The sequence below is a fragment of the Streptomyces daqingensis genome (assembly GCF_014645895.1).
Taxonomy (GTDB): Bacteria; Actinomycetota; Actinomycetes; order Streptomycetales; family Streptomycetaceae; genus Streptomyces; species Streptomyces daqingensis.
In genome coordinates, this window is sequence record NZ_BMMP01000014.1 from 168,018 (window position 1) to 219,176 (window position 51,159).

The following is a 51,159-nucleotide window of genomic DNA, read 5'->3' on the forward strand; positions in this document are numbered from 1 at the left end:
GTAATCGGCGTGACACGCAGGGCTGCGAGCGAACGCTTTGGCCGGACACAGGCGGCGCCCGGTACGAGTGGACTCGTTCGGCCGCCTCAGCGCTCCCGGCGGGAGTTTCCCCTTCGGCACTGGATCTTCACTTCTTCTTCACGCAGGCCCATGACGTGCGATCTCTCGCAGACGCGGTGACGAATGTCGCGATTCAGCGGAAGACGAGGAACCTGCATCAGATCCGCCCCGTCGCGATTGACGGGAAAGTAAGGAAGAAGTCGATAATTACGCACAACGACTTCTTTGTCTTTCAGGGCTGTCAACTCGCCTTTATCCGCACCTGAGCGAAGGCCGGAGCCGTACACGAGAGAGGCGGCCGACTGCCGCACGCCGAGCGGATCCGGCCAATGTCACCGTCACGGGGCGGGCGACTCTGTGAAGACGCGGTGATCGGCGAAATGCCGACGAAAGGTTCAGAACGGCGAGGCGACGCCAGAGCCCGTACACCGGGCCCGTCGTGATTGCCGATCGCTGCGCGCACGCCTGTCCACCCCGCCACGACCGGGTCATTCCCCTCGCCCGTCCGCCGGGAAACCCCCGTGACCACTGCGCGAACGAATCTCCCCCGGCCCGTCAGGAGCGCCGCTCCCGAGGCGAATTCCCGCCACGTGACCGCAACGCGCAGCGGTGTCGGCGACAAGCCCCGACGCCCGCATGACTGCCTTTTCCGCACAGTCGAGCGGCATGATGCGCAGTGGGGGAACCGGGGGGCCGGACTGCCAACCAAGAGTGGTGACGCATGCGAATACGGCTACTGCCCAGCACCCCTGAGAAAAAGGCGACACAGTTCACAGGTGGATTACTGAATCTTTCCGGCTCACTCGCGTTCCAGGCTGGCTACACTCACGCCCCATGCGATCCATGAACGACAGCCGTCGGAGGCGTGAAGACCAGAATCACCCGATATTCATTGCCAGTTCAGGTAGGCGCCGGAGACTCGTGCGCTATGCGGCAGTGACCATCGGGTGTGCCTGCACCGGGTATCTCGCCATCTTCGCCGCTGTGTTCGGGGGTCTGCAGGAGTCCACGGGCGAGAACCCGCCGCGCATGGACGAGCCGCTGCCCAGCAGTTCCTCCCAGAAGGACTCGGACGTTCCCGCGGGTGCGCAGTTCCCCGCGCGTTCGGAGTCGCCCGGAGCGAACCCCTCGCCCAAGTCCTCCCAGGACCAGGGCCGTGACCCCTCGCCGTCCCCGACCGCACCGGCCACCTCCTCGGCCCGTCCCGGCGGCGCGAACAGGTGAGCCGTCACGCGCTGCGCCGGGACCCGCGGGGGCACTGGCTGCTGCTGCTGCTCTTCCTCCCCGTGGTCATCGCCGCGCTCGTCTTCGAGGGCTGGACGAACCACGAGGTCGACGACGCGCGCAACAAGCGCCCGTGCACGACTCCCATGCCCAAGGCCGCGGACACCGGCGACCCGGTCCTGCGCCTGAACGACGGCACCATCCAGACCGCCTCCATGCCGCCGCGCACGGCCGCCCTCACCTTCAACGGCGGCCCCGATCCCGTATGGACGCCCCGGGTGCTGGACCTGCTGCGCAAGCACCGCGCGCAGGCCACCTTCTTCATCTACGGGTCCCAGGCGACCCGCCACCCGGAGCTGGTGCGCCGGATCCGCGCCGAGGGCCACGAGATCGGCTCGTACACCTACACGGGCGGCGACCTCGGATCGGCCTCGCCGTTGCGCTCCAAGATGGAGCTGTCGCTGACGCAGACGGCGCTCGCCGGCTCGGCCGGCGTCAACACGGGGCTGCTGAGGCTGCCGCACACGACCGCGGCGGACACCCTGTGCGGCGAGTCCTGGGACGCCGCCGTGCGCAGCGCCGAGCAGGGCTATCTGATCGTCGCGGCGGACCGCAAGTCGCGGAAGCCGTCGCAGGGCGTGGTGCGCCAGTACAGCAACTCGGACCTCGGTTATCACGAGGCTGAGCAGTTGCTGCGCAACCGGAACGTGGAGAGGTTCACGACCGTCACAGACGGGCTGGGACGGCCCTCCCCCACCACGACCGTCTCCGCCGCGGAGAGGCTGCGGGGCGAGGGCCTGATCTGGGCGAGGATGCTCGGCGCCTTCTTCACCAGCGCGATGGCGTGGGCCCTCGTGGCGGCGGGAGGGCTCAGCCTTCTGAGGCTCATCCTGCTGCTGATGTTCGCGCGGATGCACACGAACCGGCTGCAGCGGTTCCGGCCGGGCTCGCCGTGGCTGAGGGAGGTGAACGAACCGGTGACGGTGCTTGTGCCGGCCCACAACGAGGAGGCGGGCATCGAGTCGACGGTGCGTTCGCTGCTGGCGTCCACGCATCCGTACCTGCAGGTGATCGTGATCGACGACGGCTCGACCGACGCCACCGCCGACATCGCCGAGCGCATCCAGGACCCGCGGGTCCTCGTCATCCGGCAGGGCAACACCGGCAAGCCGGGCGCCCTCAACACCGGTCTGGCGCACGCGAGGTCGAACATCGTCGTGATGGTCGACGCGGACACCGTCTTCGAGCCGGAGGCCCTGCACCAGCTCGTCCAGCCGCTCGCCCACCCCGCGATCGGCGCGGTCAGCGGCAACACCAAGGTCGGCAACCGGCAGAAGCTGCTGGGCAAGTGGCAGCACCTGGAGTACGTCTTCGGCTTCAACCTCGACCGGCGCATGTTCGAGGTGCTGGAGTGCATGCCGACGGTCCCGGGAGCGATCGGCGCCTTCCGCCGCGACGCCCTGCTGGGCATCGGCGGCGTGAGCGAGGACACGCTGGCCGAGGACACCGACCTGACGATGGCCCTGTGGCGTGCCGGATGGCGCGTCGTCTACGAGGAGACGGCCATCGCCTGGACCGAAGTGCCCGAGACCCTGAGCCAGTTGTGGCGGCAGCGCTACCGCTGGTGCTACGGCACGCTGCAGTCCATGTGGAAGCACCGGCGGGCCGCGCTGGAGGTCGGGCCGGCAGGGCGCTTCGGGCGCCGCGGCCTGAGCTACCTCACGCTCTTCCAGATCGCGCTGCCTTTCGCCGCGCCCGTCGTCGACGTGTTCTTCCTGTACGGCCTCTTCTTCCGCCACCCCCTGGAGGCGCTGGGCGTCTGGCTCGGCTTCCTGGTCATGCAGATGGTGACCGCCGCGTACGCGCTGAGGCTGGACAGGGAGCCCCTGCGCGAGCTGTGGTCGCTGCCTCTGCAGCTGTTCGTCTACCGGCAGCTGCTCTATTTCGTGATCATCCAGTCAGTGGTGACGGCGTTGCTGGGTAACCGGCTGAAGTGGCAGCGCATGCGCCGGTCGGGCACCGCCGACCAGCATCTGCTCAGCGAACCCGCCAAGCAGCGCACCCTGTCGTCGAAGTGACCGGCGGCGCCGGACGAAGCGAAGTGACCGGAATCAAGTGAGCGAGGGGAGAGTCGGGCCATGAAGGACCCACACGACCAGTGGGCCGAGGATGGCCGCGGTTCGCGCGCCGGGGCCCGTCGGGGCCGTGCCGCCCGTACCGGGGGCCGTCGCAAGCGCGACGACTTCGACACGGGCGAGTACGCCGTGGGCGACCCCGTCAACGTGGTGAGCCCGGCCCGGCCCGGAGGCCCCGTGACGTATCCGCCGAGGCCGGAGGAGCGGAAGCGCTCCGGCGGCGAGGTCATCCAGGGCGAGGCAGTATCCGGGCGCACCACGCCGCTGCCCGCCCAGGAGCCCCCGGCTGCCGGGGCGGCCGGGCAGGGAACGCGACGGAGTGGCGGCATGCCGCCCGGTGCGGCCCAGCCCGCGGGTCCTCCCGGCCACGTCCAGCCCGGGATGCAGCCCGGAGTCCAGCCCGGTGCGGCACAGCCCGGGACGCACCCCGGTGCGATGCAGCCCGGCGCACATCCCGGTGCCGTCCAGACAGGGAGCCATTCCTCAGCCGTCCAGCCCGTGGGCCGGCACGGTGCCGTCCAGCCGGGCGGCCCGGGCGGGCCCGGCACTCCGGCCTTCCCGCCGGGAGGGGACGGCCCGGGCGGTCCGGGTGACGGCTTCTCCTCGCGCTTCGGCCCCGAGGCCCCCCGCGCCGGCCGGCGTCCCAAGCGCCGCCGCCCGCTGCGCCGTGCGGTCGTCATCCTGCTCGCCACGGTCATCACGGGTTCCGTGGGGACGTACGCGTGGGCGGAGACGAAGCTGCAGCGCAACGTCGATCTCAACAAGTTCGACTCCCGGCCCCCGCCCGGCAAGGGCACCAACTACCTCATCGTGGGCTCCGACAGCCGTGAAGGCCTCTCCGAGGAGGACAGGAAGAGGCTCAACACCGGTGTCTTCGGGGGCCGTCGCACCGACTCGATGATCCTGGTGCACAAGGGTGTGAACGGCACGACGATGGTCAGCTTCCCGCGTGACTCGTGGGTCACCCTCCCCGGGTACACCCACCCCTCCACGGGAAAGACCTCGGGGCCCGTGAAGAACAAGCTCAACGCGGCCTTCTCGCAAGGCGGTCCGGAGCTGCTGATCAGCACCATCGAGCAGAACACGGGCCTTCGGATCGACCACTACGCGGAGATCGGGTTCGCCGGCTTCGTGAACATCGTCGACGCCGTGGGCGGCGTCCCGATGTGCGTCGACCGGAACATCAAGGACAAGGACTCGGGCGCCAACCTGAAGAAGGGCTGCCAGAACCTCGACGGTGCGGAGGCCCTGGCCTTCGTCCGCCAGCGCAAGCAGGAGGCCAAGGGCGACCTGGGCCGGACGCAGAACCAGCAGAAGTTCCTCTCGGCACTCGCCAAGAAGGCGGCGGACCCGGACACGGCCCTCGACCCCGGTGCCGTGTATCCCGCCGTGAGCGCCGGGCTCGACACCCTGATCGTCGACCAGGGCATGAGCCTGAAGGAGCTGAGCACCATGCTGCGGACGGTGCAGGGCATCTCGGACGGCGGCGGCAAGCGGATCAACGTCCCGACGAAGGGCCCGATCCGTACCCGCAAGGGCGACGCGGTGGCCTGGAACTCTGCTCAAGCGGAGAAGCTCTTCGGCCAGCTGAAGCGGGATCAGAGGGTGACGGTCCGCTCGCAGTAGAGCGGGGCGGCCTTCCGGCGCCCGGCCCGGAAAACGCCTTCCTGCCTCCTCCCGCGGGGCGCCTCGCAGGTCACGACAGCTGGTCGGCCGTGCCGGCCACGGGCGCCGTCTCACGCCCGTGGCCGGCACGGCTCACGTCTGCCGTCCGCTACATCGGCCCCCGGCCCGGGCCGTGGGAGCGGATCGCGCCCGCCGTGGTCGGCACGAGCGTCAGCAGGCCTGCTGCGGGCCGGAGTTCTGCGTGCCGACGCGGCCGACGACGGTCTCGTCGCCGAGCGTGGTGCCGGCGCCGCGGTTGATGTAGCAGGAATAGCGCGTCTTGTTGATGACTTCGAGGTGGATGTGGGCGCCGGAGTCGCCGTTGACCTGGTAGCACGAGGAGTAGCGGAACCGTCCGGTCTCGCCGAGCTTGGTCCACGGGCCGACGCTGGCTCCCACGGCGATCGCGTCCGGCTTCTTGTCGACGTGCATGACGTCCGCGCGTCCGACGACCGTTCCCGTGGCGTCGTCGCGCGCCTCCAGGCCGATGCGGTAACCGCCGTCGGCGAGGTTCCCCGTGGCGCATCCCGGCTTGACGGTCACGACCCGGACGGACACCGGGTTCCCGGCGGACGTCTTGCTGCCGAACGGCGAGACGACCGTGCCCCCCGGGTTGCGGTAGATGTCGACCGCCCAGTCGTTGAGATAGCCGTAGTTGTAGAAGACGCGGTGGTGGGAGGAGGGCGGCGTCTGGCCGAACCGGTCCCAGATGGAGCTGCCCTGGATCGGCGGGTAGATGCCGATGGTGTCGGCGGCCTTCGGCGCTGCCTTTTCATCCGCCGGCTGCGCCGAGACGAGCGGCGCGGTCAGCAGGACCGAGGAGGCGGCGAGGGCCGTGGCGACGGCTATGCGTACGGAGGTTACGGGTCTCAAGGTGTCTTCCTTGGGGTGGGGGGTTCACGGAGGTGACCGGCCGTCGGCCGGCCGACGCAGAGTCAACCACTGGTGAGACCCGGCGGCCAGACGGCGCCGGCCCCGAGTGGACATGCCCGTGCGGGTGTTGGAATACCGGGACCGGAGCGTGAGGCGCCGGGCTCGCGTCGCCGCACGGCACAGCCGGACAGCGCCCGGGCCCTCAACGGACGGGGCCGGCCCCGCAGCGCGAGGCCGGCCCCGTCCGGCGGACCACACCGGCGAACTCCGGGGTGGTTCAGTGCGAGTGGCGCGGCACCTCGTCGCCGCTGCCGCCCGTCAGGAAGTCCAGGTCCGCACCCCGGTCGGCCTGCATGACGTGCTCCGTGTAGAGCCTCTCCCAGCCGCGCCGGCGGCCGGCCATGTCGGCGGGCTCACCCTGGGCCGCCGACTCCTCGCGCCGGGACGCGAGTTCGTCTTCGCCGACGCACAGGTCCAACCGCCGCCCGGGCACGTCGAGTTCGATGACGTCTCCCGTCCGCACGAGCGCGAGCGGCCCGCCGACAGCCGACTCGGGGGCGACGTGCAGCACGCACGTGCCGTACCCCGTGCCGCTCATCCGGGCGTCGCTGATCCGCACGACGTCCTCGACTCCCGCTTCCAGCAGGGCCTTCGGCACGGGCACGTTGCCCACTTCCGGAAAGCCCGGGTAGCCCTTCGGCCCTGCGTTGCGCACGACGATGACGGTGGAGGAGTCGACGGGCAGTCCGGGGTCGTCGGCGACCGCCGTGTAGTCCTCGACGCGGTCGAAGACGAGGGCCTTCCCCCGGTGCCGCAGCAGGCGCTCGTCCGCCGCGGAGACCTTGATGACGGCCCCGTCGGGGCAGAGGGTGCCGTGCAGCACCGCGGTTCCGGCGCCCGCCGCCATGAAGGGCTCGGACATCGTCCCGATGACCTCGCGGTTGTAGCACTCCGCGTCGGCGATCTCCTCACCGATGGGCCGGCCGGTGACGGTTACCGACTCGCGGTGGACGAGGTCGCCCAGTTCGCGCATGACCGCCGGCAGCCCGCCCGCGTAGTAGAAGTCCTCCATGAGGAAGCGTCCGGAGGGCATCATGTCGGCCAGCACCGGAACCTCCGCCGTGAGCCGGTCGAAGTCGGCGAGTTCCAGGGGCACTTCCACCCGTCCGGCCAGCGCCAGCAGGTGCACCACCGCGTTGGTGGAGCCCCCGAGCGCGGCGTTGACGCGGATCGCGTTCTCGAACGCCTCCCGGGTGAGGATGTGCGACGGCCGCAGGTCCTGCTCGACGAGCCGCACGGCCTGCCTGCCGGACGCCTGTGCCAGCGCGTACCGCCGGGAGTCGGCGGCGGGAATGGCCGCGCCGCCCGACATCTGCATGCCCAGCCCCTCCGAGATGCAGGCCATGGTCGAGGCGGTGCCCATCGTCATGCAGTGGCCCCGGCTCCGCGACATGCATCCTTCGGCCTCGCTCAGATCCGCGGCGGTCAGCTTCCCCGCGCGCATCTCCTCGCTCAGCTTCCACACCGCGGTGCCCGAACCGATGTCGCGTCCGCGGAACTTGCCGTTGAGCATCGGCCCGCCCGTGACCATCAGTGCGGGGATGTCGACGCTGGCGGCCCCCATGAGCATGGCGGGCGTGGTCTTGTCGCAGCCGGAGAGCAGGACGACGCCGTCGAGGGGGTTGGCCCGCAGGGTCTCCTCCACCTCCATGGCCATGAGGTTGCGGAAGAGCATCGTGGTGGGACGCATCAGCGTCTCCCCCAGCGACATGACGGGGAACTCCAGCGGCAGACCGCCGGCTTCCCACACCCCCCGCTTGACGGCCTCGGCGACGTCCCTCAAGTGCGCGTTGCACGGCGTGAGTTCGGACCAGCTGTTGCCGATGCCGATGACCGGCCGCCCGTCGAAGACCTCAGGGCCGAACCCCTGGTTGCGCATCCAGGACCGGTGGATGAAGCCGTTGCGCCCCTCCGCCGCGAACCATTCCGCGCTGCGCCGGCGGTTGGTCTCGTCGTTGCTCATTTCACTCCCTGTGCCGTCCCGCTTGTCTTCCGGCCCGACCTGTCCCCTCCTGACCTGACGTGACCCGGTAATCGATCTTGCTGGCCGTCCCGCCGCCGGGTCAACGGTCCTGCTGCGTCGGTCTGCGCAGCGAGGGAGGCTCGTCGCCGTCGCCGGTCCCCCATTCCGAGGGCTCCCGCGCGAGGTCGAAGTGCAGGTCGTCTCCGCGCCGTATGTCCTCCGTGGTGATCCACGTGCGGGAGGTGCCGACGCCACCGAGCGAGGCGGAGCGGACGTAGCGGCTGCCGTCCTCCGTGCCGTCCGCGGTGACGGTGAAGCCGCCCTTCGGATACCACTCGCGGTCCAGTTCGAGTTCGACGCGGTCGAAGGCGGGCGTGTTCAGACCCCAGGTGTCCGTGCCGGGTGAGACCGGGAAGACGCCTATCGAGGAGAGCACCATCCACGACGACATGGTGCCCAGGTCGTCGTTGCCCGTTACCCCCGCCGGGGAGTCGTCGAAGAGGCGCAGCGCGGCGTCGACGACCTCCGTCGTCTTCCACGGCGAGCCCGTGGAGAGGTAGGTGTACGGGGCGGTGAGGTCGTGCTCGTTGTGCGGGTTGTACTTGTCGGTCCCGTAGTAGTCGTACGGGCCGTTCACCCACGTGCCGCGCGCCGTCCCCTCCGGGTCCCTGACCAGGTCGTCGTGGGCGAAGAAGGTGTCCAGGCGGTCCTCCGCGGCCTTCTTCCCGCCCATCAGCGACATCAGGCCGGGGATGTCGTGCGGCACCGACCACTGGTACTGCCAGGACGTGCCCTCCTGGAAGCCCTTGCTGTGAGCCGGATCGGAAGGCCCCGTGAACTCTCCGCGGCTGTCGCGGGCGCGCGGGAAACCCGTCTCCGGGTCGAAGGTCTCGCGGTAGTTGCGGGAGCGTGCGGCGTACCGCCGGGCGTCCTCGTCGTGGCCGAGGTCGCGCGCCATCCCGGCGAGGGAGGCGTCCGCGGCGGCGTACTCGAGGCTGGCCGACGCGCTGTGCCGCCAGTCGGGGCTCCCGGGCTTCAGCTTCGGCCTGTCCGGCTGGTGCGGTATGTAGCCGTCCCGGATGTACTCCTTGTTCGCCATACGTCCGAGATAGGGCGATTGGCGCGGAGGTATGCCGTCCGCGTTCCTCTTCAACGCGCGGTAGGCCCGCTCCCCCTCGTCCTTGTCGAGCAGCCCCTGTTGGTAGGCGTTCGCGAGGAAGGGGGTGACGGGGTCCCCGGTCATGATGTTCGTCTCGGTCGTCCCGTAGCCCCACCGGGGCAGCCAGCCGCCCTGCTCCTCGACGTCCAGCACGGAGAGCGCCATGTCGCGTGACTCGCGCGGCGCGACGAGGGTGAGCAGCTGCGCCTGCGTGCGGAACGTGTCCCACAGCGACCAGTTCTGGTAGTAGGTGTGCCCCTTCGCGCGGTGGATCCTCTGGTCCCATCCGCGGTACCGGCGATCGGCGTCCTCACCGATATTGGGGTGGAGCAGCGACCGGTACAGGGACGAGTAGAAGACGCGGCGCCGCTCGGGGCTCCCTCCCGTGACCTTCACCCTGCCGAGGCGCTCCCGCCACGCGGCCCGGGCCTTCTCGCGCGTCTCGTCGAAGGTGCTGCCGCCCTCTGCGTCGAGGTTGCGGGCGGCACCCTCTGCGTCGACGTACGACAGGGCGGTCACCGCTTCGACGTCCCGGTCCCCGTCCCTGGTGTCGAACCGGGCGTAGGCGCCGCGCCGTCCGCCGCCCTCCGAGGACCTGCTTCCCTCCGTGACGCGCTCCCCGTCCCACGTCCCGTAGGAGTCGAACGGACGGTCGAAGCGGGTCACCTGCCAGACGGTGTACGGCTTCGTCCCCTGACAGAAGCCGCTTCCCGTGACCTTGGCGGCCACGGTCCGCTCGTCCAGGACGCGTACGGAGCTGTCGGTGACCTTGTGCAGGGCCTGGCCGGAGTTGAGCAGCACGTTGGCCTTGCCGGTCTCCGGGAAGGTGTAGCGCTGGTGGCCGGTGTGCCGGGCAGCGGTCAGCTCCGCCTTCGTGCCGCCGTAGTCGTCCAGCGCCACCTGGTACGAGCCGGGTGAGGCGCTCTCCTTCTCGTGGCGGAAGGCGGAGGCGTACTCCGCGTTGTCGGTGGTGGAGACGTCTCCGGTCGTGGGCATCACCGGCAGGTCGCCGCCCAGCTTGCAGCCCACGCCCGAGAGGTGGACCGAGGAGAAGCCGCGGATGCGGTCGTCGTCCCAGTCGTAGCCGGTGTTGGCGCCGGTGTCCGGCGAGAGCTGCACCTTGCCGAAGGGGAAGGCCGCTCCGGGGAAGGTGTTCCCCTCGTTGCGGGTGCCGATGAAGGGGTTGACGAGGCTCACAGGGTCCCCGGCGGGCTTTCCGTCCGATATCTCCCCTACGCTGACCGGAGGGGCGTGCGGTGAGGCGCCCACCAGTCCCGCGCACAGGGCGGCACCGGCCAGACCCAGCAGGGTCCGGACGCGTTTCACTCGTACCACTGAGCCTCCGAGGCCGGGACATCGTTGTCGGGCGGCCCAGGTTTCGCCACGTGACCTGCGGCTGTCTATGCCCCAGGTCACAACATGTCCGTACGATTGCCCCGGTGCATGCGCGACCGTCCGTCGGGGAATCCCTCCGCACAGCCGGCGCTCCCGTCAATCGGCGGGAGGACGCGGGGCCGGGACACGGGAGACGGAGGGCGCGGATGGCCGCACGGCGGGTACCGGGGCGGCTTGCGGCGATCGGCTCCCGAGTTCGATGGGTACGTGCCGTGCTCACGCTCGCGGCGGGGGCGTTGCCGGCCCTCGCCTTCCCCGCTCCGGCCCTGTGGTGGCTCGCCTGGGTGGCGCTGGTGCCGTGGATGCTGCTGATCCGTTCCGCTCCCTCCGGGCGTCAGGCGGCGGTGAGCGGCTGGCTCGGGGGCCTGGGTCTCATGCTGTCGGTGCACCACTGGCTGCTGCCGAGCCTGCACGTCTTCTTCCTCGTGCTGGCCGCTCTGCTCGCGCTGCTGTGGGCGCCCTGGGGGTGGCTGGTGCGGCGCATGCTGCACGGCCGCCCCGGGCCGTGGCGGATCGCGGCGGCTGCGGGCCTGGTGCCGTCCGGGTGGCTGATGGCCGAACTGGTCCGCTCCTGGGAGTACTTGGGAGGACCCTGGGGGCTGCTGGGCGCGAGCCAGTGGCAGGTGGCTCCGGTGCTGCGGCTGGCGTCGGTGGGCGGCGTGTGGCTCGCCGGCTTCGTGCTGGTGGCCGTCAACACCCTGCTCACCGCTCTCGTCGCACTGGCCGCGGGGCGTCCCGGGGACGGCGGACAGCCGACCTGTGGAGCCGAGGCGGGAGTTGCGGCCGCCGGGCCCGCTCCGCTCCGGCGCCCCGCGGCCCCGGAAGCGGTGTGCGCCGTCTCGCTGCTCGCGGTGGCCGCCGGTGCCCTCGGCGCGGCGTGGGCCTGGGCTCCGGTGCCGCGTCCGGCCGGCGAGTCGCGCGTCGCGGTGGTGCAGCCGGGCGTCGTCGTCGGCCAGCGTGCGCGGCTGGAGCGCAGCGTAGAGCTGACCCGGCGGCTCGCGGGCCGGGACGTGGACCTGGTGGTGTGGGGGGAGAGCAGCGTCAGCTACGACCTCGGCGCCCACCGCAGGGTGCGCGACCGGCTGGCCGCCCTCTCCTCCGAGGTCGGCGCCCGCATCCTGGTGAACGTGGACGCCCGACGCTCCGACCGTCCGGGCATCTACAAGAGCTCGATACTGATCGGACCGGACGGGCCCGTCGGCGACCGTTACGACAAGACGCGCCTGGTGCCGTTCGGGGAGTACGTCCCCGCCCGCGAACTGCTCGGCTGGGCCACCTCGGTGGGCCGCGCCGCCGACGAGGACCGGCTGCGCGGGGACGGACCGGTGCTGATGAGGGCCGGGGGCGTCACCTTCGGGCCGCTGGTCTGCTTCGAGACGGCCTTCCCGGACATGAGCCGTGAACTGGCAGGTCAGGGTGTGGAGTTGCTCGTGGCGCAGTCCTCCACCTCGACGTTCCAGCACAGTTGGGCCCCAGCCCAGCACGCCTCCCTCGCGGCGCTCAGGGCGGCGGAGTCCGGTCGCCCGATGGTGCACGCCACCCTCACCGGCAGCACCGCGGTGAACGGACCGCGCGGCGAACCCGTCGGCCAGTGGCTGGGCACCGGGCGCAGCACCGCAGAGGTCTACCGCGTCCCCCTGGCCACGGGCCGGACGCTCTACGTGCGCTACGGCGACTGGGTGGTGTACGCGGCGGTGGCGGGGCTCGCCCTGTTCGCCGGCGCCGAGAGCGTGCGCCGGGTGCGCGACCGGCGGCGCGGGACGCCTTCGGGCCGCGCCGACAGCTCGCTCACCGGGCGGACTTGACCACCCGCTCGCACAACTCGTGCGTCCGCAGGGCGTCTTGAGCGGACAGCACTTCCCCTTCGCGTACCGCGTCAAGGAAGCGGAGCACGATCTGCTCGATGCCGCGCTGCCGCACGACCGGCACCCAGTCGCCCCGGCGCCGCACGCTGGGCTGCCCCTTGTGGTCGACGACGTCGGCGATGTTGCGCACCTCGCGCTTGGAGTCCTGCCCGGAGACCTCGAGGACCTCCTCCGCCGATCCCGACAGCCGGTTCATCGCGCCCACGGCGGTGAAACCGTCGCCGGAGAGCTGGAGCACCGCGTGGTGCAGCAACCCGTCCCGCACCCGCGTCCGCACGTCGACGTGGTCGACGGGGCCCGGAACGAGGAAGCGCAGCGTGTCGACGACGTGGATGAAGTCGTCGTAGACCATGCGCCGCGGCTCCTCGGGCAGGCCGAGCCGGTGCTTCTGCATGAGGATCAGGTCGCGGGGGTGTTCGAGGCACTGGGCGTACGCGGGCGCGTAGCGGCGGTTGAAGCCGACGGCGAGGCTGACGCCGCGCTCGGCGGCCAGACCGACGAGGCGTTCCGCCTCCTCCAGCCGGTACGCGAGCGGCTTGTCGACGTAGGTGGCGACGCCGGCGTCGAGCAGCCTGGAGACGATCTCGGGGTGCGCGGCGGTGGCCGCGTGCACGAAGGCGGCGTCGGGCCGCACCGCGAGCAGGGACTCCACGTCGGAGTGCCGGTGCGCGACGGGGACGCGGTAGGCGGCGCCGGCGGCTTCCAGGACGGCCGGGGTGCGGGTGACGAGATGCGGTTCGAGACCCGGCTGCGAGGCGAGCAGGGGCAGATACGCCTTCTGCGCGATGTCGCCGAGACCGATCACGCCGATCTTCACGTGGTGCTCCTCAGTTCGGTGGGGACGGGGCCGCCGTACTGTCGCGCTGTGAGGGGGAAGCATACGTGTGACCCGGCGGGCTCCAGTCCGCGATCCCGTCCAGGGCGCGCAGGGCGAGGTGCGGGGCGATCCGGTTGACGGCCGTCATCGCACCGTCCCGCAGCAGGCATCCCGCGCGGGACGTCACCGTGACGAGCCGGGCGACGCGGACGGAGCGCCGCACGACCTCGGTGGTGCGCGGCAGACGGTCGGCGGTGTAGGCCGCCAGCGCCTCCCCGACCCCGCTGCCGGAGAGCGCGGCGGCGTGATGCGCGAGAACGACGCCGTCCTCGACGGCCTGGTTGCCGCCCTGGCCTAGGTTGGGCGGCATGGCGTGCGCCGCGTCCCCGAGCAGCGCCACCCGCCCTCGGTGGAGGGCGGGGAGCGGCCCGGCGGCCCGGTAGACGTCGTTGCGCAGGATCCGCTCGGCGGCGGCGGCGTCGAGGATGGCCGGCACGGGCGCGTGCCAGCCGCCGAACAGCCGCCGCAGTTCGGCGAGTTCACCGTCGGGAGACCGCTGCCCCGGCGGCACGGTCGCCGCGGCGTAGGCGTAGACGCTGCCGTCGGCGAGCGGCTGGGTGCCCCACAGCGTGCCCCGTCCCCACGTCTCGTGGGGCGGGTAGCCGGTATCCGGGGCGGGGACGACCATGCGCCACGCGGTGAACCCGGCGTAGCGGGGCTCCGGGCTGCCGGGGAAGAGGACGCCGCGTGCCGTGGAGTGGATGCCGTCGGCCGCGACGACCAGGTCCGCTTCCCACCGGCTCTGACCGGCGCGGACGGCTGCCGGGCGGCCGCGGTCGCCGATGTCGTCGATCCGGCCCGCCACTCCGGTGACCACCGTCCCTTCCGGCAGTTGCGAGAGCAGCAGCGAGACGAGCGTGGCCCGGTGCACGGGGACGAGCGGACCGCCGAACCGGCGGGACGCGGCGTCCGAGTCGGTGCGGGAGAGCCAGCGCCCCGACGGTGAGCGCAGGCCCCCCTCCTGCGTCCAGGTGCGCCGGGCGCGCAGCGTGTCGCCGAGACCCAGAGTGTCCAGCGCGCGGAGGGAGTTGGGCGTCAGACCGAGGCCCGCTCCCACCGCCTCGACGCTCGGGGCGCGTTCGAGCACCGTGACGCACCACCCCCGCCGGTGCAAGGCGAGTGCGGCGGTGAGACCGCCGATTCCGGCACCGACGACGAGCGCACTGGGCTGGGACATGGCGGGCTCCTCAACGCGTGGACCGAACAGCGGTCTCGGTGGCGGTACAGGTCGCACCGTCCACTACAGTCGTAGTTTACTACGGCTGTAGTTCCCCGCTCCGCAGTGCCCGCCTCCCCACGTAGATTGCTGCCATGCGCACCTCCCCTCCCCCGCGGCCCACCGCACGCGCCGAGTTGATCGCCGACGCGGCCATCGGCCTGCTCGCCCGGCGCGGGCTGCGGGGTCTCACCCACCGCGCCGTGGACGAGGCGGCCGGGCTGCCGCAGGGGTCGACGTCGAACCACGCCCGGACGCGAGCGGCCCTGCTGGAGGCGACGGTGCGGCGGCTCGCCGTCCGGGAGGCGCAGGTCGTCTCCATGGACGAGCTGCCCCGCGGGGAAGGACCCGAGGAGCTGGCGGACGGTCTGTCCCTCGCCATGCACCGCTACCTCACCGACGACCCCGACCTGCTCGTCGCCCGCTACGAGCTGGCGCTGGAGATCACCCGCAGGCCCGAGCTGCGGGAGATGTACGTGCGCACGGGCACCACCGCGTTCCGGGAGCCGCTGGAGGCGATGCTGCGGCGTGCCGGCTCCCCCGACCCCGAGAGGCACACGCTCTCCCTGGTGTCGTGGTGCGACGGCATGCTCTTCTCCTGCATCGCCGGCTCCTACTCCTCGCACACTCCCGGGAGGGACGAACTGCGCCGCGGACTGCTGGAGTTGCTGCGGGGGATGCTCGGGTGAAGCCCCCCCGGCCGGGCCTCAGGCTCGCGGCTCAGGTTCAGGGCTCGGGCTCAGATCTCCGGGCTCAGAGTGAGGACCGGAGCTCAGCCGATCGCGAGGGTCCGCTCCAGGCGCTGGGCCGCGGCCCTGACCCCGGCCCCGTACTCGTCGTCCGCCAGCGTGCCCATCACGTCCTGAGCGCGACGCAACTCCCGGCGCGCATCGTCCAGTTCACCGAGCCTGACGTGGCCGGCGGCCAGGTTCAGATACAGCGAGGGGTACAGGCAGCTCACCGCCAGGGCGTGCTCACCCCACTGCACCTCGTCCTCCGTCAGGGCGTCCGCCGCGGCCAGCGCGCGCCGGTCCCACTCGAGTTCGGTGGCCGGGTCGTCCTGGGTGTCGGCCATGTAGTGCGCGATGGTGCACCGGTGGAAGAGGGCCTCCTCGCCGGTCTGCGACCACAGCAGCGCGAAGCGGTTCCGGGCCTCCTCCCGGTCCCCAGCCCGGTGAAGCATGATCGCCTGACCGATCCGGACCATGATCGCGTCCGGAGACGTCTCCTGCTGCGGCTCCGCCACGGGGTTCCTCCTGCTCGCCAGCGCGTCAGGCACTGCCGCCTGCCTGTTCCGAGACGCTAGCGGCCGGTACCGACAATCGGGCTCAGGCGCTCTCGCGGCGCCCACCCACCCGCACGCACGGCGCACCCGCCCGTACCGCCCCTGGGGGGCACGAGCGGGTGCGGGGTGCGGCCGGGACGGCTGGTCCGGCTGGTCCGGCTGGGAAGCGCGATCCGCGGCTCAGGGGCACGGGCCCAGGCTCTGTCCGACGAATGGGCGCCGTCCGCGGCGGACGGCGCTCGCGGCGGGCGGTGCGTGCCGGCCGTCCCGGGCGAGGCGGGGCCGGTCAGACAGTGCCGAGGTCCGGGATGCGCCAGTCGACGGCGGTGTGGCCCTGGGCCGCGATCGCGGCGTCGATCTGGCTGAAGGGACGGGAGCCGAGGAACTTCTTCGCCGAGAGCGGCGAGGGGTGTGCACCCTGCACGACGACGTGCTTCTCCGTGTCGATCAAGGGCAGCTTTTTCTTCGCGTAGTTGCCCCACAGCACGAAGACCGCCGGGTTCTCCCGCTCGGAGACGGCGCGGATCACCGCGTCCGTGAAGGTCTCCCAGCCCTTGTTCTTATGGGAGTTGGCCTCCCCTTCCCTGACCGTCAGCACCGCGTTCAGCAGGAGCACGCCCTGCTCGGCCCACGGCATCAGGTAGCCGTTGTCGGGGACGGGATGGCCCAGGTCCTCGCGCAGCTCCTTGTAGATGTTGCGCAGCGAGGGCGGGGTCGGGACGCCGGGCCGCACCGAGAAGCACAGGCCGTGGCCCTGCCCGTGGCCGTGGTAGGGGTCCTGGCCCAGGACGAGGACCTTCACCTCGTGGTACGGCGTCGCGTGCAGAGCGGCGAACACCTCGTCACGCGGAGGGAAGACGCGGACGCGCTCCCGCTCCTGCTCGACGAACTCGGCGAGCTCCTTGAAGTAGGGCTTCCCGGTCTCCTCGCCCAGGGCGTGCTGCCAGGACTCGGGCAGCGTGCCCAGCATGTCGCTCAACTGACTTACCTCCGCGATGCGTTCATAGCTGTCGGTGCGAGGAGAACGTACCGGCGACCGCTGACAACGCGTGAATCCCACCGCGGGAGGCGGTGCGGGGCCCGTGCTTCCGGGCCCCGCGAGCCCCGCTTACCAGCTCGACTTCTTCTGCAGCTCCCACAGGCGCGGCAGGGTCGAGGGGTCGAGCACCCACTCGACGCCCGAGACCTCCTTGGCCGAGGCGACGTAGACCCGGCCCTGCCACAGCGGCAGCAGCCGCGCGTCCTTCGCGATGATCTTCTGCGCGCTCGTGAAGGCGCGGCTGGCGGTCGCGCGGTTGCTCTCCTTGCGCGACGTCGGCAGCAGGTCCTCGGTGATCTCGCGGTTCTCGTACGGCGTGCCGAGTGCGTTGTTCTCGCCCACGAACGGCGCGACGTAGTTGTCGGCGTCCGGGAAGTCGGGGAACCAACCGCGGCCGAACGCCGGGTACTTGCCCTTGCTGTACCCCTCGACGAACTCCGACCAGGGGCGGCCCTTGACGGTGATGTCGAAGAGCCCGGACTTGTTCAGCTGACGCTTGATCTCGGCGAAGGTGTCGCCGGTCGTGTCGCCGTAACGGTCCGTCGTGTACCAGAGCGTCAGCCGCACTTTCTTGTTGATGCCGGCCTCGCGCAGCGTCTTCTCCGCCTCGGCCTTGCTCGGCTCCCCGTACGCGTCGTAGAACGCGCTGGTGTGGCCGGTGATACCACCCGGGACCATCGAATACAGCGGGTCAGCGGTGCGCTTGTAGACGTTGCGCACCAGCGCCTTCCGGTCGATCAGCTCGGCGATCGCCTTCCGTACCGGCGCCTTCCCCGCGGTGGGGTCCTGGGGATTGAAGACGAGATAGCTGATCTCGGATCCGAGGATCTCGTTCAGCTCGATGTCGTTCTTGCCGTTGGCCTTGTCCTTCTGGAATCCCGTTACCTGATCGGGCGTCAGGCCCCGGTAGGCAACGTCGATCTTCTTGCCCTTGAGAGCCTTCACCATCTGGGAAGACTCCTTGTAGTAATTGACCGTGACGACGTCGTTCTTGACCTTCGCCGGTCCCTTGTAGTCGGCGTACTTCTCCAGCTTCGCGCTCTTGCCCTTGGTGTACGACTCAAGGGTGTAGGGGCCGGAACCCACGAGCTTGTCGCCTTTGAACAGCTTCTTCGCGGGATAGGTCTCGGGATCGACGATCGCCGTCGCCGGAGTCGCGAGGATGAACGGGAAGGTGGCGTCGGGCTTCTTCAGGTGGAAGACGACCGTGCTCTTGCCGAGGGTCTCGACGCGGTCGAGGCTGCCCATCAGACCGAGCGGACCGGACTTCGACTTGATCGCCCCGACGCGCTCCACGGAATGCTTCACGGCCTCCGCGTCCAGCGGATTCCCGTTGGAGAACTTCAGGCCCTTCTTCAGCGTGCAGCGGTAGACGCGGCTGGCGTTGTCAGTGAACCGGCACCGCTTGGCCGCGTCGGGCTCCGGCGAGGAGCTGCTGCTGGGGAAGGAGAGCAGCGTCTGGAAGGTGTTCTTGTACAGCTCCCAGGAGCCGTCCCACGCCGCGGCGGGGTCAAGGGTGCTGGGCGCGCTGGTGGTTCCCGTGACGATCTCGCGGCGCTGCTCCTCTGCGTCGTCCCCGGGAAGCGAACTGCACCCGGCGACCAGGGACGTCGATATGACGACGGTCGCTGCGATCCTCAGAGATCCGTTCCGGTCGGACACCTACGCGCTCCTCATTCGGCGGGGCCACTGCTGCTGATGCGGTTGCATAAGGGAAAATGCCGGTCGGCCGGTCAAAGCGTTCTTTGCGTTTCTCCGCGTCGCCGTAGCGGTACGCCGACGCCATACGCGGACCCGCTGGCCGAGGGGCGAGAGAGACCTTACCTCAGCACCCGAGCTCAGAACATGCACTGGTCAACCATTCGTCATTTGCCAAGCCCGCCCGAACCCGCTGATGACAGCGGGTGCCGGTCCGGCGACGGACCGGCACCCGAATTACCCTCCGTTCAAGGTGCCGAGCAGAGCGAATATCCCTACTCCACACCCGCGTTGAGGGAGAGTCCGCCGTCGACGACAAGCGTCTGACCGGTGATCCAGGCGGAATCGGGGGACGTGAGGAAGGCCGCCGCCCCGCCGATGTCCTGGGGAACGCCCAGGCGCTGCATCGGGTAGCGCGCCACCGCCTCCTGCTCGCGGCCCTCGTAGAGCGCGGCGGCGAATTTCGTCTTCACCACGGCCGGCGCGACCGCGTTCACCCGGACCCCCGGCGAGAACTCGTGCGCGAGCTGCTGCGTGAGATTGATCATCGCGGCCTTGCTCATGCCGTACGCCCCGATGAACGGTGACGCCGACATCCCCGCGATGGAGGCGACGTTGACGACCGTGCCGCCGTTGTCGCGCTGCCAGGCGGCCCAGGTGGCCTGGGCGAAGCCCAGCGCGGAGACCACGTTGGTCTCGAACACCTTGCGCGCCACTCCGAGGTCGAGTTCCGCGATGGGCCCGAACACGGGGTTCGTACCGGCGTTGTTGACCAGGTGGTCCACGCGCCCGTACGCCTCCATGACCTTCTCGACCGCGACGCGGCGGTGGTCCTCGTCGTGGGCCTTGCCGGCGACGTACATCGCGCACCCCGGTCCCAGCCCGTCGACCGCCTCCCTGAGGGCGTCCTCTTTCCGCCCGGTGATGCACACGCGGTGGCCGCGCGCGATCAGCGCCTGCGCGACCCCGTAGCCGATGCCCCGGCTGCCGCCGGTGACGATCGCGACCTCGCCGCTGTCCTGCCGCTCTTCGCTCTGCTCTGCCATGTTCCCGTGTCCTCCGGTCAGTTGAGCGGGCCGCCGGCCACGTACAGGACCTGGCCGGAGACGAACCCGGCGTCCTCGCCGGTGAAGAAGGCGATGGCGTTCGCGATGTCCTCCGGCCTGCCCACGCGCTGTACGGGGATCTGCGACGCGGCGGCCGCCTGGAAGTCCTCGAAGCCCATCCCGACGCGTTCAGCGGTCGCCGCCGTCATGTCGGTGACGATGAAGCCGGGGGCGACGGAGTTGGCGGTGACGCCGAACTTGCCGAGCTCCTTGGCGAGGGTCTTGGTGAAACCCTGCATGCCGGCCTTGGCAGCCGCGTAGTTGACCTGCCCGCGGTTGCCCAGAGCGGAGGAGGACGAGAGGTTCACGACGCGCCCGAAGCCGGCGTCGACCATGTGCTTCTGGCAGGCGCGGGACATCAGGAACGCACCGCGGAGGTGGACGTTCATCACGGTGTCCCAGTCGGAGTCGCTCATCTTGAACAGCAGGTTGTCCCGGAGCACGCCCGCGTTGTTCACGAGCACGGTGGGCGGCCCCAGTTCGTCGACGACCCGCGCCACCGCCGACTCCACCTGCGCGGAGTCGGAGACGTCACAGCCGACGGCGATCGCCTTGCCGCCCCCGGAGGTGATCTTCTCTACGGTCTCCCCGCAGGCGGCCTCGTCGAGGTCGAGCACGGCGACGGCGCGGCCCTCGGCCGCGAGGCGCACCGCGGTGGCGGCGCCGATTCCCCGGGCCGCGCCGGTGACGATCGCGACGCGCTGGTCGGTGGTGGACATGCTGTTCTCTCCTGCCCTCAAGTGGTGAGCAACCGCTTAGTACCTATGGCAGTCGAGACGCTATGAGTCCCGCCACCTGCTGTCAACGGGGACCCGGCCACATGGCGTTCACCGCACGAGCAGGTCCAGCAGCCGCTCCGCCTCCCCCTCGGGGTCGGCCGTCAGCCCGGTGTGCACCGGACCGGGCTGCACGACGGTGCTGCGCGGGGCCACCAGCCAGCGGAAGCGCCGCCCCGGCCCGTCCTCCGCCGCCTGGCCGGCCTCCTCCCCGCCGTCGCAGACGCGCTCGGCGGCGCGCAGCGCGGCCCGCACACCCGCCACGTCGGCCTCGGGGTCCAGGGCGCGCAGCCGCTCCTCGTCCAGGTGCGTGCGGGCGAGGACCGCCGACCTGGCACGGCAGTACACGACCACGCCCGCGTTCATCGTCTCCCCGCGCTCCACGCGGGGCACGACGCGCAGCAGCGCGTACTCGAACACGTCGCGGTCCGGGGTCTCCTGGGCGTTCACCGGTCCACGCCCCGTCCGGCGTGGGGCCAGTCGCCCGTGAGCCAGCCCGGCGCCCGCGAGGCGCCGTCCCTGCTGGGCTCGCCCAGCGTGACGCGTTCGTGCACGGCGGGCGCGCGCTCCAGCAGGACGTCCACGTACGCGGCGCGCAAGGCCTTCACGTCCGTGCCGTCCGTGCCGTCGGCCAGCCATTCGCCGGGGACGTCGGCGACGCACTCCTCGAGGAGGCCGCGCGTGACCTTCGACGCCAACTCCTCCGCGGCGGCGGCCAGATCGGGGGCGAACGGGGAGAGGACGTGGTCGGACGCGTCGTAGGGCTTCGCGGCCGCGGCCCGGGCCGTCGGCCAGTTGTGGTGCCAGATCATCGTGGCTCCATGATCGATGAGCCACAGCTTCCCGTGCCAGATCAGCAGGTTGGGGTTGCGCCAGGACCGGTCGACGTTCCCGACCAGCGCGTCGAACCACACGACGCGGCCCGCCTCGGACGGGGTCACGGTGAAGGCGAGCGGGTCGAAGCCCAACGAGCCCGGCAGGTAGTCCATTCCGAGGTTGAGGCCTCCGCTGGCCTTCAGCAGCGCCTGCACCTCCTCGTCCGGTTCGGCGAGGCCGATGACGGGGTCGAGCTGGATCCCCACCAGCTCCGGGACGCGCAGGCCGAGGCGCTGGGCGAGCCGTCCGCTGACGACCTCCGCCACGAGCGTCCTGGGGCCCTGCCCTGCACCCGTGAACTTCATGACGTACGTGCCGCAGTCGTCCGCCTCGACGATCCCCGGCAGCGAGCCGCCCTCCCGCAGAGGCGTGACGTAGCGGGTGGCGGTGACCTGGGTGAGCATCCGCAAAGGCTAGTCGCCGCCCGGCCGAACACCCGCCGAATACTCGGGTGCTCCGCGTCCGGGCGGGTGCCATGGTTCCCGCATGGCTGAAGCTGAGATCTCCCCGGCACGGGGCGGCGCCTCGCGCGGCGCCCCTTCCCGATTCCGCTCTCCCGACTTCCCCCGGCAGTTCGGCCGGACCCGGCGCTTCTCACTCGGCGCCGTCCGGGACGTGACGCTCTCTCCCGACGGGCGGCGCGCGCTCTTCCTGCGCACCGAACCGGAAGACCCGCTCGCCGCCCTCTGGTCGTGGGAGGACGGCCGGGAGAGGCCGCTCGCCCACCCGCGCGACCTCACGACGGGCCCGTCGGAGCCCACCGAGGAGGAGCTGACACGCAGGGAGCGGGCGCGCGACACGGCCTCGGGCGTCACCTCCTACGCGGTGGACGGCGCCGCCGAACTGGCCGTCTTCTCCCTCGACGGCGCGGTGTGGGCGGTGCGTACGCGGCGGGGCGAGCCGTTCCCCGTACCGGCGGCCGGGCCGGCGACCGATCCGCGGCCCTCCCCGGACGGGCGGCTCGTCGCCTACGTCACGGGCGGCGCCCTGCACGTCGCCGCCACGGACGGCAGCGGGGACCGCCGGCTCGCGGCACCCGAGTCGGACGCGGTGACGTACGGACTGACGGACCACGTCTCGGCCGAGTCGATGGGCCGCATGCGGGGCTACTGGTGGGCTCCCGACGGCAGTGCCCTGCTGGTGGCCAGGGTCGACGAGAGCGCTGTGGAGCGCCGCTACCTCGCGGACCCCGCCGAACCGCACAAGCCGCCGCGCGTGCAGCGCTATCCGGTCGCCGGGACGGCGAACGCGGACGTCACCTGCTGGCTGCTGGGCCTCGACGGCAGCCGGGTCCCCGTCGAGTGGGACCGTGAGAAGTTCGAGTACCTCGCAGCCGCGGGCTGGGACGCCCACGGCCCCCTCGTCACGGTGCAGAGCCGTGACCAGCGCACGGTGCGCACCCTGGCCGTCGATCCCGCGAGCGGCGGTACGCGGGTGCTGGCGGAGCAGCGGGACGACCACTGGGTGGAGCTGGTGCCGGGCGCCTACTGCCGCACGGCGTCCGGTGCGCTCGTGGTGCCCTGCGAGAGGGAGGGGACCCGTCGGCTGCGCGTGGGCGGCGAAGTGGTCACGCCGCCCGGCCTGCAGGTGAGGGCCGTCCTCGGCACCGACGGGGACAGCGTGCTCTTCACCGCGAGCGACGACCCCGTCGAGACACATGTGTGGGCCTGCTCCCCGGAATCGGGGTGCACGCGGATCAGCAGCACGCCCGGAGTGCACACGGGCCTCTCGCGTGGCGGCACGACCGTCCTGGACAGCCTCACGGACGACGGCCGCCAGGTCGGCGTCCTCCGCGCGGACGGCCCGCCGGCCGTGATCACGTCACGGGCCGAGGAGCCGTCGCTGCTGCCCCGTCCCGTCCGTCTGACGCTCGGGGAACGGCGGTTGCGCACCGCCCTGTTCCTGCCGTCCTGGTACGACCCGCAGGCCGCGGGCGCGGCCCCGCTGCCCGTGCTAGCCGACCCCTACAGCGGGCCCGGTCTCCAGCTCGTGGTGCGGGGGCGGACGTGGAACGCGTGCGTCTCGCAGTGGTTCGCCGAGCAGGGCTACGCGGTGCTCGTCACCGACGGCCGGGGCACCCCCGGACGCGGACCTGCCTGGGAGAAAGCCGTCTGGGGCGACCAGTTGACGCCCGTCCTGGAGGACCAGACCGACGCGCTCCACGCGGCGGCCGAGCGGTATCCCTTCCTCGACCTGGACCGGGTCGGCATCCGCGGATGGTCCTTCGGCGGATGGCTCGCGGCAGCCGCCGTGCTGCGCCGTCCCGAGACCTTCCACGCCGCCGTCGCCGGCGCACCGGCCGTCGACCCGAGGCTGTACGACACGCACTGGAAGGAACGCTTCCTGGGGCACCCCGCCGAGTACCCGGAGCACTACGACCGTTGCACCCTGACGCGGGAGGCGGAGTCGCTGCGCCGGCCGCTGCTGCTGGTGCACGGGACCACCGACGACAACGTCGCATTCGCACACACTCTGCGGATGTCCGCCGCACTGCAGGCCGCGGGACGCGAGCACGCCGTGCTGCCCCTGTCCGGCGAGTCGCACATCGTAAGCGACGAGGTGACGAGCATGAGGCTCTTGACTACTCAATTGGTCTTTCTTGACAAAGCCCTTCGCCCCTGACAACCGCGAAGGCAGGATGCGCAAGGCAGAGGCAAGCGTGCAGCCCTCCGACAGAACAGGATGTGTTCGCCCATGACTGCATCGACCAGCCGCCGGTCCGTGATCGCCGCCGCGGGCGCCGCCACAGCAGCCGTTTCACTCGCCGCCTGCAGTTCGGACAGCGGTGGAGGCGAGTCCAAGGACACCGGCTCGGGCGAGGGCGGAGGGGACGGCGGAGGCGGCGACGCCGCGGGCGGGGCGCTCGGCAAGGCCTCCGAGATCCCGGAGGGCGGCGGCAAGGTCTTCAAGGACCAGAAGGTCGTCGTCACCCGTCCCAGCGCCAACGAGTACAAGGCGTTCGACTCCACGTGCACCCACCAGGGCTGCGCGGTCAAGGAGATCACCGGCGGGAACATCGTCTGCCCCTGCCACAACAGCAAGTTCGACATCAACGACGGCAGCCCCACCGGCGGCCCCGCGAAGAAGCCGCTGGCGCCGAAGAAGGTCGTCGTCGAAGGCGGCGAGATCAAGCTCGCCTGATCCGGTCCGCCGGGTTCCAAGCCTGCCGGGCACTGCGGGGCGTGATGCGCTGGAGAGCGCGCACGCCCAGCGGTCGCGTCCATCCGGCGCCCGCCCTCGGCTGCCGTCCCTCAGCAGCCGTCACCCGCAGCAACCGCAGCGACCGAACGGCGAGGGCGGTCTCCCGCAGCGCCCTCACTCGTAGCGCCGCGCCTCGCCCGGCCGTAGCGCCGCGGCGACCGCGCCAGCAAGTTCCTCGATGTCGTCCATGACCAGTTCCGAGACGGTGAGCCGCACGCCGGGTGCCGAGTTCACACGGAAACGCGCCCCGGGAGCGACGCCCCAGCCGGACTGCAGGAGCCGCGCCACCGCTCCCGTCTCGTCGGTCACGGGCACCCAGACGTTCATCCCCGTACGCCCGCGGGCGGCCACACCCCGTGCGGCCAGCGCTCGCACCAGAGCCTCCCGCCGCTCGCCGTAGGCGCGCGCGACGCTCCGGACGTCCAGCGCGTCCGTCTCCCACAGGTGGCGGACCGCAGCCTGGAGAAGGTGCGAGACCCAGCCGGGGCCGAGCAGCTGCCGCCGCTGCATGCGGTCGAGCGTGAGAGCGTCGCCTGTGACCACGGCGAGGCGGAGATCGGGGCCGTACGCCTTCGCGGTGGAGCGCACCAGCACCCAGCGGTCCGTCGTGCCAACGACCGGACGGAGCGGCGCGTCGACGATGCCGTGCCCGTGGTCGTCCTCGACGAGCAAGGTCTGGGGGTGGGACGCGAGCACCTCGCGCAGCCGCCTGGAGCGCTCCGCGCTGACGGCGGCGCCGGTCGGGTTCTGGGCCCGGCTGGTGACGACCAGCGCGCTGGCTCCCTCGCCCAGAGCCCGCTCCACGTCCTCGGGGCGGGGGCCTTCGTCGTCCACTGCCACGGGCACCGGACGCATGCCGAGGGCGGGCACGAGATCCAGCACGCTCCCCCAGCCCGGGTCCTCGACGGCGACGGCGTCACCCGGGTGCAGCTGCTCCGAGAGCGCGAGGCCGATGGCGTCGAGGGCACCGGAAGTCAGCGCCAGAGGGCCGTCCGGAACGCCGTCGGCGTCGAGCAGCGCGCGGGCCGTACGGGCGAGCCGGGCGTCGACAGACGGGCCGCCGTAGAACGTGCTCCGGTGCGAGACGGCTTCGGCCGCCGCGGCGAGGGCCGTGTGCAGCGGGGGCAGCAGCCGGGGATCGGGGTTGCCGGAGGCGATGTCCCGGCCCCCTTCGGGGACTTCGACGCGGATCGCCTCTCGCGGCGCAGTCTCCGCCCGGCGCTCGCGAATCCTGCTGCCGCGACGGCCGGCCGTCTCGATCACCCCCCGCTCGCGGAGGGCGCGGTACGCGGAGGCGACGGTGTTGGCGTTGACGCCGAGGTCCGCCGCCAAGTCCCGGACGGGCGGCAGCGCATCGCCCGGAGCGAGCCCTCCGGAGCGCACGCCGTTCTCCACGCTGGCTGAGATCTCCGCTGCGCGCCGTCCTTCGATCCGATATCCTTCTAACACAAACGCGATTATGCACTAATACAAATCATTGAGCAACTACCGAACACGGAGAGCGCTTTGCCGGCCATCCCCGAACAGGGCCCCGCGTCAGGCGGCTACACACCGACCGGGCGGAGCACCCCGACCCGCAACCGCGAACGCGCCGAGTACGACCGGGCGGCGGTGCACGCGATCCTCGACGACGACTACCTGTGCCACATGGGATACGTGCGCGACGGCGCCCCCGTGGTGCTGCCGACCCTGTACGTGAGGGTGGACGAGCACCTCTACCTGCACGGTTCGACCGGTTCGCGACCGCTGCGGGAAGCGGGCGGAGAAGGCCTGCCGGTGTGCGTCACAGTCACCCGTGTCGACGGGCTCGTGCTGGCACGGTCGGCCTTCCACCACTCGGTCAACTACCGCTCCGTCGTGGCGCACGGTCTCGCCCGCAGGGTCACCGACCAGGACGAACTCACCGCCGCTCTCGACGCGTTGGTCGACAACGTGGTGCCCGGCAGGGCGGCCGACTCCCGTCCCGCCGACGCCAAGGAGCTGGCCGCGACGGCCGTCCTGCGGCTCGACCTGGACGAGGTCTCCGCCAAGGTCCGCCAGGGAGGCCCGAACGACGAACCCGAGGACCAGTCCCTTCCCTACTGGACCGGCGTGCTGCCGGTCAGCCGTGTCTACGGAACACCGGAACCCGCCGAGGACCTCGCCCCCGGAACACCCTTGCCCGGGTACCTCTCCGGCCGCTGAACCCGGGACGGGCCAGGTGCGGCGTCTCGCACCGGCCCCGCCCGCGCACCCGAACGACAGGAAGAGAGGCCCGGCACGGATGCTCATCCACCCCTGGGACGCAGCCCGCGACGACACGGAGTGGCAACGGTGGCTGGCGGAGCACGACTTCGGGCAGCTCGCCGTCAACGGCGGCCCGGGCGAGCCGCCGTTGGTGCAACCCCTCCACTTCGTCTACGATCCCGCCGCCGCGCACGTCCTCAGCCACCTCGCGCGGCCCAACCCGGTCTGGAAGGCGCTCGAAGCCGCCCCCGAGGTCCTGCTGAGCGTCGTGGACGACTACGCTTTCATACCCGGCCCGTGGCAGGCACCCGAGGGCGCTCCGCCCGAACACGGCGTGCCCACCAGCTTCTATGCCGCCGTCCAGCTGCGCTGCACCGCTCACGTGATCGACGAACCGCGGGCGAAAGCCGCCCTGTTGCAGGCCCAGATGGAGCACTTCCAGCCGGAGGGCGGTTCGGCGGAGGTCGTCGCGGACGCCCCGCCCTACGGGCCGAAGCTGGCGGGCATCCGGGTCCTGCGTCTCCAAGTCAACGATGTACGGGCGAAGTTCAAGTACGCGGACAGCAAGCCGGAGTCGGTGCGCTACCGCATCGCCTCCGGTCTCGCCTCGCGTTGCGATGGCCGCGACAGCGGGGCGCTGAAGGTCCAGCTGAGCCGCATGCCCCCTTACCAGTGAGCCGGGGACGCCAGGGACGCCGGAGCCCGAGGATCCTCGCCATGGCCGCGTGCGTCACGGCGCCGGAACGTCCTTCAGCCGCGCCTCGTCGCCCGGCGCGACCCCCGCACCGGACGCGACCGGCTCGGCGCCCGCGTCCTTGGGCGCCGAGCTCTGCGCGATGAAGGCGCCGAGCAACACCACGGCCCCGCCGACGAGTTGCACGACCGCCAGGTGCTCACCGAGCAGCACCCACGCGAGCACGGTGGCGATGACGGCCTCCAGGCATGCGACGACGCCGGCGACCTGCGGGGAGAGCCGCCGAATCGACACCACGCCGGTGAGGTACGCCGCCACCGTCGCCACCAGCACGATCCACGCCAGCAGCAGCCAGGCGGGCACGGACGTCCCGTCCATCGACGAACTCCCGCCCAGCACGGCCCAGTTCATCGTCCACGGCCGGGCCACCACGGTGAGCACGAGGGCTCCCGACAGCAGTCCATACGCGATCACGCCCATCGGGTCGGACGGCCGCCTGCCGTCCTCGCCATCGGTGCCGTGGTCGGACAGGACGAAGTAGCCCACCTGGCAGCACGCGGCCCCCAGGGCGAGCAGCAACCCCAGGGCGTCCAGGGTCAGTCCGGACCACACACGCACCACGCAGGCGAGGCCGGCGACTGCGAGGACGACACCGGCGCCCGCGGCCCGCGTCACCGGCCGGCGCTGCACGAACCGCACCCAGCCCAGCACCAGCGCGGGAGCCAGGTACTCGATGAGGAGGGCGACGCCCACCGGGATGCGGGAGATGGCCGCGAAGTAGCAGGCCTGCACCCCGGCCACGGCCAGCAGCCCGAACCCCGCGAGCAGGCCCGGACGCTCGCGCAGCAGCCCGCGGTGCCGCCACGCGAGCGGCAGCAGGACGACCGCGGCTCCCGCTACCCGCAGCCACGTGACGTGCAGCGGTTCCAGCCCCGCTTCGATGAGCGGCTTGGCCGCGGGCCCGGATCCCCCGAACGCGAAGGCGGATACGAGGGCGAGCGTCAGGCCGGAACCGCGCGCGTGCGCGGTCGAGGCCGGGGAGCCTGGGCGGGCGGAGTCGTGCATGCGCTCATCATGTCAACGCGCGACAGCAGTGTCACCCCGCATACTCCTGACGCCCCGCGCGTCCGGGAGAGCGCCCGGGAGCGCTTCCGTCCCGGCACCCGAGGCGCGCAGCACCTCCACCGCCCGGCAGCCCTCGTCCGCGAGGAGCCCGGCGAACAGGTCGACGCCCTCCACGCGTGCGGCACCGCGGGAGGCGGCTCGCTCCTGCGCGACGCGCAACGCCCGGGCGGCCCGCGGCGACCAGCCGGGCGGCGCAGCCGGGGCGGCCGCCTCACCGGCGCCGTACGGAGGCGCGTCCTCGACGGTGTCGCGCCAGCGCACCCCGTACCCGATCGACCGCTGCGCCAGGTAGCCCAGCACCTTCGCCGTACGCGTGCCCTCACCGCCGAGGAGCGCGCGGACAGCCGGATCCGACTCGAGAAGGCTGTGCAGCAGGTGCGCCGTGTCCAGGTCACCGTCGCCAATGCGGGCGGCACGCCTCCGGGCGCCGGCGACCACGACGGCCAGCTGCTCGCTGAGGCGGCCCTCGGTACCGGCGCCGGCCAGGAGGCCCGGGGGAGCTGAAGGCGTACTGCTGTTCACAGGAACACCACATCACAAACACTCCCTGCGGGCATCCTCGTTGTGAGGCATATGCAGATCACACCGTGGGTGGGTCCGCCGACCGCGCTCCTCCTCCTCAGGGAGGAGCGGGAGCGTAGGCAGGGCACCGCCACCCCGGAGGGAACCGGGGCCCGAAATCACGCGTCTTGACCTACAACACCCGCTTGTACGGCAGCACTTGGAGACCTTCATGGCCAGGATCCATGCACGCTCCACCCTCGCCGCCCTCGCCGCCCTCGCCGTCGGTGCCGCCCTGGCCGCGACCGGATGCACCGCCGGAGCGGCCTCCTCCTCGGACAGAGCCGCGTCCGCCGGAGAGGCAGGCCCCTCGTCGCACGCCTCACGGGACGACTCCGCGGGGTCCGCCCCCGTACAGCAGAAGGCCCCCGAGTCCGGCAAGGAGAAGGGAGACGGACAGGACGGCCCGAGCGACAACGCCGGCCAGCGTCCTCCCTGGTGCACGACCGGCGCACTCTCCGTCTCACTCCGCCCCGGCCAGCCGGCCGCCGGCAACCGCTACGGCACTCTCGTGCTCACCAACTCCTCCGGCACCTCCTGCCGGACGCAGGGCTGGCCCGGCCTGCAACTGACGCGCGGCGACGGCGAGGCCATCCCGACCAAGGTTGTACGGGACCACTCGGACCCGTCGCGGCCCCTCACCCTCGCCGCGGGCGCACAGGCCTCGGCCCGGCTGCACTGGACGGTCGTGCCGGGCGAGGGCGACCCCGCCGACGGCAAGTGCCCCGAGCCGGCGAAGCTGCGCGTCATCCCGCCGGACCAGCGCACGTCCAAGACCGCCTCGTGGAAGCTCGGCACGGTCTGCGGGGCCGGCGAGATCGACGTACTGCCGTTGCGGACCAGTTGACAGGCGGGGCAGCCGGCGCCGCTCCCCGGTGGCGCCGACTGCCCCGCTCCCAGCCCCAGTTGCCCGGGACCCGCCGGGTCCCCGTTGCCGCCGGGCCGCTCCCTACTCGTCTTCGGCGAGGATGAGGTAGAGCTTCTTGCGGGCATCGTTCACGACGCCCACGGCCTTCTCACGCTGCTCGGGCGTGCCGTTCGCCCACACCTGCTGGAACGCGCTGACGAGGCCCCCGCCGGCCTTGCGCACCTCGTTCATGGCATCCCAGTCGATGCCGCGCCCGGCTTCCTCCCAGGGAGCGTCCGGACCGGCCTCGGCCTCCGCGCGGCCGGCCTCGGTGAGCGAGAAGAGGTTCTTGCCGCCCTCGCTCGCACTGCTGATCAGACCCTCGTCCTCCAGGAGCTGGAGGGTGGGGTAGACCGACCCGGGGCTGGGCTTCCACGCACCCCCGCTGCGTTCGGCGATCTCCTGGATCATCTCGTAGCCGTGCATGGGCCGGTCCTTGAGCAGGGCCAGGATCGACGCCCGAACGTCGCCACGGCGCGCGCGCCCGCGCGCCCCTCCCCGCCCGCGGCCGCGCGGGCCGAAGGGCGGGCCGTCCCCGAAAGGCGGTCCGAAGGGACCGAAAGCCTTCCGCTCCCAGGGGCCGCGCCCTGGGTGCGCGCCGGGGCCGCAGCCGCCCGGTCCTCCCCCGAAGCCGCGGCCTCCTCCTCCACGTCCGTGTTCTTCGTTGCGCATCGCGGACACTCCTTCATTGATCTGTCACTGATCTGTCATTGAGTTTCTCAACCTAGTCGCGATGCGTCAACGATATATCGGATATGGTTCGGCGACAAGCCGCTTCCCCGATGGGGTGACCCCGGATCTGCGGCCGCTCTCTACCCCTCCGGGCTGGACGCGGCCGCACGGCTGCGGACTCTCGCCGACAGCTACGGCCTCCCACCGCGGGACCGCGGCGAACTGCCCGGCGTCATCGAGCAGGCCACGGAGGTATGCCGGGCCTTCGTCGCCGCCGCGTGGCCGCCGGTGACCCCGTCCGTCTCCAGGCACTGGCCGAGCGTGGCGGCTGGGAACGCTGGGGCCGCATGCAGACCTGGCCGGTGGAACACCGCGGGACGTTCTCGGCTGACCCTGCTCGACTGACTGCCGCGCACGCCGGCCCGCTCGGGCTCCGGACCCCTGCCCGGCAGCATGTCCGGCGCCCGCCGACCGCCTCCCGCGTCCACTCGTCCCGCTCGCCTCGGCACCGACGTCGACCGCGCGAACCCGTCCGCCGGCCGCACGGACGAGATCGTCGGCATCATCCCGGCCGTTCGCGGATGCCCTCGCGCCTGTCAGCGGAGGCGCCGACAGCGGGGCCGATAGGTTCCAGGGCATGAGCGTCGAGAGTGAGACCGTCCACGAGGCGACGGACGAACTGGTGGAGGCCTTCGCCCGCCTCCTTCCACAACTGTCGTCGCGGGCCGAACCGCTGGACCGCCGGGCCGTGGAGAGGCTGACGGCGACGAGCACCAACACGGTCCTCGTGGCCCGGGTCGAGGGGGTGATCACCGGAACGCTGACACTGGTCATGTCCCCGTTGCCGTCAGGGCTGCGGGCCCACATCGAGGACGTCGTCGTCGACGCTGCCGCACGCGGCCACGGAGTCGGACGCGCCCTCATCGACAAGGCCCTCGACGTGGCCACCGCGGCCGGGGCACGGACCGTCGACCTCACGTCGAGACCCTCACGGGAAGCCGCGAACCGCCTGTACGAGAAAGCCGGCTTCCAGCGGAGGCACTCGGCCGTCTATCGCGTCGCCCTGGACTGAGCTCCGCGGTCGCCGGCCCTCGGTCGCCGGTCCTCGGTCACGGGGGCCAGGGGCACGCGGACCACGGTCCGCCGCCGCGCCTCCCGGGCGGCGCCGGTCCACCTCCCCCTGATTGGCAGTGGTCCGCGGTCCCGCGCCGCGCCTACGGTCCTGCCATGAGGATCCGCACTGTCGACGCCTTCACCGACCGCCCCTGGACGGGCAATCCGGCCGCTGTCGTCCTGCTGGAGGACAGCTCGGACTTCCCGTCCGACGAGCGCCTCCAGCGTGTGGCACTGGAGATGAACCTCTCGGAGACCGCCTTCGCCCACCCCCTGCGCGACGACCCCGGAGCGGACTGGGCGCTGCGGTGGTTCACCCCCACCGCCGAGGTGGACCTGTGCGGTCACGCGACGCTCGCCACCGCGCACGTCCTGCACGGCGACGGCGCAACGCGGGCGGCCGGCGGCCCGGTCCGCTTCCGCACCCGCAGCGGGGTACTCACCGCGTCCACCGGCCCGGACGGCGACATCACCCTCGACTTCCCCACCGCGCCCCTCACCCGGGTGACTCCCCCGGCAGAGGTGCAGGCCGGACTGGGCTCCACCCCTGTAGCCGTCTACGACACCGGGCCGCTGGGCGACCTCCTCGTGGAGCTTCCCGACGAGGCGTCGGTGCGCGCGGTGACGCCCGACCCCACCGCGCTCCTGCGGCTTCCACACCGGGCGGTCATCGCGACGGCCCTCGCGGCCGACCCCGCGGGCAGCGGCTACGACTACGTCTCGCGGGTCTTCGGCCCCGCGGTCGGCATCCCCGAGGACCCCGTCACCGGCAGCGCGCACACCGCGCTGGCCCCGCTGTGGTCCGGCCGGCTGGGCAGCGACGTCCTCACCGGTCTGCAGTGCTCAGCGCGTACGGGCCGGGTCCGCACCGCGCTGCGCGGCGAGCGGACGGAGCTGACCGGCAGCGCGGTCACAGTGCTGGACGCACGGCTGCGCGTCGATTTCTGACGGGCGCGCCCACACCCCGGCGGCGGTGCGGGCCCGGCCCGCCGTCAGGGCGTGGGCAGCCAGTCGACCCGTCCCTCGAGGGCGGCGTAGCCCGTGAACGCGACGATGTCGATCAGCGCGTGAGCCGCCACCAGCGGGCCTACCCGGCCCCAACGCCTGTACAGCCAGACGAAGATGACGCCCATCGCCATGTTCCCGACCATGCCGCCGACGCCCTGGTACAGGTGGTACGAGCCCCGCAGCACCGCGCTGACCGCCAGCGCCGCCCAGGGCGAGAAGCGCGTCGTCTGGCCGAGCCTGCGCAGGAGATAGCCGACGACGATCACCTCTTCCACGATCGCGTTCTGCAGCGCGGACGCGACCAGCACGGGGATGCGCCACCACACGTGCGGCAGCGACTCCGGCACGACGGTGAGGTTGAACCCGGCCTGCACGGCGCCCAGATACAGGGCGAGGCCGCTGCCTCCGATCGCGGCGGCGAGCAGCGCTCCCCGCGTCAGATCGAACGCGGGCCGTGCGCGGTCGAAACCGATGGCGCGCAGCCCGCCCGCCCCCTCCCGCGTCAGCAGGTGCGCGACGAGCACGACGGGAACGAGGGCCGTGGCCACGCCGAAGAGCTGCCAGGCCAGGTCGAGCCAGGGCCTGTCGGGAGCGCGCGAGGTGTTCATGCGCGCCGCCTGGTCCGCGAGCGATCCGGGCGCGGTGAGCGAACCGACGAAGCTGATGACGGCGGAGACCGCGCTGGCCCCGAGGGAGAGCGCCAGCACGAGGTACATCTCGCTCCGCAGCGTGCGCGGCGAGAGGTCCTCCCCGAGGGGCGGGGACGACTCGGGGTCCCGCGCTTGCGACTTCACACATGCCTCCCGTTCGGCCGGTCCGCGCCTCGCGCGCTTCCGCTGCCCGGCGCGCTCCCGCCGGCCGTACCGCTGCCGCGCTCCGGTGATGCGTCACAGCTTGCCCGACCCGGCCCGCGCAGGCGGCGGAGGGGTCTCCGGTCGGCTGGCGGGTGTCCCCCGCGTCTCCGCGCCTCGCGACGTCCCCTCAAGGGCCGGGCGGCCAGCTGTGCACGGGCTCGCCGGTGTTCGAAAGCTCGCAGTACCGGCGGGTGACCGCCGCGAGCGCCTTCTCACGGTCCAGGCCCGAGTCGACGGCCCTGTGGTACGCCGCGGCCTGCCACGAGGCGCCGTTGACCCGGTAGCGGCACCTGGCCTCGATGACCTCCAGGTAGCGCTCACGGTCGGCGCGCTCCACTCCCCACGCCTCAAGGCCCGCGGCCGCCATCGGCAGCAGTTCCTCCTGTACGAGCCGCACCGCGGGGACCTTCACCAGGCCGCCCTGACGTCCGGAGCGGGGCCAGTGCAGCTCGGCGTCGATGCCGTGACGGCACGCCGCGTCGAAGTTCTCGGCGGCCGCCTGGAACGGCAGCCGCCGCCAGACGGGGCGCTGCTCGTCGGCGAGGCTGCGTACGAGCCCGTAGTAGAGGGCGGTGTTGGCCAGAACGTCCGTGACGGTGGGCCCTGCCGGCAGTACGCGGTTCTCGACCCGCAGGTGCGGCACGCCCCCCGCGACGGCGTAGACGGGCCGGTTCCAGCGGTAGACAGTTCCGTTGTGGAGCACCAGTTCGGACAGGGCGGGAACGCCGCCCTCCCTCAGCACCTGTTGCGGCTCCTCTTCCGCGCAGATCGGCAGCAGTGCGGGGAAGTAGCGAAAGTTCTCCTCGAAGAGGTCGTACGCCGACTCGATCCACCGCTCGCCGAACCAGGTGCGCGGCCGTACGCCCTGCGCGCGCAGCTCGTCCGGCCTGGTGTCGGTGGCCTGGAGGAACAGCGGGATCCGCGATTCCCGCCACAGCTCACGCCCGAACAGGAAAGGCGAGTTGGCGCCCATCGCGATCTGCACTGCCGACACCGCCTGAGAGGCGTTCCACACGTCGGCGAACCGCTCGGGCGTCACCTGCAGATGCAGCTGCACCGAGGTGCAGGCCGCCTCCGGCGCGATCGAACTCGAGGTGCGGTTCAGCCGCTCCACGCCCTCGATGTCCAGTACGACCTCTTCACCGCGCGAGGCCATGATCTGGTCGTTGAGCAGCATGTACCGGTCCACCTCGGTGAGGTTCGAGGAGACCAGGTCCTCGTCGGTGAGCGTGGGGAGGATGCCGATCATCACGATGCCGGCGCCCTCCTGGCGTGCCTGCCGGTCCGCGTACCCCAGTCCCGTGCGCAGCTCCTCGGCGAGCTGGTCGAAGACCCGCCCGGACAGGCGGTGGGGGACGATGTTCACCTCGAGGTTGAACTGCCCGAGTTCCGTCTGGAAGTCCTCGCTGCCGATCCGCCGGAGCACTTCGAGGTTCATCATCCGGGGCAGCCCGTCCCCGTCGGCGAGGTTCAGCTCGATCTCCAGCCCCATGAGATTCCTGGGACGCTCGAAGCGCTTCTCGTCCAGGAGTACGCGCAGCGCGTCGAGGCACTCCCGGAGCTTCCGCCGGTACTGGTGCCGGTCGGACAGGTCGAACCCGTCGGAGACGACCTTCTCACCCATCGGGACGTCCCTCCTAGATGCGACCGCGTGGTGTCAGCCATGATGCCCGGCAAGGTCGTGGATCACGCCTCACCGCCCACTCGCTACCCACCTGTCAGCGCGCACGCACCTGCAGTTCAAGGCATGTTCCGCCGGCATACGTCCCCGTCCCGCACCGGAAGCACACACCCGCGCCGAAGGACCCGACCGGTTCCGGCCGAACCGCGACGGCTCCGGTTCCGGCAGGCCGGAGACGCGGTGAGACACCGGAGCGACGGAAACACTCCGAAAACCCTGTGCAGGCGACGTGCATATCGGCTTGATATCCCCTTGCGTCCATTATCGGGCGATGAGAGGTGAAAGCACACAAGAACACCCTTCGTATAAACTCCGGGCAAGGCTGAGACGCGGTACCGCCGACGCCGGCGCCCGCAGTCACCCCGCCGCCCGCGAAGCGGCCTTCTTCACGCCGACAGCGCTGTCTGCACCCCGGCCGCACCACCCGTGTGTCTCCAAGTGAGAGGCGATCTGTCATGCCGCTGCACCTTCCTCCGGCCCCGCCCGCCGCGCTCCGCAGTGTTCTCGCAGCCCTCGGCTCCCCCGCCGCACACGGCCAGGGAGGCGTCGCCGCGCCGGAAGGCCCACGCAGCCGGTTTCAGCCCGAACTTCCCTTGCCTCTGCACGAGTTGACCTCTTTCACCCCCGCGGCCGGCAGCTCTGCCACCCGTCTCACCGGCTGGCGCTTCCTGCTCCGCGACCCGGAGGCGTCCGGCACCTCCGCGCCCGGCGCCGCCGAGTCGGTGCTCACCCCGGACGGCTGGGCGTTCGCGTACTTCTGCGGCGGTCCCTACGTCGCCGCGACGCTGCAGGCGCTGGAGCAGGCCGAATCGCTGACCGAGGACCTCCAGCCGCGGCTGCTGTCCGTACCGCAGCTGTACATGATGACGCTGTGGCTGCACGGGGACACCGCCGCCGAGCCCGCCCGGGGCACCCCGCTGCCCTCCGACGTACTCATACCCCTGGCGCCGGCACCGCCCGGCATCGCGGCGCACCGCCCGCACCGGGCGGACGCCCTCCTGCCGCTGCTGACTCGTCGCGTCGTACCGGCTCCGCTGATGCGGACTCCGGCCTGACGAGGGTGGGGTAGCGTACCGCCAACCGCATCCGGCGAGTCCCCCGGAAGCCTCGGCCCCCTCTTGCTCATATCCGGCAAATCGCCTTGCCGTACGAGCCAGTTGAGGCGCAACCACCCGCACGGGTGACGCGTCTGTCCTGGTTGAGGAGTGGTGACGCGAAATCCCTGCGGATTCGAGTCCACAGGGGAACACTGGGGACCGAGCGAGGAACGGGGGCGGCCATGGACACCGTGACCAGCCGCAGCACGAACACCACGACACAACGGAAGACGACAGCGAAAATGTGCCAGCACCAGCCACCATGCCCCACAGCCGAATCCGCCGACCGGGAAGCCGCTCACCCTGTGGCCCACTTCCCGGAGCAGGGCTGGAGCCTGCTGTGCAACGGCGTGCTGCTCTTCGAGGACACCGGTGAGCTGCTGCCGGACGGCAAGATCATCGACCCGCACCGCCCTCTCGTCCGCGGCATCGCCACCGCTGCCTGAGAGACCCGACAAGAAACCAGGGCCGGCCCGGCGTCACCGCCGCACCGGCCCTGACCTGTGCCGCCACCGGCGGCACGCGAACGATCAGGCGCGCCGCCCGCGTATCAGCCGTCGTAGTCCTCCACCGGGGGGCACGAGCAGACGAGGTTGCGGTCGCCGAAGGCACCGTCGATGCGGCGGACCGGCGGCCAGTACTTATCGGACGCCTTCACCCCCGCGGGGAACGCCCCCTCTTCCCGTCCGTAGCTGTGCTCCCACTCGCGGCTCAACTGCCGTGCCGTGTGCGGTGCGTTGCGCAGCGGGTTGTCGTCCGCGGGCCACTCCCCCGAGCCGACCTTGTCGATCTCGGCACGGATCTCGATCATCGCCTCGCAGAAGCGGTCCAGCTCCGCCAGGTCCTCGCTCTCGGTGGGCTCGATCATCAGCGTCCCCGGGACGGGGAACGACATCGTCGGCGCGTGGAAGCCGTAGTCGATCAGCCTCTTCGCGACGTCGTCGATGCTCACACCCGTCTGCTTCGTCAGCGGCCGGACGTCGACGATGCACTCGTGCGCCACGAGCCCCCGCGGCCCCGTGTAGAGCACCGGGTAGTGCGGCTCCAGCCGCTTTGCGATGTAGTTGGCTCCCAGCACCGCCGTCTGCGTCGCCCTCCGCAGCCCCTGGGCGCCCATGAGCCGGACGTACGCCCATGAGATCGGCAGGATCCCGGCCGAGCCCCAGGGCGAGCCGGCGACCGGCCCGATCCCGCTCGCCGGCCCCGCCGCGGGCTGCAGCGGGTGGTTGGGCAGGTGCGGGGCGAGGTGCTCGCGCACACCGATGGGACCCACACCGGGACCGCCGCCCCCGTGCGGGATGCAGAACGTCTTGTGCAGGTTCAGATGCGAGACGTCCGCACCGAACTTGCCCGGCTTGGCGAGCCCCATCAGGGCGTTGAGGTTCGCTCCGTCCACGTAGACCTGGCCTCCGGCGTCGTGCACGGCTGCGCAGATGTCGGTGATGTGCTCCTCGAAGACACCGTGAGTCGAGGGGTAGGTGACCATCAGCACGGCGAGCTGCTCGCCGTGCTGGGCGATCTTCGCCCGCAGGTCGTCGACGTCGACGTCGCCGTCCTCCCTCGTCTTGACGACGACGACGCGCATCCCGGCCATCACTGCGGAGGCGGCGTTGGTGCCGTGCGCGGAGGAGGGGATCAGGCACACGTCGCGCTGCTCGTCGCCGCGCGAGCGGTGGAAGGCGCGCACCGCCAGCAGACCCGCGAGCTCGCCCTGGGAGCCCGCGTTGGGCTGCAGAGACACCCGGTCGTATCCGGTGATCTCCGCGAGCTGCTGCTCGAGCTGGCGGATCAGCGTCACGTAGCCCTCCGCCTGGTCGAGCGGCGCGAAGGGGTGCAGCGCGCCGAACTCCGGCCAGGTGACGGCCTCCATCTCGGTGGTGGCGTTGAGCTTCATCGTGCAGGAGCCCAGCGGGATCATGCCGCGGTCGAGGGCGTAGTCGCGGTCGGCGAGCCTGCGCAGGTAGCGCAGCATCGCCGTCTCGCTCCGGTAATCGTGGAAGACCGGGTGTGTCAGGTAGTCGTCGGTGCGCAGCAGCTCCGCGGGGAGGACGTCCTCCACGCGGGAGTCCAGCTCCTCGACGTCCGCCTCGACGCCGAACGCCGACCACACCGCGGCGAGTTGCGCCCGTCCCGTGGTCTCGTCGCAGGACAGGCCGACGTGGTCGGCGTCGGCCTCCCGCACGTTCACCCCGGCTTCGAGGGCCCGCGCCACGACCTGCGCCGCCCGCCCGGGGACCCGGGCGGTGACGGTGTCGAAGTAGCTTCCGTGGACGACCTCCACACCGCCCGCGCGGAGTCCGTCCGCGAGGATCGTCGCGTAGCGGTGCGTGCGGCGGGCGATCCCGGCAAGCCCCTCCGGGCCGTGGTGGACGGCGTACATGCCCGCCATCACGGCGAGCAGCACCTGCGCGGTGCAGATGTTGCTGGTGGCCTTCTCGCGGCGGATGTGCTGCTCGCGGGTCTGCAGCGCGAGGCGGTAGGCCTGGTCGCCGTCCGCGTCCTTGGACACGCCCACCAGACGGCCGGGCAGGCTGCGCGCGAACTTGTCCCGCACCGACATGTAGCCGGCGTGCGGGCCGCCGAACCCCATGGGCACGCCGAAGCGCTGGCTGGAGCCCACGGCGATGTCCGCGCCGAGCTCGCCCGGCGAGGTCAGCAGCGTGAGCGCGAGAAGGTCGGCGGCGACGGTCACGATCGCGCCCAGTTCGTGCGCCCGGTCGATCACGGCACGATGGTCGCGTACGGCGCCGGACGCCCCGGGGTACTGCAGCAGCACACCGAAGACGCCCTGTTCGGCGACGTCGGCCGGGATGCCGTCGGTGAGGTCGGCGACGACCACCTCGACGCCCGTGGGTTCGGCCCGCGTACGCACGACGGCGATGGTCTGCGGCAGGCAGTCCGCGTCGACGAGGAAGACGCCCTGCTTGACCTTGCCGACCCTGCGGGAGAGCGCCATGGCCTCCGCCGCCGCGGTCGGTTCGTCCAGCAGCGACGCTCCGGAAGTGGGGAGCCCCGTCAGGTCGGCGACCATCGTCTGGAAGTTGAGGAGGGCTTCGAGGCGGCCCTGCGAGATCTCCGGCTGGTAGGGCGTGTACGCCGTGTACCACGCGGGATTCTCCAGAATGTTCCGCACGATGACCGGCGGCGTGAAGGTTCCGTAGTAGCCCAGGCCGATCATCGACGGCAGTACGCGGTTGCGCCCCGCGAGGCTGCGCAACTCCGCGAGCACTTCGGCCTCGCTCTGCGCCGGCAGCAGGTCCAGTTCCTCGTGGCTCTTGATCACCTCGGGGACGGCCGCGGACGTGAGCTCGTCGAGGGAGCCGTAGCCGACCTGGGCGAGCATCTTCGCCTGCGCACCGGCGTCGGGGCCGATGTGGCGCCGTTCGAAAGGAGTGCCGCGCTCGAGATCGGTGAGGGGGATGCGGTTGGCGGTCATCTGCGGGGGCCTCCTGGTCGTTGCGACCTGCGAGGGACACCACGACACGGGTGCCCGGACGGCCTCCCCCTCTGTCATCTCAACCTGAGAGTTTCACCGGTCCGCCCAGCACGCGGCCGGCCCGGCTTTCACCGTCGGTGAGGGGGAGCCCAGGCACTGCATGGCTCGCCCTGCTTTCCAGAGTGACCTCACCCGCGCGGTACGTGAGCCTGAGAGATTCCGGGGAGGAGTTGCTCCTTCGGCGCCCCCGGCACCTGCACCGGAGGACTCTCCCGCTCGGGGTCGTCAGCCGCTTTCGAGCGTACCAGCGGTTCCGCTCACGGGAACTGGAGGTGCACTCGAGTGGCCAAACCCCGCAATGTGCCTTTGGGTAGGTAATACGGCTTGCGCGACCGGCTCCCGGCACCGCTGGAGCCCGCAGCACCCTGCCGCACGTGGCAAGCACCCGAGCGGGGTACCGGGGCCCGCCGGACCTGCCCGCCGGAGAGCCGGAGCCGTACCGGGCCACCCACATGCGTCACACAGCGCCCAGTCGCGAGTACATGGAGGACCCGTGCAGAGGGACATCGACCCCAGGAAGCTGATCGGGCGCAGAGCGCTCGACTCGAGCGGATGCAAGATCGGAACGGTGGGCGAGGTCTATCTCGACGACGCCACCGGCGAGCCGGAGTGGGCCGCCGTCCGCCCCGGTCTCCTCCGGCGCGAGGCCCTCGTCCCGCTGGGGCCGAGCGAGTTCGTGGACGGCGTGCTCCTGGTCCCCTTCGCACGCTCGCTCGTCAGGGGCACCCCGGTGCTCGGCGTGGGGCGGCACCTCTCCCCCGTGCAGGAGCTGCAGCTCTACATCCACTACGGGCTCGACGTCCCCGCCCCGGCGGAGGAGGGCCCGCCGTACCCGGCCTCCCCGCCGCCTGACCGCGACTTCGGGCGCATAGCGGGGTCGGAGAGCTGAAGGGCGTCACTCCGCCCGTCCGGTCCCCCCGCCGCTCGACCGCCCCTCGCGCCCGGCCATCGCAGCCAGCGGAACGGGATCCGCCGGCTGCAGGCCGGGGTCGTCCACGGGGTAGGTGCGCACCCTCCCCGGCGCCGAATCGGGGGTCTCGAACCGCACCGTCACACGCCCCACGCCGCTTCCCTGGACCCAGCCGAAGCCGTGCTCCGCATGCCACACGTCGCGCCCGGGAAGCCACCGCCGGTCCGCGAGCGGTTTCGCGTCCTCCTCCTCGGACGGCGCGCGAGCAGCGCCGACCGCATGCGGCTCGCCTTCCGCTGGTCCGGCGGCCTCCGCGGCGGCCGCGGCCTGGGCGAAGAGGTCCTCCTGCGTGAAGTCCGCGAGACCTGTCACGCCCACGCCCAGCAGCCGGACCCCGGCCGTGGTGTCCACGGTGTCGATCAGCCTGGCCGCGGCCTCACGCACGACTGACGGGTCGTCCGTGGGGCCCCGCAGCGTCTCCGAACGGGTGAGCGTGGAGAAGTCGTAGCTGCGGACTTTGATCACCACGGTGCGCCCGGATCTCCCCGCGGCCTGCAGGCGCTCGACACACCTCCCGGCGAGCCGGGCCACATGCGCCTGCACGAGGGTGCGCTCGGTGAGATCGACGTCGAAGGTGTCCTCCACGGACACGGACTTGGCGTCCCTCTCGGCGATCACGGGCCGGTCGTCCCAGCCGTTCGCCATCGCGTACAGCGACGCACCGTGCGCCTTCCCCAGCAGCCTCAGCAGCTCCGCCTCCCCCGCCTCGGCCGCGTCCCCCACAGTGGTGAGGCCCGCCCGCCGCAGGACCTCGGCCGTGGCCGGGCCGACCCCCGGAAGCGTGCGCACCGGCATGGGAGCCAGCAGCTCACGCTCCGCTCCCGGCTCTATGAGGTAGAGACCGTCGGGCTTGGCCTCCTCCGAGGCGATCTTGGCCAGCATCTTCGAGCCCGCCAGGCCGACCGACCCGCTCAGGCCCGTCGCCTCGCGGATCATGACGCGCAGGCGCGCACCCACCTCGCGGGCGGCCCGCGTCTCCGCCGCCTCCAGCATGTCCCCTGCTTCGAGGTCGACGAAGGCCTCGTCGAGGCTCAGGGGCTCCACCAACGGGGAGTGGCGGCCGAGGATCTCCATCACGACGTCGCTGACCTGCCGGTAGAGCGTGAAGCGCGGGGTGAGGTACGCGGCGTTGGGGCACAGCCTGCGTGCCTGCGCCATGGGCATCGCCGAGTGCACCCCGTAGAGCCGTGCCTCATAGGAAGCGGTGGAGACGACCCCGCGCGGCCCGAGGCCGCCCACGACGACGGGTTTCCCGCGCAGGCTCGGCTTCGCTGCCTGCTCGACGGCGGCATAGAAGGCATCCATGTCCAGATGCAGGATCGTCGGTGCGCCTCTCACACTCGTCGATGCTGCCGGATGCCTCTGACAATCCTCAGCCGGCGCGGTTGCGCCGGCGCGCCAGTTCGTCCTCGGGATGGTCGCCGACGATGGTCTCTCCGGTGTCGACGTGCTCGCCGTGCAGTTGTGACAGTGCGCCCTCGACGTCCTTCCAGACGACGCCCACGGCGATGCCGAAGACTCCCTGGCCCCCCTGCAGCAGGTCGACGACCTCGTCCGGGGAGGAGCACTCGTAGACGGTGGCCCCGTCGCTCATCAGCGTCATCTGCGCCAGGTCGGTCATCCCGTGAGAGCGGAGATGCTGGACTGCGGTGCGGATGTTCTGCAGAGACACACCGGTGTCCAGAAGCCGCTTGACGATCTTGAGGACGACGACGTCACGGAAGCTGTAGAGCCGCTGCGTGCCCGATCCGTACGCGGGCCGGATGCTGGGTTCGACCAGTCCGGTGCGCGCCCAGTAGTCGAGCTGCCGGTACGTGATGCCGGCGGCCGAACAGGCTGTGGGGCCGCGGTATCCCACCAGGTCCGAGGACGGCGCCGCGGTCTCCTCCGGCGGTGTCTGTCCTCGCGAGCTCGTGACTGAGGCGGGGCCATCCGCTGCCATACCGTCGCCGGTACTTCTCACGCCGACCTCCGTCCTTCACATCCCGGAGTCCCCCCGGGACCTGCCTCACCGAAGGTAGGCAGTCGCCAGGGGTGCGTCAACGATCGCCACACTCGGCACGCCGGGTGATAATCACCCATCGAGTGGTTTGGCGTGACTGCGGCCGGGGAAGTCCTGGGGGTTTCGTTTCGGCAGCTCGACGAGGACCTGACAGGCAGGCCGTCACTGACTGCTGGTGCCGAAGTCCTCGGGCGAGATCTGATCGAGGAACTCGCGGAACTTCTCCACCTCGTCCTCCTGCTCGTCCGGGATCGCGATTCCCGCGTCGTCCAGCACACCGTCACTGCCGTAGATCGGCGTGCCGGTCCGCAGGGCCAGCGCTATGGCGTCGGACGGGCGGGCACTGACCTCGACGCCGCTGGCGAAGACCAGCTCGGCGTAGAAGACGCCCTCGCGGAGATCCGTGATCCGGACGGCCGTGAGCTCCTGCCCCACCGCTTCCAGCACGTCCTTGAAGAGGTCGTGGGTCAGCGGGCGCGCAGGCGTCATCCCCTGCTGTGCGAAGGCGATCGCGGTCGCCTCCCCGGGGCCGATCCAGATGGGGAGGTACCGGTCGCCACCCACTTCACGCAGCAGCACGATCGGTTGGTTGGAGGGCATTTCGACCCGGACACCCACAACGTCGAGCTCGTTCACACAGCAACCCTAGGCCGTGTCCCGCCTGTTTGGGTAGTCGGGACCCGCCCTGAGCTGTCGTGTGCGGGGACTCGCCCGGCGAACGGCAAACCGCGTCCTTACCGGGAACGCAGCCGCAGGGCCGAGTGCACCAGGGCCGCATGGAGCTGCAGCGACAGTGCGACGAGCTCAGCGGCACCGGACTCCGGCTGGGCCGTCGGCCCGGCCTCCGGATCGGGGACGGGATTTTTCTCACTTCCCGGCGTCGTCAAGATCGTCCTCACTGTCTCGGCGTCGCGCTCCGCGGTCGACCGGAGCGCCCGCAGGTGACGCGGGTCCGCTCCCGAGCGGCGGATACGGGCCACGAGACGCGCGATGCCGAGGGCCTCCGGCCCGTACACGCCCTTGTCGTCGGTGGTGATCAGACCGGACGCCTCGCACTCCGCGAGGTCCTCGGCCGTCAGTCCGGCCGCGCGCAGCAGCTCCTCGCGGCCGAGCGGGGCGTCCCCGGCGACGGTGTCCGGGACGTAGGTCCCGCCGGCCGGGGTTCTTCCCTGCGGTGGAACGTTTCCCCGGCGATCGGCCAGGCGCACGGCCTCGTCACCGGACGTGAGCGAGTCGAACTGCTCCCGGATCACTCGCAGCGGGAGGTAGTGATCGCGCTGCATACGGAGGATGAAGCTCAGGCGCCGGACGTCCCCGGCGCCGAAGATGCGGTGGCCGGAAGGCGTACGCCGGGGCTCCACGAGGCCCTCTGCCTCCAGGAACCGGATCTTGGAGACGGTGACCTCGGGGAACTCCTCGCGCAGGACGTCGAGGACGGCGCCGATGCCCATGGGGCCGCTGCCCTGTTCCAGGGCGGTGCCGTCGTCGGCACCGCCCGAGGGTGAGCGTTCCATGAGCCCCCGAAAGACGTCAGATCGCGTGCCGGCTGGCGAAGAAGACGAGCCGGTACTTGCCGATCTGCACCTCGTCGCCGTTGGCCAGCGGCACGCCGGCGTCGATCCGCTCACGGTTCACGTAGGTGCCGTTGAGGCTGCCGACGTCGGCGACGGTGAACACACCGTCCTGACCGCGGCGGAACTCCACATGGCGGCGGGAGACCGTCACGTCGTCGAGGAAGATGTCGCTCTCCGGGTGACGTCCGGCGGTCGTCAGCTCGCCGTCCAGGAGGAAGCGGCTTCCCGCGTTCGGACCGCGGCGCACCACCAGCAGGGCGGAGCCCATCGGAAGGGCGTCGACAGCGGCCTGGGCCTCGGAAGAGAGCGGAGGCGTCTTCTGCCCCGTGGCCTCTGCCTCGTAGGCCTCCAGACCGGAGATCGAGATGGTCGAGGTCGTCTCGGAGGAACCCTCGGCGACGGGTACCCCGCCCCGGAGCGGTGCCCCGCAGTTGGAACAGAACCGGCTCGCCTGGGCGACCTGCGTCCCGCACCTGCTACACACCGGCACGTCTGCCCCTCCACCCGTACTCGAGGTTGATGGTGCACCGGAACCTATGCGGCCCGACGCTCCGGGGTCAACAGAAACCCTACCGTGACCACCTGCTTCGTCACCGCCGGGAGCGGCGACCTCGTCACGGAACAGCGGCCGCTCGGCATCCTCACCCGCGATCCGCCCCGTGGAATCGCGCTCCTGAGAGGACCGGCCCCGCGCGGCATCCCCGCCGTCCTGCGGGCGGCCCTTGCCGAACAATTTTGCAAAGAAACTCACGGGCGATTCCCCTCGCACGAAACAGACCCGCCCGTGGGGCAGGACAGACCCTCGATGCTCTCATTTGGCCGACAGTGACGCCCGGACAACGTCCCTGATCTTCAGACAGTTTCCCTCACGCGATGGTCACCGGGCCCGCCGACCCCCCGCAAGGCCCCCACCACCTTCACGGTGATGATGACCGAGCGTAATCAGGGCGCTTCGCGGATCGCAAGGCGTCCACGACGATCTTCTTCGAGGCTTTCACCGACACGTCGGCCTGTTCCTTGCGCAGCGTCTGGACGACACCGCCGGGAATGTTGAGCGCCGGCTCCAGGTCCTGCGGCTTGCCGATCACCTGAAAGCGGTACGGCTCGCTGATCTTGCGTCCGTCCACGCGCACCCCGCCCGGGCTGTCCGAGAAGTACGTGCTCGCCACCACCCGTACGTTGTTGATCTCTATGGCCTCGGCGCCTGCCGCGCGGAGCTCCTGCACCGCGTCGAGCAGCATGTCCGCCTCGACCGCCTTGCCGGGGTCGGTCACCGTCAGCTCGATGCCCGGGCCCTGGGCGCCGACCGTACCTGCCAGCACTCCCAGCTGGCGCGCCTTTTGGCGGGTCTGCTTACGGGCCTCCTCCGCCTGGTCAGAGCTGTTCTCCAGCTCGGTCCGCTGACCCTCCAGGTTCTGCTTCTCGTCTTCGAGGCGCTTCGTGCGGTCGTCCAGTTCGTCGAGGATGCGCACCAGGTCCTCCTGGCGTGCCCCGCGCAGCGAACTGTTCTCACTGGTGGAGCGCACCTGGATCGCCAGGCCGAGCCCCAGCACGAACAGCAGGAGAGCCACGATGAGTTGGGCTCGTGTGACGCGGGGCGGCCAGACGGCCTGGGCGAGCCGCTGGCGTCCGGTACGCGGCGCTTGCGCGTCCGGGGCCGGGGCCGCTTCGGAGTCTCCGCCCTTCCGCTCCTCCGGCGTCTCGTGGGCGTCCTGCCCGGCAGGTGAGGCGTCCGAGCCAGCTTCGCGCCCCTCTCCGTCCCCCTCGGACTTCCGGGCCTTCTCCGCCCCTTCCGCTGGGGAGGAGGCTTCCCGCGCCGGCCGTTGCTCCGGCCCGGGCTCCGCGCCTGAGTCCCCCTCCGGCGGGAGGGGGCGGCCGGACTGCTCGCGCGCGTCCCCGGAGCCCTCGCCCGCCGGCGGTTCCTCCGGCGGCAGCTGGCCGGGGCTCTTCTTGTCGTCCTCGTCGCTCATCGGACTCACGCCCTGAAAACGTGACGGCGGATCGCGGCCGCGTTCGAGAAGATGCGGATACCCAGAACCACGACGACGCCGGTGGAGAGCTGGGCTCCGACTCCGAGCTTGTCGCCGAGGAAGACGATCAGCGCTGCCACCACGACGTTCGACAGGAACGAGACGACGAAGACCTTGTCGTCGAAGATTCCGTCGAGCATGGCTCGCAGGCCCCCGAAGACCGCGTCCAACGCCGCGACGACGGCGATCGGGAGGTAGGGCTCGACCAGCGTCGGGACGACCGGCCGGACGACGAGTCCGGCCACCACTCCCACGATGAGACCCAGTACGGCGATCACGATCTGCTGCCCTCTCCTGTCTTCACGGGCTCTGCCGTTCGTACGATCAGGCTCGGCGCGGCCGGAAGCCGCACATCGTCCTGAGTGCTGATGCTGGTGCGCACACCGTAGTTCTCCTCCAGCACCTGCAAGTACTGCCCGTCGGCGCTGTCTTGGAAGGCGGTGCTGAGCTTCTGCCCCGGTCCGACAGCGAGCAGCGTGTACGGCGGCACGAGCGGCTTGTTGTCCACGAGTATCGCGTCGCCGGCGGCGCGGATCGCCGAAAGGGCCGTCAGACGCTGGCCGTTGACGGAGACGGCTTCGGCGCCCGACTCCCAGAGGCCGTTGACCACGCGCTGGAGGTCCCGGTCCCGCACGCGCCCGTTGTCCGAGAAACCGCTGCCCTGCCGGGGGCCTCCGGAGTCGGTGTCCTGAGTGTCTTTGGCGTCGTCGACGACGAGCTTGACCCCCGGGCCGTGCACGGGCAGCGAGCCGGACAGCAGCCCGACGACCTCCGCCTCGTTGCCCCCGTGCTTCTCCAGCGCCTTGCGCTGCCTCGCCTCGACGTCCTTGCGCAGGCTGTTGACGCTGCGCTGAAGGGAGTCGGCCCGCTTGTCCCCGTCGTCGATCCTGGAGATGAGCTCCTGCCGCTCCTTGGCGAGCTCCGGCGCGGAGACCCGGGCCTGCGCCGCGCCGACGGTGACCACGAGCGCGGCGAGGACCAGTCCGGCTGCGAGGCCGAGCTTGGCCCGCACGGTGCGGGGCATGCCGGACCGGCCCTCGACGCCACGGCGGGCGGCGGCCTGTGCGTACCCGTCGTCAAGGCTGTGGTCCATCGCGTTGGTCAGCAGCGACATGGAGGCATCGGGTCGCGCAGGCCGCGATGCGGTACTCCGATCAGGGTGCTGCTGCGACATGACGCACATCGTCGCACGCCATGGCCGCTACCGCCGAATGGGGCCACCGGATGGTGACGTCACCGTCCGGCGCTGTCCACCACGGCAGCCCATTCGTCCAACAACGCCTGGGCTGAGGCGTCATCGGGCCCTTCTGCCCAAAGATGTGTGACCGCCTCGGCCGGGTCGGGCAGCACCATCACCCAGCGGCCGTCGGACTCCACCACGCGCACGCCGTCGGTGGTGTCGACGGAGCGGTCACCGGCCGCCTCGACCACCGTGCGCATGACGAGCCCCTTGACCGCCCACGGTGTCGCCAGGTCCCGGCGGTGCACGTGCGCGCGGGGGATACGGGCGTCGATCTGACTGAGCGTGAGCTGAGCGCGGGCGACGAGGCCGATGAGGCGCACGAAGGCCGCGGCCCCGTCGAAGACCGAGCTGAACTCCGGGGTGATGAAGCCGCCCCGTCCGTCTCCGCCGAAGACGGTGCTCTCGTCCCTGCCGACGCGGGTGAGATCGTCCGGCGACGTCGTCGTCCACTCGACCTGAGTGCCGTGGTAGGCCGCGACCTGCTCGGCGATGCGGGTCGTGGTGACGGGCAGTGCGACCTTGCCGCTGCGGCGCTCGGCGGCGATGAGGTCGAGCATCACCAGCAGGGCACGGTCGTCCTCGATGATCCGGCCGCGTTCGTCGACGAGGGAGAGACGCTCCCCCACCGGGTCGAAGCGGATACCGAAGGCCGCACGGGCGGAGGCGACGATCTCGCCCAGCCGGACGAGACCGGCCCGGCGGGCGTCCGCCGTCTCGGTCGGCCGGGACTCGTCCAGGCCCGGATTGATCGTCAGGGAGTCGACGCCGAGCCTGCCGAGCAGGCTGGGCAGGACGAGCCCCGAGCTGCCGTTCGCCGCGTCGACGACGACCTTCAGCCCGGACTCGGCGACTCCTGTCGTGTCGACGGAGCGCAGCAGTGAGCCCGTGTACGAGTCGTAGACGCTGGAGGGGAAGGCCAGGTCGCCGATCTCGCCGGGGAACGCACGCCGGTGCTCCTGGCGCGCGAAGACACGGTCGAGCTTGCGCTGCGCTGCCTGGGAGAGGTCGGCGCCCCGTTCGTCGAAGAACATGATGTCGACGTTGTCCTGCACGCCGGGCGTCGTACGGATCATGATGCCGCCGGCCGCGCCGCGTGCCGTCTGCTGGCGGGCGACGGGCAGAGGCACGTTCTCCAGGTCCCGGACGTCCATGGCGCTGGTCTGCAGGGCGGAGATCATGGCGCGCTTCAGGGCCCGCGCACCGCGGGAGTGGTCCCGGGCCGTCGTGACCGTCGAACCCTTCTTGAGCGTCGTCGCGTAGGCACCCGCCAGCCTGACGGCCAGCTCGGGGGTGATCTCGACGTTGAGAATGCCGGAGACACCCCGCGCACCGAACAGGTGTGCCTGTCCCCTCGATTCCCAGATGACCGAGGTGTTGACGAACGCACCCGCCTCGACCGTCTTGAACGGGTAGACGCGCACGTTCCCCTGCACGATGGATTCCTCACCGACGAGGCACTCGTCGCCGATGACCGCACCGTCCTCGATGCGTGCCGCCCGCATGACGTCCGTGTTCTTGCCGATGACGCACCCACGGAGGTTCGCCTGCGGCCCGATGTACACGTTGTTGTCCACGACGGCGCGGTGCAGGAACGCACCGCTCTTGACCACCACGTTGGAGCCGACGACGGAGTGCTCTCGGATCTCCGCGTCCGCCTCGACCTTCGCGTAGTCACCGATGTAGAGGGGACCGCGGAGCTGGGCGTCCGGGTGGACCTCCGCCCCCTCGGCGACCCATACACCCGGAGAGATCTCGAAGCCGTCGATGTCGACGTCGACCTTGCCTTCGAGCACGTCCGCCTGAGCCTTGACGTAACTCTCGTGCGTGCCGACGTCCTCCCAGTAGCCCTCGGCGATGTAGCCGTAGATGGGCTTGCCTTCCTTCATCAGCTGCGGGAAGACGTCCCCCGACCAGTCGACGGAGACATCCGGCTCGACGTAGTCGAACACTTCCGGTTCCATCACGTAGATGCCGGTGTTGACGGTGTCGGAGAAGACCTGGCCCCAGGTGGGCTTCTCGAGGAAGCGCTCGACCTTCCCGTCGTCGTCCACGATGGTGATGCCGAACTCGAGCGGATTCGGGACGCGCGTGAGGCACACCGTGACGAGCGCGCCCTTGCGCTTGTGGTATTCGATGAGGTCCGTCAGATCGAAGTCCGTCAGCGCATCGCCCGAGATGACGAGGAACGAGTCGTCCTTGAGCGCCTCCTCGGCATTCTTGACGCTCCCCGCTGTGCCGAGGGGCTTCTCCTCGTTGGCGTAAGTGAGCTCCATGTCCAGCTCTTCGCCGTCACCGAAATAGTTCCGGACGAGTGACGCGAGAAACTGGACGGTCACCACTGTCTCTTTGAGCCCATGCCGTTTGAGCAGCCGCAGCACGTGCTCCATGATCGGGCGGTTGGCGACGGGAAGAAGCGGCTTGGGCATACTCGCGGTCATCGGGCGAAGGCGGGTACCTTCACCGCCGGCCATTACGACGGCCTTCATGTCGGAAGCGTCCTCCTCGGTCAGATGACGGTCATACCGACTTCCCCGATCCGGTAAGGACCACACCCGCTAGTGAGGAACGACACTGGCTCACGCGCTTCAGGAAAGCCAGGTCAGTCGGCCGCAGTACCCGATCTGATCAAACGGCGCACCTGAACCACGTAGAGGATCCCGGCCCACCAGTAGAGCGTCGTACCCCAGCCGGCGAAAGCCCACCCGAAAACGAGAGCGAGTGACGCGATCCAGCCGCTCCCGTCGCTGAGAAGCAGCAGCGGAAACGCGTACATGAGATTGAACGTGGCGGCCTTGCCCAGGAAGTTCACCTGGGGAGGCGCATAACCGTGACGGTCGAGGAGCCACACCATCACCAGCAGCAGGAGCTCCCGGGCCAGCAGCGTGAGCGTCAGCCAGAGCGGGAGGATGTCCCGCCAGGTGAGGCCGAGGAGCGTGGTCAGGATGTACAGCCGGTCTGCTGCGGGGTCCAGGATCCGGCCGAGGTTGCTCACCTGGTTCCAGCGGCGGGCGAGTTTGCCGTCCAGATAGTCGCTCACGCCGCTGAAGGCGAGGACGAGCAGCGCCCAGCCGTCGCAGTTGGGGCCGCCGAAGACCGGCCACAGGATCAACCACAGAAAGAGCGGCACGCCCACCAGGCGGGCCATGCTGAGGATGTTGGGGATGGTGAAGACCCGGCCCTCCTCAGCCTGTCTTTCCTGGACCTCCACCCGGAGCCTCCTGTGAGCCCGTGCCGACGATGCCCCCTGACACTACCGGCAGGCCGCGGGCCGGCGTCCAGTGGGGCGGGATACGGGCAGTGCGGTGAACCACGAATTACGCGGGCATGAAAATAGCCCCGTTGGCGGGGTTATCCGGCAACGGGGCTATTTTTCAATGTTAGTTCGGCGGTGTCCTACTCTCCCACACGCTCCCGCATGCAGTACCATCGGCGC

The 51,159-nt window shown here is 71.1% G+C and carries 44 protein-coding genes, 1 pseudogene and 1 riboswitch; of the genes and pseudogenes, 16 read left to right on the plus strand and 29 right to left on the minus strand.

What is annotated here, in order from left to right; genetic code table 11:
* Positions 1-981 precede the first annotated feature (981 nt).
* The 3 genes from IEY56_RS21090 to IEY56_RS28955 are packed head-to-tail and all read left to right on the plus strand — an operon-like array spanning position 982 to position 5,045.
* A complete protein-coding gene (locus IEY56_RS21090; protein ID WP_189038832.1) occupies positions 982-1,284 on the plus strand; it encodes a hypothetical protein in 303 nt (100 codons plus the stop codon).
* Positions 1,281-3,362: a bifunctional polysaccharide deacetylase/glycosyltransferase family 2 protein gene (locus tag IEY56_RS21095; RefSeq protein WP_229712080.1), complete on the plus strand. Its 2,082-nt coding sequence runs from the start codon at positions 1,281-1,283 to the stop codon at positions 3,360-3,362. The genes IEY56_RS21090 and IEY56_RS21095 overlap by 4 nt, the downstream gene beginning before the upstream one ends.
* A gap of 60 nt (positions 3,363-3,422) precedes the next feature.
* A complete protein-coding gene (locus IEY56_RS28955) occupies positions 3,423-5,045 on the plus strand; it encodes an LCP family protein (protein ID WP_308424161.1) in 1,623 nt (540 codons plus the stop codon).
* A gap of 210 nt (positions 5,046-5,255) precedes the next feature.
* Here the strand turns inward: IEY56_RS28955 and IEY56_RS21105 are convergent, their stop codons facing one another.
* From IEY56_RS21105 to IEY56_RS21115, 3 genes are all read right to left on the minus strand, one after another.
* Complete coding sequence (locus IEY56_RS21105) at positions 5,256-5,957, minus strand: hypothetical protein (protein ID WP_189038833.1); 702 nt, start codon at positions 5,955-5,957, stop codon at positions 5,256-5,258.
* A 277-nt stretch (positions 5,958-6,234) separates the two neighbouring features.
* Positions 6,235-7,980, minus strand: coding sequence for an IlvD/Edd family dehydratase (locus IEY56_RS21110; protein WP_189038834.1), 1,746 nt, complete (start codon positions 7,978-7,980; stop codon positions 6,235-6,237).
* A gap of 100 nt (positions 7,981-8,080) precedes the next feature.
* Positions 8,081-10,465, minus strand: a complete 2,385-nt coding sequence (locus IEY56_RS21115; RefSeq protein WP_189038835.1) for a GH92 family glycosyl hydrolase — start codon at positions 10,463-10,465, stop codon at positions 8,081-8,083.
* A 215-nt stretch (positions 10,466-10,680) separates the two neighbouring features.
* Between IEY56_RS21115 and lnt the strand changes: the two genes are divergently transcribed.
* Positions 10,681-12,339 carry an apolipoprotein N-acyltransferase gene (gene lnt, locus IEY56_RS21120; RefSeq protein ID WP_189038836.1) on the plus strand — a complete coding sequence of 553 codons (1,659 nt, stop codon included), beginning with the start codon at positions 10,681-10,683 and terminating at the stop codon, positions 12,337-12,339.
* On the opposite strand, the gene IEY56_RS21125 is transcribed toward lnt, so the two are convergent.
* On the minus strand, positions 12,323-13,216 hold the full coding sequence (locus IEY56_RS21125; protein WP_229712081.1) for a Gfo/Idh/MocA family protein: 894 nt from the start codon (positions 13,214-13,216) through the stop codon (positions 12,323-12,325). The two genes, lnt and IEY56_RS21125, sit on opposite strands and share 17 nt — an antisense overlap.
* Positions 13,217-13,226: 10 nt before the next feature.
* Entirely contained in the window at positions 13,227-14,453 is a 1,227-nt protein-coding gene (locus IEY56_RS21130) for an FAD-dependent monooxygenase (RefSeq protein ID WP_189038838.1), read from the minus strand.
* A gap of 134 nt (positions 14,454-14,587) precedes the next feature.
* Between IEY56_RS21130 and IEY56_RS21135 the strand changes: the two genes are divergently transcribed.
* Positions 14,588-15,181, plus strand: coding sequence for a TetR/AcrR family transcriptional regulator (locus tag IEY56_RS21135; protein ID WP_189038839.1), 594 nt, complete (start codon positions 14,588-14,590; stop codon positions 15,179-15,181).
* An 83-nt stretch (positions 15,182-15,264) separates the two neighbouring features.
* Here IEY56_RS21135 and IEY56_RS21140 read toward each other — a convergent pair whose 3' ends face one another.
* The 7 genes from IEY56_RS21140 to IEY56_RS21170 all read right to left on the minus strand — a co-directional run bounded on the left by IEY56_RS21140 (position 15,265) and on the right by IEY56_RS21170 (position 21,676).
* On the minus strand, positions 15,265-15,738 hold the full coding sequence (locus tag IEY56_RS21140; RefSeq protein ID WP_189038840.1) for a tetratricopeptide repeat protein: 474 nt from the start codon (positions 15,736-15,738) through the stop codon (positions 15,265-15,267).
* 325 nt (positions 15,739-16,063) lie between these two features.
* Positions 16,064-16,747 carry a uracil-DNA glycosylase gene (gene ung, locus IEY56_RS21145; RefSeq protein WP_189038883.1) on the minus strand — a complete coding sequence of 228 codons (684 nt, stop codon included), beginning with the start codon at positions 16,745-16,747 and terminating at the stop codon, positions 16,064-16,066.
* 138 nt (positions 16,748-16,885) lie between these two features.
* A complete protein-coding gene (locus IEY56_RS21150) occupies positions 16,886-18,478 on the minus strand; it encodes an ABC transporter substrate-binding protein (RefSeq protein ID WP_189038841.1) in 1,593 nt (530 codons plus the stop codon).
* 311 nt (positions 18,479-18,789) lie between these two features.
* Positions 18,790-19,560 carry an SDR family oxidoreductase gene (locus IEY56_RS21155; protein WP_189038842.1) on the minus strand — a complete coding sequence of 257 codons (771 nt, stop codon included), beginning with the start codon at positions 19,558-19,560 and terminating at the stop codon, positions 18,790-18,792.
* A 17-nt stretch (positions 19,561-19,577) separates the two neighbouring features.
* Positions 19,578-20,339, minus strand: a complete 762-nt coding sequence (gene fabG, locus IEY56_RS21160) for a 3-oxoacyl-ACP reductase FabG (protein ID WP_189038843.1) — start codon at positions 20,337-20,339, stop codon at positions 19,578-19,580.
* Between the two features lie 108 nt (positions 20,340-20,447).
* On the minus strand, positions 20,448-20,846 hold the full coding sequence (locus IEY56_RS21165; RefSeq protein WP_189038844.1) for a DUF3037 domain-containing protein: 399 nt from the start codon (positions 20,844-20,846) through the stop codon (positions 20,448-20,450).
* Positions 20,843-21,676 (minus strand): HipA family kinase, encoded by an 834-nt coding sequence (locus IEY56_RS21170; RefSeq protein WP_189038845.1) that lies wholly within the window; start codon positions 21,674-21,676, stop codon positions 20,843-20,845. The genes IEY56_RS21165 and IEY56_RS21170 overlap by 4 nt, the downstream gene beginning before the upstream one ends.
* 82 nt (positions 21,677-21,758) lie before the next feature.
* Between IEY56_RS21170 and IEY56_RS21175 the strand changes: the two genes are divergently transcribed.
* Both IEY56_RS21175 and IEY56_RS21180 read left to right on the plus strand, forming a co-directional pair.
* On the plus strand, positions 21,759-23,894 hold the full coding sequence (locus IEY56_RS21175) for a S9 family peptidase (protein WP_189038846.1): 2,136 nt from the start codon (positions 21,759-21,761) through the stop codon (positions 23,892-23,894).
* A gap of 72 nt (positions 23,895-23,966) precedes the next feature.
* Positions 23,967-24,413, plus strand: a complete 447-nt coding sequence (locus IEY56_RS21180) for a Rieske (2Fe-2S) protein (RefSeq protein WP_189038847.1) — start codon at positions 23,967-23,969, stop codon at positions 24,411-24,413.
* 174 nt (positions 24,414-24,587) lie between these two features.
* On the opposite strand, the gene IEY56_RS21185 is transcribed toward IEY56_RS21180, so the two are convergent.
* Positions 24,588-25,922 carry an aminotransferase class I/II-fold pyridoxal phosphate-dependent enzyme gene (locus IEY56_RS21185; protein WP_189038848.1) on the minus strand — a complete coding sequence of 445 codons (1,335 nt, stop codon included), beginning with the start codon at positions 25,920-25,922 and terminating at the stop codon, positions 24,588-24,590.
* 66 nt (positions 25,923-25,988) lie between these two features.
* Between IEY56_RS21185 and IEY56_RS21190 the strand changes: the two genes are divergently transcribed.
* Positions 25,989-26,657 carry a pyridoxamine 5'-phosphate oxidase family protein gene (locus IEY56_RS21190; protein ID WP_189038884.1) on the plus strand — a complete coding sequence of 223 codons (669 nt, stop codon included), beginning with the start codon at positions 25,989-25,991 and terminating at the stop codon, positions 26,655-26,657.
* Positions 26,658-26,736: 79 nt separating this feature from the next.
* Complete coding sequence (locus IEY56_RS21195; RefSeq protein ID WP_189038849.1) at positions 26,737-27,375, plus strand: FMN-binding negative transcriptional regulator; 639 nt, start codon at positions 26,737-26,739, stop codon at positions 27,373-27,375.
* A 54-nt stretch (positions 27,376-27,429) separates the two neighbouring features.
* Here the strand turns inward: IEY56_RS21195 and IEY56_RS21200 are convergent, their stop codons facing one another.
* Positions 27,430-28,458: an EamA family transporter gene (locus IEY56_RS21200; RefSeq protein ID WP_189038850.1), complete on the minus strand. Its 1,029-nt coding sequence runs from the start codon at positions 28,456-28,458 to the stop codon at positions 27,430-27,432.
* A 12-nt stretch (positions 28,459-28,470) separates the two neighbouring features.
* On the minus strand, positions 28,471-29,040 hold the full coding sequence (locus IEY56_RS21205; protein WP_189038851.1) for a Clp protease N-terminal domain-containing protein: 570 nt from the start codon (positions 29,038-29,040) through the stop codon (positions 28,471-28,473).
* Positions 29,041-29,251: 211 nt separating this feature from the next.
* Between IEY56_RS21205 and IEY56_RS21210 the strand changes: the two genes are divergently transcribed.
* Complete coding sequence (locus IEY56_RS21210) at positions 29,252-29,926, plus strand: DUF4232 domain-containing protein (protein WP_189038852.1); 675 nt, start codon at positions 29,252-29,254, stop codon at positions 29,924-29,926.
* A 102-nt stretch (positions 29,927-30,028) separates the two neighbouring features.
* Here IEY56_RS21210 and IEY56_RS21215 read toward each other — a convergent pair whose 3' ends face one another.
* Entirely contained in the window at positions 30,029-30,658 is a 630-nt protein-coding gene (locus IEY56_RS21215) for a PadR family transcriptional regulator (RefSeq protein ID WP_189038853.1), read from the minus strand.
* A 117-nt stretch (positions 30,659-30,775) separates the two neighbouring features.
* On the opposite strand from IEY56_RS21215, the pseudogene IEY56_RS28620 reads away from it, so the two are divergent.
* From IEY56_RS28620 to IEY56_RS21225, 3 genes and pseudogenes are all read left to right on the plus strand, one after another.
* A pseudogene (locus tag IEY56_RS28620) lies at positions 30,776-31,047 on the plus strand (aminoglycoside phosphotransferase family protein); the annotation flags it as partial.
* Between the two features lie 248 nt (positions 31,048-31,295).
* Positions 31,296-31,730 carry a GNAT family N-acetyltransferase gene (locus IEY56_RS21220; RefSeq protein ID WP_189038854.1) on the plus strand — a complete coding sequence of 145 codons (435 nt, stop codon included), beginning with the start codon at positions 31,296-31,298 and terminating at the stop codon, positions 31,728-31,730.
* Positions 31,731-31,885: 155 nt separating this feature from the next.
* The gene (locus IEY56_RS21225; protein WP_189038855.1) at positions 31,886-32,719 is read left to right on the plus strand and encodes a PhzF family phenazine biosynthesis protein; all 834 of its coding nucleotides are present in this window, start codon (positions 31,886-31,888) and stop codon (positions 32,717-32,719) included.
* 44 nt (positions 32,720-32,763) lie between these two features.
* Here the strand turns inward: IEY56_RS21225 and IEY56_RS21230 are convergent, their stop codons facing one another.
* Complete coding sequence (locus IEY56_RS21230) at positions 32,764-33,573, minus strand: CPBP family intramembrane glutamic endopeptidase (protein WP_373292147.1); 810 nt, start codon at positions 33,571-33,573, stop codon at positions 32,764-32,766.
* A 187-nt stretch (positions 33,574-33,760) separates the two neighbouring features.
* Positions 33,761-35,257: a glutamate-cysteine ligase family protein gene (locus IEY56_RS21235; protein ID WP_189038856.1), complete on the minus strand. Its 1,497-nt coding sequence runs from the start codon at positions 35,255-35,257 to the stop codon at positions 33,761-33,763.
* Between the two features lie 512 nt (positions 35,258-35,769).
* On the opposite strand from IEY56_RS21235, the gene IEY56_RS21240 reads away from it, so the two are divergent.
* Both IEY56_RS21240 and IEY56_RS21245 read left to right on the plus strand, forming a co-directional pair.
* Positions 35,770-36,369 carry a hypothetical protein gene (locus tag IEY56_RS21240; protein WP_189038857.1) on the plus strand — a complete coding sequence of 200 codons (600 nt, stop codon included), beginning with the start codon at positions 35,770-35,772 and terminating at the stop codon, positions 36,367-36,369.
* A gap of 284 nt (positions 36,370-36,653) precedes the next feature.
* Complete coding sequence (locus IEY56_RS21245; RefSeq protein WP_045866470.1) at positions 36,654-36,857, plus strand: DUF5999 family protein; 204 nt, start codon at positions 36,654-36,656, stop codon at positions 36,855-36,857.
* Between the two features lie 104 nt (positions 36,858-36,961).
* Here the strand turns inward: IEY56_RS21245 and gcvP are convergent, their stop codons facing one another.
* Positions 36,962-39,847 (minus strand): aminomethyl-transferring glycine dehydrogenase, encoded by a 2,886-nt coding sequence (gcvP, locus tag IEY56_RS21250; protein WP_189038858.1) that lies wholly within the window; start codon positions 39,845-39,847, stop codon positions 36,962-36,964.
* 187 nt (positions 39,848-40,034) lie between these two features.
* Positions 40,035-40,132: riboswitch (glycine riboswitch) on the minus strand.
* Between the two features lie 268 nt (positions 40,133-40,400).
* Between gcvP and IEY56_RS21255 the strand changes: the two genes are divergently transcribed.
* A complete protein-coding gene (locus IEY56_RS21255; RefSeq protein WP_229712082.1) occupies positions 40,401-40,796 on the plus strand; it encodes a PRC-barrel domain-containing protein in 396 nt (131 codons plus the stop codon).
* A gap of 6 nt (positions 40,797-40,802) precedes the next feature.
* Here IEY56_RS21255 and IEY56_RS21260 read toward each other — a convergent pair whose 3' ends face one another.
* From IEY56_RS21260 to clsA, 10 genes are all read right to left on the minus strand, one after another.
* The gene (locus IEY56_RS21260) at positions 40,803-42,215 is read right to left on the minus strand and encodes a DNA polymerase IV (RefSeq protein WP_189038860.1); all 1,413 of its coding nucleotides are present in this window, start codon (positions 42,213-42,215) and stop codon (positions 40,803-40,805) included.
* Between the two features lie 34 nt (positions 42,216-42,249).
* Complete coding sequence (locus IEY56_RS21265; RefSeq protein ID WP_373292148.1) at positions 42,250-42,819, minus strand: MerR family transcriptional regulator; 570 nt, start codon at positions 42,817-42,819, stop codon at positions 42,250-42,252.
* 222 nt (positions 42,820-43,041) lie between these two features.
* A complete protein-coding gene (locus IEY56_RS21270) occupies positions 43,042-43,515 on the minus strand; it encodes a bifunctional nuclease family protein (protein ID WP_027764781.1) in 474 nt (157 codons plus the stop codon).
* Between the two features lie 98 nt (positions 43,516-43,613).
* On the minus strand, positions 43,614-44,393 hold the full coding sequence (gene ftsR / locus IEY56_RS21275) for a transcriptional regulator FtsR (RefSeq protein ID WP_189038862.1): 780 nt from the start codon (positions 44,391-44,393) through the stop codon (positions 43,614-43,616).
* Positions 44,394-44,409: 16 nt separating this feature from the next.
* Positions 44,410-45,204, minus strand: a complete 795-nt coding sequence (locus tag IEY56_RS28960) for an FHA domain-containing protein (RefSeq protein ID WP_189038863.1) — start codon at positions 45,202-45,204, stop codon at positions 44,410-44,412.
* A gap of 166 nt (positions 45,205-45,370) precedes the next feature.
* Entirely contained in the window at positions 45,371-46,423 is a 1,053-nt protein-coding gene (locus IEY56_RS21285) for a DUF881 domain-containing protein (RefSeq protein WP_189038864.1), read from the minus strand.
* A gap of 5 nt (positions 46,424-46,428) precedes the next feature.
* Positions 46,429-46,761 (minus strand): small basic family protein, encoded by a 333-nt coding sequence (locus IEY56_RS21290; protein ID WP_028432652.1) that lies wholly within the window; start codon positions 46,759-46,761, stop codon positions 46,429-46,431.
* On the minus strand, positions 46,758-47,657 hold the full coding sequence (locus IEY56_RS21295; protein ID WP_189038865.1) for a DUF881 domain-containing protein: 900 nt from the start codon (positions 47,655-47,657) through the stop codon (positions 46,758-46,760). The genes IEY56_RS21290 and IEY56_RS21295 overlap by 4 nt, the downstream gene beginning before the upstream one ends.
* Positions 47,658-47,716: 59 nt before the next feature.
* The gene (locus IEY56_RS21300; RefSeq protein WP_189038866.1) at positions 47,717-50,212 is read right to left on the minus strand and encodes a mannose-1-phosphate guanyltransferase; all 2,496 of its coding nucleotides are present in this window, start codon (positions 50,210-50,212) and stop codon (positions 47,717-47,719) included.
* A gap of 113 nt (positions 50,213-50,325) precedes the next feature.
* Complete coding sequence (clsA, locus tag IEY56_RS21305; RefSeq protein WP_189038867.1) at positions 50,326-50,934, minus strand: cardiolipin synthase ClsA; 609 nt, start codon at positions 50,932-50,934, stop codon at positions 50,326-50,328.
* Positions 50,935-51,159: the final 225 nt, after the last annotated feature.

What these genes read in the sequence shown, in the direction of transcription:
- IEY56_RS21155 (WP_189038842.1), bottom strand. Translation starts at nt 19,560, where the DNA reads ATGGCAGAGCAGAGCGAAGAGCGGCAGGACAGCGGCGAGGTCGCGATC.
- IEY56_RS21240 (WP_189038857.1), top strand. Translation starts at nt 35,770, where the DNA reads ATGCCGCTGCACCTTCCTCCGGCCCCGCCCGCCGCGCTCCGCAGTGTT.
- IEY56_RS21225 (WP_189038855.1), top strand. Translation starts at nt 31,886, where the DNA reads ATGAGGATCCGCACTGTCGACGCCTTCACCGACCGCCCCTGGACGGGC.
- gcvP (WP_189038858.1), bottom strand. Translation starts at nt 39,847, where the DNA reads ATGACCGCCAACCGCATCCCCCTCACCGATCTCGAGCGCGGCACTCCT.
- IEY56_RS21130 (WP_189038838.1), bottom strand. Translation starts at nt 14,453, where the DNA reads ATGTCCCAGCCCAGTGCGCTCGTCGTCGGTGCCGGAATCGGCGGTCTC.
- IEY56_RS21170 (WP_189038845.1), bottom strand. Translation starts at nt 21,676, where the DNA reads ATGCTCACCCAGGTCACCGCCACCCGCTACGTCACGCCTCTGCGGGAG.
- IEY56_RS21285 (WP_189038864.1), bottom strand. Translation starts at nt 46,423, where the DNA reads ATGAGCGACGAGGACGACAAGAAGAGCCCCGGCCAGCTGCCGCCGGAG.
- IEY56_RS21245 (WP_045866470.1), top strand. Translation starts at nt 36,654, where the DNA reads ATGTGCCAGCACCAGCCACCATGCCCCACAGCCGAATCCGCCGACCGG.
- ftsR (WP_189038862.1), bottom strand. Translation starts at nt 44,393, where the DNA reads ATGGAACGCTCACCCTCGGGCGGTGCCGACGACGGCACCGCCCTGGAA.
- IEY56_RS21265 (WP_373292148.1), bottom strand. Translation starts at nt 42,819, where the DNA reads ATGGCAGCGGATGGCCCCGCCTCAGTCACGAGCTCGCGAGGACAGACA.
- fabG (WP_189038843.1), bottom strand. Translation starts at nt 20,339, where the DNA reads ATGTCCACCACCGACCAGCGCGTCGCGATCGTCACCGGCGCGGCCCGG.
- IEY56_RS21135 (WP_189038839.1), top strand. Translation starts at nt 14,588, where the DNA reads ATGCGCACCTCCCCTCCCCCGCGGCCCACCGCACGCGCCGAGTTGATC.
- IEY56_RS21215 (WP_189038853.1), bottom strand. Translation starts at nt 30,658, where the DNA reads ATGCGCAACGAAGAACACGGACGTGGAGGAGGAGGCCGCGGCTTCGGG.
- IEY56_RS21295 (WP_189038865.1), bottom strand. Translation starts at nt 47,657, where the DNA reads ATGTCGCAGCAGCACCCTGATCGGAGTACCGCATCGCGGCCTGCGCGA.
- IEY56_RS21180 (WP_189038847.1), top strand. Translation starts at nt 23,967, where the DNA reads ATGACTGCATCGACCAGCCGCCGGTCCGTGATCGCCGCCGCGGGCGCC.
- IEY56_RS21210 (WP_189038852.1), top strand. Translation starts at nt 29,252, where the DNA reads ATGGCCAGGATCCATGCACGCTCCACCCTCGCCGCCCTCGCCGCCCTC.
- IEY56_RS21300 (WP_189038866.1), bottom strand. Translation starts at nt 50,212, where the DNA reads ATGAAGGCCGTCGTAATGGCCGGCGGTGAAGGTACCCGCCTTCGCCCG.
- IEY56_RS21110 (WP_189038834.1), bottom strand. Translation starts at nt 7,980, where the DNA reads ATGAGCAACGACGAGACCAACCGCCGGCGCAGCGCGGAATGGTTCGCG.
- lnt (WP_189038836.1), top strand. Translation starts at nt 10,681, where the DNA reads ATGGCCGCACGGCGGGTACCGGGGCGGCTTGCGGCGATCGGCTCCCGA.
- IEY56_RS21175 (WP_189038846.1), top strand. Translation starts at nt 21,759, where the DNA reads ATGGCTGAAGCTGAGATCTCCCCGGCACGGGGCGGCGCCTCGCGCGGC.
- IEY56_RS28955 (WP_308424161.1), top strand. Translation starts at nt 3,423, where the DNA reads ATGAAGGACCCACACGACCAGTGGGCCGAGGATGGCCGCGGTTCGCGC.
- IEY56_RS21235 (WP_189038856.1), bottom strand. Translation starts at nt 35,257, where the DNA reads ATGGGTGAGAAGGTCGTCTCCGACGGGTTCGACCTGTCCGACCGGCAC.
- IEY56_RS21220 (WP_189038854.1), top strand. Translation starts at nt 31,296, where the DNA reads ATGAGCGTCGAGAGTGAGACCGTCCACGAGGCGACGGACGAACTGGTG.
- IEY56_RS21195 (WP_189038849.1), top strand. Translation starts at nt 26,737, where the DNA reads ATGCTCATCCACCCCTGGGACGCAGCCCGCGACGACACGGAGTGGCAA.
- ung (WP_189038883.1), bottom strand. Translation starts at nt 16,747, where the DNA reads ATGCTGGGCACGCTGCCCGAGTCCTGGCAGCACGCCCTGGGCGAGGAG.
- IEY56_RS21200 (WP_189038850.1), bottom strand. Translation starts at nt 28,458, where the DNA reads ATGCACGACTCCGCCCGCCCAGGCTCCCCGGCCTCGACCGCGCACGCG.